This window comes from Micromonospora sp. NPDC051196 (assembly GCF_040682415.1).
GTDB lineage: Bacteria > Actinomycetota > Actinomycetes > Mycobacteriales > Micromonosporaceae > Micromonospora.
The window spans coordinates 407,314-456,204 of sequence record NZ_JBFBAY010000003.1 but is presented as its reverse complement, the minus strand read 5'-3'; the positions used below and the strand labels follow the sequence as shown (position 1 = coordinate 456,204).

Genomic DNA, 48,891 nt, shown 5'->3' with positions numbered 1-48,891 from the left:
GTTCCCCGCCCACCCCGCCTTTCTCGATCTGTTTTTCGGTGTCGGGTGCTAAGACGTGGGCTCTGCGGTTGTCTGGTCTTCCCCCTGCGCGGGTCGGGCTGCCCCGGAACCCCTACCGGTTGGGCTGCGTCCGGCGGTGCCGGGTGGGGCGGTACATCGCGCCGGTGTCCAGTTGGTGTGGGCTTGCTGGAGGGCTGCGGGGGGCTCGGGGTGGGTGGCTTCGCCGGACGTCGGGGTCAGGCGGGGCGGCGCATTTGGAGTTCGCGGAGGGTGGGGACGGTGGGGTGCGGGACGCGTAGGCCGGTGTCGACGAAGCCCAGCCGCTGGTAGGCCCGGTAGGCGCGGTCGTTGCCGACCACCACTTCGAGCATCAGTTCGTCGCGCCGTTCGGCTCGGGACCAGGCGGCCACCGCCGCGACCAGGTCCGCGAGCAGGCCGGTGCCGCGCCAGGTCGGGGTGACGTAGATCGCGTAGAGCAGGGTGACTCCGGGCTCTGCGGGGTGGGCGATGCCGCCCGCATGTCCGATCAGGCGACCACCCGGATCGGCGACGAACTGGGCGTTGGTGGCGCCCGTCGAGGTCTGGCGAATCCGGGCCGCGTACTCGGTGTGCGGGCGGGCGGCGGCTTCGGCGAGGGTCTCCAGGAAGGCCAGCGGCGCGTCGGCGAGCATCTCCAGACGCAGCGCACGCATCCGGCCGGCGTCGGTGGGCCGGACCCGCCGCACCTCGGCCCGCAGAGGGGCCGTATCGCCCGGGAAGCTGATCATGTCCGCATACCTATCACAATGACAGCCGACGATGTGGCTACTCGGAATATGCCCGATTTGTGGTCGTGCGCCGTCGTCACGCTTCGTGTACCGTGCGATTTCGGTCACCCTATTCCGTGGTCGTCGATGACTGCCGAAGACGGTGAGTTCCGGGCTGTTCGGCGTGCCGATGGTCCGGGGTAGTGGAACGCCGCGCAGAGTGAGGACAACACCGTGGCACAGGGCACCGTGAAGTGGTTCAACGCTGAAAAGGGCTACGGCTTCATCGCCGTCGACGGCGGGCAGGACGTATTCGTCCACTTCTCCGCGATCGAGATGGACGGCTACAAGGCGCTGGACGACGGCCAGCGGGTCGAGTTCGAGATCGCCCAGGGCCAGAAGGGCCCCCAGGCCGAGCGGGTGCGCGTCATCGCCTGAGTGCATCCCACCCACGCCGGGTAGACCGCCGGTACGGGTGGCGTGATCGCGGCCGGAGGGGGGCTGCGGTGCGGATACCTCACAAGGGAAGATCATGGGCCGGATCCAGCTGTCGCTGAGGAGGGTTCATGTCCGACCAGTCACCCCCGGCAGGTCCACCGCATTCGTCGCCCGACGAATCGGCCCCGTCCGCCGGTGCTTCCAGTTGGCAGCCCTCGGACCCGACCGCACCTGCCCCGTCGGCGCCAGATCCGGCCGGAGCCGGTCCGCTGTCGACTCCGCCACCCGGTGGATTCGGTCCGCCTTCAGTCCCGCCGGGTGGGTCCAGTGCGCCGGTGGTCCCCCCGGGTGGGTACGGCCCGCCGGTGGTCCCGCCGGGTGGGTTCGGTCCGTCTGCGGTTCCGCCGGGTGGGTCTGGTCCGCCGATGGTTCCGCCACCGGGTAATCCGCCGCCTTGGGCCGGCTATCCCGGCCAGCCGGTCCCACCGGCCGGTCAGCCACACCAGCCGGCCTATCCGGGCCAGCCCTACTACGGCTGGTACGACCCGGCGGCGTACGGGTTCTATCCGGCCGATGCTCTGGTCACCCCGCCCGGTGCGGGCCTGGGCGGTTGGTTCACCCGCTGTCTGGGTGCGGTACGCCGGGGCTGGCACCTGCTGCTGCCGATTCTCGTGCTGACCCAGGTGTTGCCGGCGGGGGCGCTGTCGGTGCTCGGGCTGGTCTTCGACCCTTCGGCCAGCTGGGAGGCCGAGCTCGCCGCCGACTCCGCAGCCCTGCCCGCCAACTTCGGTGTCGACATGGCGAAGTGGATGGGGGTGCTGATCGGCGGAAGCCTGATCTTCGGTCTGGTGCAGTGCATCGGCTGGGCCGCCGGTACCTGGGTGATCACCCGGCAGGCGGCCGGTGAGCAGGTCACCCTCGGGGCCGCCCTCGGCTACGGCCTGCGCCGGGCGCTCGGCCTCTGGGGCTGGATGTTGATCTTCACCCTGATCGTGACCGTTGGCTTCTGTCTCTGTTTCCTGCCCGGCGTCTATGCGGCTTTCGCGCTGGCCATGGCCGGTCCGGTCTACCTCTTCGAGCGCCGCGACCCGATCGGACGATCGCATCGGATGCTGCGTGACCGGCTGGGTCTGCTGCTCGGGCGGGTGGCGCTGACGATCGCAGCGGTGATCGGCATCGGGCTCGTCGCCAGCCTGGTGGAGGCGGTGGTGCTCGTACCGTTCGGTGTCACGCCGTTCGAAGCTGCGGGCACGGCGGTCGGCGCGATCCTGGCGATCTTCGTGGTGGCCCTGCTGGGGGTGCCGGCATACCTCGCTCAGCTGGTCGGACTGGTGGTCACGTACGCCGAGCAGCGGGCTCACGAGGGCCCGGTGAACAGCGGGCAACTGGCTGCCGAACTCGGCTGAGCCGGGCGATCGTGCTTGCACTCGGCAGGGGAGAGTGCTAAACAAGTCATTGGCACTCGCATGGCGTGAGTGCCAGCTGGTCGGGACGGTGGGGCTGCGGTCGCACTCGTGGCATAACCACGGGTGAGGCACGTGGCCGGTCGTCGCGGGCTATCCGGCCCGGCCGAGGAGACGTCGTCGTCGCCAGGTGGCGACGTCCCAAGGTGCGTACACCAGACGGTTCATCCGGGGCACACACTCGGGTGGCCCGTGAGTGTCCAGGAGGACAACGCCGTATGGCCAAGATGATCGCGTTCGACGAAGAGGCGCGCCGCGGCCTCGAGCGGGGCATGAACCAGCTCGCCGACGCCGTGAAGGTGACCCTCGGCCCCAAGGGCCGCAACGTCGTGCTCGAGAAGAAGTGGGGTGCCCCCACCATCACCAACGATGGTGTGAGCATCGCCAAGGAGATCGAGCTCGAGGACCCGTACGAGAAGATCGGCGCTGAGCTGGTCAAGGAGGTCGCCAAGAAGACCGACGACGTGGCCGGTGACGGCACGACGACGGCGACCGTCCTGGCCCAGGCTCTCGTTCGCGAGGGTCTGCGCAACGTGGCCGCCGGCGCCAACCCGATGGCCCTGAAGCGGGGCATCGAGGCCGCGGTCGCGAACGTCTCGGAGGAGCTGCTCAAGCTCGCCAAGGACGTCGAGACCAAGGAGCAGATCGCCTCCACCGCCTCCATCTCCGCTGGTGACACCAGCGTCGGCGAGATCATCGCCGAGGCGATGGACAAGGTCGGCAAGGAAGGCGTCATCACCGTCGAGGAGAGCAACACCTTCGGCCTGGAGCTGGAGCTCACCGAGGGTATGCGCTTCGACAAGGGCTACATCTCGGCCTACTTCATGACCGACCCGGAGCGTATGGAGGCCGTCTTCGACGACCCGTACATCCTGATCGCCAACAGCAAGATCTCGTCGGTCAAGGACCTGCTCCCGATCCTGGAGAAGGTCATGCAGTCGGGCAAGCCGCTGCTGATCATCGCCGAGGACCTGGAGGGCGAGGCCCTGGCCACCCTGGTGGTCAACAAGGTCCGTGGCACCTTCAAGTCGGTCGCCGTCAAGGCGCCGGGCTTCGGTGACCGCCGCAAGGCCATGCTGACCGACATCGCCATCCTCACCGGTGGCCAGGTCATCAGCGAGGAGGTCGGCCTCAAGCTGGACGCCACCGGCCTCGAGATGCTGGGCCGCGCCCGCAAGGTCGTGGTGACCAAGGACGAGACCACCATCGTGGACGGCGCCGGCGACGCCGAGCAGATCCAGGGCCGGGTCAACCAGATCCGGGCCGAGATCGACAAGAGCGACTCCGACTACGACCGGGAGAAGCTGCAGGAGCGTCTGGCCAAGCTGGCCGGCGGTGTTGCGGTGATCAAGGTCGGCGCGGCCACCGAGGTCGAGCTGAAGGAGCGCAAGCACCGCATCGAGGACGCCGTCCGCAACGCGAAGGCCGCCGTCGAGGAGGGCATCGTCCCGGGTGGTGGCGTCGCGCTGGTGCAGGCTGGCAAGACCGCCTTCGACAAGCTGGACCTGGCCGGCGACGAGGCGACCGGCGCGCAGATCGTCAAGATCGCGCTGGACGCCCCGCTGCGGCAGATCGCCGTCAACGCCGGCCTTGAGGGCGGCGTCGTGGTCGAGCGGGTTCGCAACCTGGACGCGGGTCACGGCCTCAACGCCGCGACCGGCGAGTACGTCGACCTGCTGGCCGCCGGCATCATCGACCCGGCCAAGGTGACCCGGTCGGCGCTGCAGAACGCCTCGTCGATCGCCGCGCTGTTCCTCACCACCGAGGCCGTGGTGGCGGACAAGCCGGAGAAGACCCCGGCCGCCCCGGCTGGCCCGGGTGGCGGGGACATGGACTTCTGAGTCCAGCTCCAACGCCGAAAGGGCGGGCCGCGTCAGCGGCCCGCCCTTTCGCTATCTGGGCAACGGGCGCTGGTTGCGCCGCTTCTGCGCCCGGTCGTACGGCGGGCGGTGCGGCACCGGCTCGTCCACCAGGATGAGTGGCTCCTCGGGCGGTTCGACCGTCCCGGTCATCTCCGCCAGCTGTTCGGCGTCGCCGTAGTCCAGCCGGTCGATCGGCAGTTTGCCCGGCAGTTTGTGGGCCGGGGCCCAGCTGACAGGCGACGCCTCCTGGGCCTGATCGTCGTCCGTGGTCATGGCTGCCTCCTCTATCCGAAACGGTAAGGGGCGTCGATGACCCCGGCGGGCGAACGGCGCTATCGGAGGCTATGTGCTATTCGTCCGTCATTGTCTGGTCGAGGCTCTTGCGGTATAGGAAGAAGACCCGCTCGATCCGGGCGCCCGCACTACGCGAATAGAAAGGCACCGGACCGACCCAACCGATCTGCGCGGTCCCGATGCCGGCCGCCCGCTGGTCGGCCAGGCAGCGCCGCAGCAGGACGCCGCCGATGCCGGACCCCTCGGCGGCGGGTGCGGTGCCCATCGGTCCGAACCAACTCGGCCGCGACGACCCGTACGCGGCGAAGCCGAGCAACTCGCCGTCGCGTTCGGCCAGATGGCAGCCGGCGTCCGGGCGTCCGAGCGAGCCGGCCAACTCGGCGTCCCAGGAGCCGCCGAAGGTGGCGCGGGCGAAGGCGGCGAGCGCCGGCAGGTCGGCGGGCTCGGCACGGCGTACGGACACCCCCTGCCCGGCCAGGCGGGCCTCGGCGGCCTGCGTGGACCGCAGCGCCGGTGACCCGTCGTACGACAGGTCGGCGGTCATGTTCCAGGCCGTACGGTCCTGCGTGTAGCCGAGGGCGAGGGCCAGGCAGATCGCCGGGGTGTACCGGACATCCACCCCGGGCCAGGCGTAGTGCGGCGGATTGCCGGCGAGGAGCACCTCGACCGCGCCGAGGTCGGCCAGCGCTCGCTCGGCGTGCCCGACCAGAATCCGGCCGATGCCCTGACGCCGTCGTCGCGGGTGCACGGCCACCAGGTCCACGTGCCCCGTGCGGCCGTCCGCGCCGGCCACCGAACTGATCAGTACGCCGACCAACTCGTCGTCCCGGTACGCGCCGAACACCCGTACCGTCCGGTCGTCGCTCGCCCGTTCCCAGAGCGTCGCCACGAGTGACCTGGCCTCGGCCGCGTCCTCCGGCAGGTCGAGCGCCTGTTGACACAGCCCTGTCACCTCGGAAGCCCGTTCGATGGTCAACTCTGCGACGGTCGTCTCGGCATCCATGGCTGCCGACCATAGATCACGGTCGACCGGGTGTCAGCCTCGCTCATGGCGGGGTGCTGATGCCCCCTCGGATGCTCAACGGATCTTCGACGGCGGACTTGGTGACCACCTGGATCACCCCGCAGCACAGGGCCACGATGAGCGCCGGCACGCCCAGCAGGACCAGCAGCGCCATGCCGCGCCACCGGGCAAACGATGGCACCAGGGGAGCCGTCCCGGATGAATGACCGTGCATGAGCCTGCAAGATAGCAGTTCAAGAGCATTTTTGTGACCCCTTGACGAGGCTTGCTCACATTCCGTGAGGTCAGCTGCGGGCGGCGCGTACGGCTGCGTACGCGTTGACCAGGCCCGCGCCGATCACGTTCTGCGTACCGCCGCAGGCGTCGGCCCGCTCCGCCGAACCGGTGCCGGCCGGCACGGCAGTGGCCGTGGCGCGCAGCAGTTGCCGGGTCCGATCCAGGTCGCCGACGAGATCCGGGTTGGCCGACCACATCAGCGCGACCACGCCCGCCACCTGGGGAGTGGCCATGGACGTGCCGTCGAGCGTGGCGTACCCGCCACCGGGCATCGCAGAGAGCACGTCCGCCCCGGGGGCCATCAGGTCCGGTTTGGCCACCCCGCCGGGCGCCGGGCCACGGGAGGAGAAGGCGGCGACCCGACGCTGCTGGTCCACCGCACCGACGGTGAGCACATCCGGGTACGGCGCGGGTGGGTCCTGTACCGAGCGGCAGAGCGGTCCACTGTTGCCGGCCGCCGCGACGACCAGGATTCCCGCCGCCTCCAACGCGTCCGTGGCCGGCCGTAGCGCCATCGGGTCGCAGCCCTCGATCGGCGGGCAGCCCCACGAGTTGGTCAGGATCTCCGGCGCCCGGGTCGGCCGTCCGTCGGTGAACGGGTCGCCGCCGGGCGGGAAGGGCGCCAGCATGAACTGGAGGCAGTCGAGGTAGGCCGCCGGATTGCCGAGGTTGCGGTCGAGGTTGACGCAACCCACCCAGTCCGCCCCGGGCGCGACGCCGATGCCGCCACGGCCGACCGCACTGCCCGTCGTGTGGGTGCCGTGCCCGCTGCGGTCGGTCGGCGTACGAGTGCCGTTCCACGGGTCGAACCAGGAGTCGTCGCCACCCCGGTAGTTCTCGGCCAGGGTCGGATGCCGCCCGTCGACCCCGGAGTCGGAGCTACCCACGGTCACCCCGGCTCCGGTGACCCGCAACTCGGACCAGACCCGGTCGGCACCGATCATGGTGATGTTCCAGGGCGGTCCCTGCGGTGCGGGCGCGTCACCGGCCGACGGCTCGGCGGGGGACGGCAGTGGGCGTAGCCGCTGGCTGACCAGCACCCGAGCCACTTCGGGCCGGCTGGTCAGCCAGGCCCGTACCGCCGGACCACCGTCCACCTCGATCGCGTTGACCAGGTAGTAGGGCCGGTGGTCCAGCCGCAGCCGGCGCAGCTCGCTGCGTAGGTCGACCTGCGTGCGCTCGGCGGTGGCGACCAGCCGCCGGTAGACCTCCCCGGCGCGGGCGTCCCGGCCTGCCTTACCGGTGCCGGCTGGCAGGTCGGCGAGATCGGCCTGTTCCCGCAGCAGCACGAAGAGCCGCTCGCCGTGCAGGCCGGGTTGGCCGGCCCCAACACCCACCGCGGCGACCGCGACCAGCAGGACCAGCGTGGTCAGCCCGGCCACCGCCGGGCGTGGCGGGCGCGCCGCCGGACGGGCCAGCAGCAGGCCGTACGCGAGCGCCAGAACGAGCGCGACGACGAGCCCGGCGCCGGCGGCCACCGCCACCCAGAACGGTACGTCCCGGGAACTGGCCAGCAGCAGACTGATCTCCTCCGGGTCGGTGAACGCCAGCGGGCCGAACACGGTGAGCCCGACCAGCCAGACGGTGGAGGTACGGCCGGCGATCCGGGGGTGTCGACCGGTCAGCGCGTGCAGCGCGGCCAGCGCGAAGCCCGCCGGTGGCAGCGCCACCAGCAGTGGCAACTGGGCACCGGACTGACCGGCGCCGGCGCCGACCAACAGCAGCACCACTCCCGCGGCCAGCCCGCCCAGCAGGACCAGTCGAGCCGGCCGGGGCGGCCCGCCGCCGGTGAAGTGGCCCCAGAACCGGGCATCGAGCAGTGCCGCCGCCAGCGCTCCGACGGCCGCTGCGGCCAGCCCGGCGAGGACGGTTTCCAGCAGGCCACCGAGCGCACCGAGCCAGACCCAGGGCACCAGCAGGGCCAGTCCGGCGGCCACGGCGAGCCGGGTCGCCACCGACAGTCGCAGGGCGGGTGGCCGCGCCACTTTCGGCGCCAGGTCGGCGGCGCCGGCCAGCCGTCTCGACACCTGCCTCGCCACCAGCGCCAGCAGTGCGGCCGTGGCGGCCAGCGCGGCGAGGTACGCCTCGTGGTGCACCGGGGGGATCGCCCGCAACAGCCCGAGTACGCCCAAGGCGAGCGTCCCGGCCAGCCACACCCGACCGGTGTCCCGGATCGCCGACGAGCGGGGCAGCATGGCCAGCGGCAGGGCGGTCGTACCGATCACGAGGACAGTGAGCAGGCTGATCAGCGGCCAGAGCAGCACCAGTCGATCCAGCGCAGTGATCAGCAGCACCTGGTCGATCGCCCACCCGCCGGTCTGGGACAGGATGGTGACTGCGACCGCCCAGCAGCCGACCAGGACCGCGGCGACGACCGCCCAGGGGCTGCTGGCACCGTCGGATGAGTAGTCCGCCCGCATCCGCACACAGTACGACGCAGGCGGCCCGCAGATCCGGCGCTGGCCAGGCGACGGCACCGAACGTCGTGGTGCGGCGGGACGGTTACCGTGGAGCGATGCGCGATCCACATGTTCCGCGATTCGTTGCCGGGCAGCTCTCGTCCTCCCGCCGGGCCAGCGACCTGCGCCGGCTGCGGGCCGAGCGCTTCGACGTGCTGGTCATCGGCGGAGGCGTGACCGGTGCGGGCGCGGCCGTCGACGCCGCGTCGCGGGGGCTGAAGGTGGCCCTGGTGGAGGCGCGGGACTTCGCGGCCGGCACCTCCAGCCGGTCCAGCAAGCTGATCCACGGCGGCCTGCGCTACCTGGAGCAGTTGGAGTTCAACCTGGTGCACGAGGCGCTGACCGAGCGCGGGCTGCTGGCCACCCGGTTGGCGCCGCACCTGGTACGCCCGGTGCCGTTCCTGGTGCCGCTGCCCGCCGGGGAGGGCGTACGCGGCCTGCCCGCCCGGATCATCCGGCGGGCCTACTACGGCGCCGGGGTGGCCGCGTACGACGCCTTCGCGGGTCTGTTCGGCGGTGGCCGGGGCATGCCACTGCACCGGCACCTGAGCCGGGAGGGCGCCCGCCGGGTCTTCCCGAGCCTGCGCGCCGAAGGGCTGGCCGGCGCAATCCGCTACTACGACGGGCAGGTGGACGACGCCCGGCTGGTGGTCACCCTGGCCCGCACCGCCGCGAGCCTGGGGGCGACCGTGGTGAGCAGTGCCCGGGCGGTCGGACTGATCCGGCAGGCCCGGGAGGTCACCGGGGTTCGGGTACGTGACCTGGAGGCACCGGCCGGTTCCCCGGACGCCGAGTTCGAGGTGCAGGCGCGATCGGTGATCGCCGCGACCGGGGTGTGGACCGACGACATGTCCCGGATGCTCAACGACGTCGGGTTGCGTCCGGGCATCCGGGTCCGGGCCTCCAAGGGCGTGCACCTGGTGGTGCCCCGCTCGGCGATCACCGGCGACACCGGGCTGATCCTGCGTACGGCGACCAGTGTGCTGTTCGTCATCCCGTGGGGCGGGCACTGGATCATCGGGACCACGGACACCGACTGGCGGCTGGACCGTTCCCATCCGGCGGCTTCCGCCAGCGATATCGACTACCTGTTGCGGCAGGTCAACGCGGTGCTGGACCGGCCGCTGACCACCGCCGACATCGAGGGCGTGTACGCCGGGCTGCGCCCGCTGCTGGCCGGCGAGGCGGACTCCACCTCCAAGCTCTCCCGGGAACACGCGGTCATCGAGCCGATGCTCGGCCTGCTGCTGGTCGCCGGGGGCAAGTACACGACGTACCGGGTGATGGCCGCCGACGTGGTCGACCGGGCCGTCCGCCGGCTGGGTTGGCAGCGGCCCTCGCGGACCGCCGACCTGCCGTTGCTCGGTGCCGACGGGTACGCGGCCATGTGGCGGGACCGGGCGGACCTGGCCCGCCGGCACGGGCTGCCCGTCGGAGTGGTGGAACACCTGCTCGAACGCTACGGCAGCCTGACCCTCGACCTGCTCGCCCTGATCGACGCCGATCCGCTGCTGGCCTCTCCGCTGGCCGGGGCGCCGGAGTACCTCGCCGCCGAGGTGACCTACGCGGCTCGGGCCGAGGGCGCGCTGCACCTGGAGGACGTGCTCACCCGGCGTACCCGGATCTCCTTCGAGACCACGCACCGGGGACTGGAATCGGCCGAGCACGCGGCCGAACTGATGGGCGCGGTGCTGGGGTGGGACGCCGACCGGCGGGCTCGCGAGGTGGCGCACTACCGGGCCCGGGTGACGGCCGAACGGCAGTCGCAGCTGATGCCGGACGACGCGACGGCCGACGCGGCCCGGCTCGGTGCACCGGACGTACGGGGTTACGCTGCCGACCGGGGGGCCGACGACGCCGGACTGCCGCGCTGAGGAGTCCACTTCGGGCATTGTTTGCGGTAGATGTCCACTTGACGGGTTACGCTCGCTACCTACGGTGGGGTAAGTTCCGCGCGTGATGGCGCTTTCCTGGTCACGGCTGGCTCACCTCTCCGCTACCGCCCTGCTGGCGGCTGCTCTCACCGGGTGTGCCCCGTTCGGCGATCAAGCTGAACAGGCGGCGCAATCGGGAGCGGCCGGCAACCGGGTGTCCGCCACCGGCGGTAAATACCGGGTCAGCCTGTTGCAGAACGAGGGCACGGACGGTCCACTGCGTACCTTGACCGTGGAGCCGGACGGGCGCTGGGAGTGCGTCGACTGTGCGGGCGACGGGGTGACCTCCACGGGTGCGCTGAGCCAGGAGCACCTGGACCGGTTGCAGCTCCTGCTCGCCGACCCGACATTGGTGATGGAGACCGACGAGGCGCGCGGTTACAAGGTCACCTGCATCGGCGCGCTGACCTCCAGCCTGTTGACGACCGCCGGGCTGATCACCTCGCAGGACTGCCCGGGGGAGGAGCGCCCGCCGGTGGCGGAGGAGATCCTGCTGCTGCTCACGCAGAACACGCCCGCGCAGCTCACCTCGTCGTAGGCGGCTCTCGGCTCAGAGCACCTTGCCGGGGTTGAGCAAACCGGCCGGGTCGAGCGCGGACTTGATCGCCTGGTGCACCCGTACGCCGACCGGCCCGATCTCCCGGGCCAGCCAGTCCCGCTTGAGCAGACCGACGCCGTGCTCACCGGTGCAGGTGCCGCCGAGATCCAGGCCGAGGCGGATGATCTCGTCGAAGGCCCGCCGGCCGCGTTCCAGGCTGGCCGGGTCGCTGCGGTCCACCACGATGTTGGGATGCATGTTGCCGTCGCCGGCGTGGCCGACGACACCGATCGGCACCGCGCACTCGGCCGCGATCCGGGCCACCCCGTCGAGGAGGGCGGCCAACGCGCCCCGGGGCACCGCCAGGTCGTCGATGATCAGGCCGCCGTTGCCGCCCGGGTACGTGTCGGCGGCGTACTTCTCCATCGCCGGATGCGCCAGCCGGCGAGCCTGCAACAGGGCGGTGGCCTCCGCCGCGTCGGTGGCCGCGTACACCTCGACGGCACCGGCCGCCGTGCAGACCGCCGCCAGTTCGGCCAGGTCCTCGGCGGCTCTGGGGCCGGTGTCGGCGGCGGCCAGCAGCAGCGCCTCGGCGTCGGTACGCAACCCCATCGGCCGGTACGCCTCGATCGCCACCAGATGGGTGCGGTCGAGCAGTTCGAGCAGGCTGGGGGAGAGGCCCTGAGCGGCGATGCGGGCCACCGCCTCGCCGGCCGCGCTGGTCGAGCCGAAGACGGCGACCAGGGTCAGCGACGCCGCCGGGGCGGGCCGCAGCGCCACGGTCACCTCGGTGATCACGCCGAGGGTGCCCTCGGACCCCACGAAAAGCCGGGTCAGGTCGTAGCCGGCCACCCCCTTGGCGGTACGTCGACCGGTGCGCAGCACCTCGCCGGAGGCGAGCACCACCTCCAGGCCGAGCACGTACTCGGTGGTGACGCCGTACTTGACGCAGCACATGCCGCCCGCGTTGGTGGCGACGTTGCCGCCGATGGTGGACGACTCCCACGAGCCCGGATCCGGCGGGTACCACAACCCCTGCCGGGCCACCGCCCCGCTGAGTGCCGCGTTGACCACGCCGGGCTGGACCACCGCGATCCGGCTCACCGGATCGATCTCCAGGATGGCGTCCATCGCCGTGGTGCTGAGCACCACCGCGCCGTCGACCGCGTTGGCCGCGCCCGCCAACCCGGTCCGCGCTCCCTGCGGCACCACGGGTACGCCGTACCGGCCTGCCGCGCGCATCACTGCGGCCACCTCGTCGGTGCTGCGTGGCCGGGTGACCACCAGTGGCGTGCCGGCCGCGCACAGGTCGGCCTCGTCCCGCTCGTACCCGCGCAGCAGGTCCGGATCGGTGAGCACCGCGTCCGGCCCGAGGGCGGCATGCAGGTCGTCGAGGAGTGGGGAGGCGGCCATGTCGCCGAGGCTACGGCCGGTCGCCGGTGATCATCAACTGAGCCGTTCCGCCGGGTACGGTGGCGGGCGTGATCTACCTGGACCGGCCGGCCTGGCCGGCGCGCGGCCGTCTCTGGTCACACCTGATCAGTGACGTCTCCCTCGCCGAGCTGCACGTGTTCGCCGAGGCGCTGGGTGCACCCCTGCGCGGCTTCGACCGCGATCACTACGACATTCCGGCCGACCGGTTCGCCATGGCGGTCTGGCTCGGTGCCGAGGTGCGCCCCAGCCGCGATCTGGTCCGCCTGCTGTACGACGCCAACCTCCGCCGCCCCAAACACCTCCACCGGGTACCGTCTCAGCCGATCAGTCGATCATGACGTCCCGGTCTCCGGACCGCAGATTGCCCAGTTCGCGGGCGAGGTTGGCCCGGGCCCGAGGCTCCCACTGGGAGGCCGGCGTCGGAAGACGGAAGATGGTGGGCAGGGCGAGCAGGTTGGTGAGGACCTGGGCGCGGCCGATCCGGTAGTCGGCCGGCGGCACGTGGGCGTACTCCTGGCGAATCGCGGTCGCGTACCGGTCGTACTCCGGCTCGGGTGCGGCCAGCACGGCCAGGTCGGCGTCGCAGAGCAGCACCCCGTCCGCGTCCGCCGGGTCCACCCGGTGCCCCGCGGTGAGCAGGACCAGCCGGCGTACCTCGGTCACCTCGGGGTCGGGCAGCCCGGCACGGGTGAGCAGCGTGCCGGCGAGTGCGGCGCTGTCGCGTTCGTTGCGGTCGCCCGGTGCCCGAGGGTCGTACACCGCGTCATGGCACCAGGCGGCGAGCCGGACCAGGTCCGGTCGCGGCCCTGCCGAGGCGTACCGGTCGACGACGTCGAGCACGGCGGCCAGGTGGTCGACCGTGTGGTATCGCCGATGCGGCTCCCGCCACCGTTCGAGCAACTCGGTCCCGACTGCCTCGATCGCCGCCGGTTCGGCCGCGCCGGCTGCCCGGACGGCTGCTCGCCACCGTTCGATCAACCCCGCCATCCGGCCAGTCTGCCGTACCGCAGCCGGTCCGGGCGGCCGACGTCGCCCGGCCCTGCCGTCCCCGACGGAGTGATTTGGGACGGCGGCACCGCTGCGAGAGGATTGTCCCGGCGTGCGGCGGGTAGTCGCGGCCATGGCGGTGGCCCGGGACCGACTATTTCGGCTGCTGCGCCGTGACCGGACGCGAGACAGCCGGTCTGACGTGGACTCGACGCGAATCGCCGAGACCGTGGCGCAGGTGCGCCAACGGGGCAAGGACACCTTGCAGGACCGCCTGCACCGGGTCCGGATGTCGCTCGCCCTGGCCATGCAGGCGGGTCTCGCGGCCGGGCTGAGCTGGGTGGCCGCGCACGAGGTGCTGGGCAACCCGCAGCCGGTCTTCGCCCCGATTGCCGCCGTGGGCACCCTCGCCGTCTCGGTGGGTCAGCGGTTCCGCCGGACCGTGGAGCTGATCGTCGGAGTCGCGGCCGGCGTGGCGATCGGTGATGTCCTCGTCCACTTCCTCGGCACCGGCCCGTGGCAGCTCGCGCTGATCGTCACCGTGGCCATCCTGTTGACGATCTTCGCCGGCGGCAGCGTCGGCATCGTCATCCAGGCCGCGGCCACCGCGGTGCTGATCGTGACCCTCAGCCCGTCGGTCGAAGCCCTGGAGATCCCCCGGTTCGTCGACGCGTTCGTCGGCGGTGGTATCGCGTTGGTGGTCACCGCGATCCTGCTGCCGCTCAATCCGTTGCGAGTGCTCAACCGGGCCGCCCGACCCGCCCTGGACCTGCTCGCCGACCAACTCAACGCCACCGCCGACGGGCTGCGCGAGCGGGACCGGGAGAAGGTTCAGGCCGCGCTGGACCGGCTGCGCGACAACAAGGACGAGTTGAACACCCTCACCGAGGCGATCGAGGGAGCCAAGGAGACCGCCCTGCTCTCCCCGGCGCGCTGGCACCGGCGCGACGAACTCGCCCCCTATGCCGAAGCGGCCGACCCGATCGATCGGACGATGCGCAACAGCGGCACCCTGATCCGGCGCGCGGTCACCCTGATCGAGGACGCCGAGCCGATACCGGAACCGATGCCGCAGGCGGTCGATCATCTCGCCGAGGCGGTCCGCCTCCTCAAGCGCGAGTTCGCCCAGTGCGAGGAGCCCCAGCAGGCCCGGGAGCGCTCGCTGTGCGCGGTCAGCGAGGCCGGTCGGGCGTACGCCGAGGGGGTCGGCTTCTCCGGCAGCGTCGTGGTGGCCCAGGTGCGTACCGCTGCCAGCGACCTGATGGTGGCCTCGGGGATTAGTCAGGAGGAGGCCAACCGACTGGTTCGGCAGTCCTTCGGTGAGACCGAACGGCCGGGTGCGCCGGCCGGCCCGGAGCCGGAAGTGAAGCGGCCCACCGCGCCGCCGGTCGGCTGAGCGCCGGAGGCCGCCGTTGCCGCCGATGCGCCCGGCCCGGCGAGCCGGACATGACTACGCTGACCGCATGGCCGACACCCCGTCCGGCGAGCCCCTGCCGCCGTCGCCGCCCGTGCCCGCCGCACCGCCCGGGGGCAGCGGGGACCCCGGAATGCCGCGCCGCCGGCTCGGTTGGCGGCGTGCCCTGGTGCTGAGCGGGGCGATCCTGCTGATCGCGGCCAGTGCGATCTTCATGCTCTTCACCCTCGGCACCAACCTTGGCGCGGAGGCGTTGCTGATCGGCACCGCCGCAGCGATCCTGCCGGTGCCGGTGCTGGTGGCCTGTTTCCTGTGGCTGGACCGGTACGAACCGGAGCCGCTCAAATACCTGATCTTCTGCTTCGGCTGGGGTGCCTTCGTCTCCACCGCCGCGTCCCTGCTGGTCAACGAGACCGCCGCCGGGTGGTTCGAGGATCAGGGTCTGCCGGTCGCACTCACTGCGGTGCTGGTCGCTCCCTTCATCGAGGAACTGACCAAGGCGATCGGCCCGATCCTGCTGCTGCTGTTCCGGCGTCGGGAGTGGTCCGGGATCACCGACGGCCTGGTTTACTGCGGGCTGTCCGCGATCGGGTTCGCGATGGTGGAGAACATCCTCTACCTCGGCGGGCACGGGTACGCCTCGGGTGCGGAGCAGTACGGTCCGGCCACCGGTGCACAGCAGGTGATCGCCATCTTCATCGTCCGGATCCTGCTGTTCGGCTTCGCCCATCCCCTGTTCACCGCGATGACCGGCATCGGGCTCGGCATCGCCGCTCGTACGGCCGACCGCCGGGTCCGGGTGCTCGCCCCGATCGCCGGTCTGCTGCTGGCGATGATGCTGCACGGGGCGTGGAACCTGATCCCGACGCTCACCCAGGCCACCGGCCAGGTGTTGATCTCGCTCTTCGGCTTCGTCGGTGTGATGATGCCGATCTTCTTCGGCATGGTCGGTCTGGCGGTGTGGCTGCGGGCCTGGGAAGGTCGCCTCACCGAGCGGATCCTGCCGGACTACGTCCGGGCCGGTTGGCTCACCCCTCCGGAGGTGGCGGCGCTGAGCAGTCTCGGCCGGCGGCACGCGGCCCGGGCCTGGGCCCGGCGGGTGGCCGGCGACGCCGGCCTGCGCGCCATGCGCGGCTACCAGTTCGCGGCGACCCGGCTGGCGCTGCTGCGCGACGGCGCGCTGCGAGGGCTGGACCGTCGACCCGTCGACCGGGAACAGACGGCACGGGAGGAACGGGAGCTGTTGGACTCGATCAGCGCGTACCGGTCGTTCTTCGTGGGACGGGACCCGCAGGCGCCGGTCGGCGTCTGGGACGGTCACCGCTATCACCTGCGGTTTCCGGACGGCTCGCAGCGGGTGGTGGAGGCGCCGGAGGAGCCGGTGGTCCCGATCCCGGTCGTGCTCGCCGCACCCCCGCCGCCTCCGCCCTACCCGGGCTACCCCCCGCCGGGCTGGTACGGGCCCCGCCCGACGGCACCCTGGCCACCGCACCGCTGACCGGTCCACCGAAGGTTCGCCGGTCAGCCCGGTCACCGACGGTTGCCGGTCAGACCGGCGCGGTCAGGTCATCAGGCTGGTGAGGAAGTCGCCGAATCCCTGGGCCATCATCACCAGGGCGCCCCCGATCGCCTTGAACATCTGCGCGGCGCCCTCGGGCCGGAACGCCATGAAGTAGATCAGGAACGCGAGGCTTCCCCAGGCCAGCACCTTCTTTACGAATACCGGCATCGTCCCTCCCCAGGGCCGGTGGTGCGGTTGGCTTCCCGCCGGGGAGCGTGGCAAACGACGCGGACGGTGTCAGTGCGGGTGCGTGGGCCGGCCGGTCGGCATGCCAGCTGGGTGCACGGGCCGTGCCGGATCGACTCAGAGGTACAGCCCGGTGGCGTCCTCCTCGACCCGCTCGGCCGCCACCGCGTGCACGTCGCGCTCGCGCAGCAGCACGTAGCCACGCCCGTGCAGCTCGACCTCCGAGCGGTCGTCGGGATCGAAGAGCACCCGGTCGCCGGAGACGATGGAGCGCACGTTCGGCCCGACTCCTACCGCGGTGGCCCAGGCCAGGCGCTTACCCACGGCTGCGGTGGCCGGGATCACGATGCCGGCGGTGGAGCGGCGCTCGCCCTCGCTCCCCTCCACCCGCACCAGGACGCGGTCGTGCAGCAGCCGGATGGGCAGGCCGGAGTCGAGGTTATGGTCGGCTGTCACGCCGCAGACGCTACCGTGTCGTTCCCGGCAAGCCGCCGGTGGTCTGCGGTTCACCGGGCCGTCGGCGGGGCAATGTGTGGTGAAACCTGACCTACTGTCGAGTCGCCGGGCGTATCCTGTCCGACCTGGCGCCGTGCACGGGCCGAATTCTGCCGGGAGGTGCGCTTGAGCCGATTCGAGCGGTTACGCGGGCGGCTGCGTCGTGCGTACGAGTCGGGCCGGGAAACGGTCCGCGCCGCGCGCAGTACGCCGCCTTATGTGCCGAAGCCCGCCCGGGCGGCTACCCCGGAGGAACCGGGGCCGCCGGCGCCGCCGGCCGCCACCGTGGTCGGCGCGGAGCCCTCCCCGGCCCTGCACAACTCCACCGCCAGCCGCGACGACGCCGACGTGCCGCACGCGTTGCGTATCGCCGCCGCCTGGTCGTGGCGGCTGATCGTCGTCGGCGTGGTGTTCTGGGCGTTGGTGAAGCTGGTCAGCACCATCAGCATCGTGATCATTCCGCTCGCGGTGGCGATGCTGCTCTCGGCGTTGCTGGCGCCGGCGGTGGGCTGGCTGTTGCGGGCCCGGCTGCCGAAGTCGCTGGCGACCGCCGTGGTGCTGGTCGCCGGGCTCGCCGCGGTGATCGGCACGCTGACCCTGGTGGTGAACGAGTTCATCAAGGGCGTGCCGGAACTGGCCGCGAAGTCGAGCCAGGGCCTGCAACAGATCCAGGACTGGCTGAAGACCGGGCCGCTGCACCTGTCGGACAACGACCTCGACCGCTATCTCGAAGAGGCCCAGCAGTGGGTCAACAACAACACCGAGCAGTTCACCAGCGGGGCACTTTCCACCGCGACGACCCTGGCCGAGGTGCTGACCGGCACGATCCTGGTGCTGTTCGCGGCATTCTTCTTCCTGCGTGACGGCAATCTGATCTGGCGCTTCCTGGTCCGGCTGCTGCCGGTCGCCGCTCGCTGGAAGGTCGACGACGCCGGTCGCGCCTCCTGGGCCACTCTGGTCGCCTACGTACGGGCGACGGTGCTGGTCGCCTTCATCGACGCCGTGGGCATCGGCGTCTTCCTGGTCATCTTCGACATCCCGTTCGCCTTCCCGCTGGCCGCCCTGGTCTTCCTCGGTGCGTTCATCCCGATCATCGGAGCGACGCTCTCCGGCGGCGTGGCGGTGCTGGTCGCCCTCGTCGACAGCGGACCGGTGACCGCGCTGATCATCCTCGGCGTGGTGATCGGGGTGCAGCAGGTCGAGGGGCACGTCCTCCAGCCGTTGATCATGGGTCGGGCGGTGGCCATCCACCCGCTTGCGGTGATCATCGGGCTGGCCGCCGGTGTGGTGCTCGCCGGCATCACCGGCGCGCTGGTCGCGGTACCGCTGATCGCGGTGCTCAACACCGCGGTACGTCGGCTCGCCGCCCGTACCGTTCCCGACACCCCGCCCGACGCGGTCGTCGTCGCCGCCCGCGCGCCCTGACCCCGGCCCTGCTCCGGCTGGTCGGTCAGCTGCCGGCCAGTCGGGTCAGCGCTCCCCGGACCACCTCGGGTCGGGTGGTGTACCAGAACGGCGGCAGCGAGCGGCGCAGGAACGGGCCATAGCCACGGGCGGACTCCAAGCGCGAGTCGAGCACGGCGACCACGCCACGATCGCCGGTGGCCCGGATCAGCCGGCCGACGCCCTGCGCCAGCCGGACCGCCGCGATGGGAACACTGACTGCGGCGAACCCGGATCCGCCCTGCGCGTCCACCGCCGCCGCCCGTGCGGCGGCCAGCGGCTCGTCGGGCCGGGGAAAGGGCAGCCGGTCGATCACGACGAGTTGGCACGAGTCACCCGGCACGTCCACCCCCTGCCACAGGGACATCACCCCGAACAGGCAGCTCGACTGGTCCTCACGGAACCGGCGGACCAGCAGCGGCAGGGCCTCCTCGCCCTGCAACAGCACCGGAAGGTCGGTGCGGGCGCGTAGCAGCTCCGCCGCCTGGGTGGCGGCCCGCCGGGAGGAGAACAGCCCGAGAGTACGACCGCCCAGGGCGGTGACCAGCGAAAGCAACTCCTCCCCGGCCGCGTCGGGCAGCCCGGAGACGCTGGGGCGAGGCAGGTGCGCGGCCACGTAGAGGATCCCCTGCCGGGGGTAGTCGAACGGGGAGCCGACGTCCAGCGAACGCCAGCCCGGCCCCGAGTCGGCGGCCCGGCTGTGGGAATCCTGACCGCTGCCGCCGGTCGGTGGGGTGCCGCCTGGTCGGACGCTCGCCGCGGCGAGTGCCTCGGCGGCCGGTGACGGCGGGCTGGGCGCCGGCGCGTCGAGGCCCAGCGCTCGGGCCACCGTGTCGAAGCGACCGCCCAGCGCGAGCGTGGCCGAGGTGGCGACCACCGTCCGCTCGTCGTAGAGGTGGGTGGCGAGCGTACCGGCGACCGAGAGGGGCGCCACCACCAGCGCCCGCCGGCCGGTGTTGTCGTTGCGTTCCACCCAGGCGACGTCGTGCTCCGCCTCCTCCAGCAGCCGCTGGGCAGTGGTGGACATTTCGTCGAGGACGGCCTTGGCCTGCTGCTTGCGGACCGGGTCAGGGTCGTCGGCCTTGATCTCGCCGATGGCGTCCAGGGCTGCGCGGGTCGCGGCGTCCAGCAGCGTGCAGGCCTCGCGCAGCGGGTCCGGCAGGCCGCTGGTGATCCGCCCGACCGGGGCCTCGGCCAGCCCGACCGCGAGGGCGTCGCCGGCCTCGGTCAGCGCCTCCGCCGTCTCCGGACGCAGCAACGGGCGGGCCCGCCGGGCGGACCGGTCGATCAGCTCCGGGGTCAGCTCCGCCTGCGCCGCCGAGGAGACCCGGTCGGCCAGCTCGTGGGCCTCGTCGACGATCAACAGCCGGTGCGGCGGAACGATGTGCCGCCCGGCGATCATGTCGACCGCGAGCAGGCTGTGGTTGGTGACCACGATGTCGGCTTCCCGGGCCCGAGCGCGGGACGCCTCCGCGAAGCACTCCGCGCCGTACGGGCAGCGGGTCGCGCCGACGCATTCGCGGGCCGGCATGGAGACCAGTCGCCAGGCCTGATCGTCGACGCCCGGATCGAGTTCGTCGCGGTCACCGGTGTCGGTCTCCAACGCCCAGTCCCGCAGGCGCTGGATCTGCTTGCCGAGCCGGCCCGCCTCACCGAGCCAGCGGGTGCCGCCACTCGGCTGCTCGGTCGGGGCGTCGAAGAGGGTGTCCGCCGGCTCGTCCTCGGTCGAGTTCTCCAGCCGGGCCAGACACAGATAGTGGTGCCGGCCCTTGAGCACCGCGTACGTCGGGCGTCGGCGTAGCAGTGGCTCGACGGCGTCGGCGAGCCGGGGCAGGTCGTGCTCGACCAGTTGGGACTGCAACGCCAGGGTGGCGGTGGAGATCACCACTGGGCCGTCGACGGTGAGTGCGGGGGCGAGGTAGGCCAGCGACTTGCCGGTGCCGGTGCCCGCCTGCACCAGCAGGTGCTCACCGGAGGCCACGCACTCCTCGATCGCCGTGGCCATCTGCTGCTGGCCCGGACGGGCGGAGCCGCCGGGTACCGCGCCGACCGCGGCGGCCAGCAACTCGGCTCCACCCGGTCGATCGCCGGATCGACGGGCCCGGGTGCGGGTCGAGGCGGGGCCGGCGGCGGTGCGGGGCGGGGTCACCGTGGCACGGTACCCGTCGGGGCCGACGTGGGCCGTACCGATCGGGCCGTGTTGCGGTCCACGCAGCGGATGTCGCCCGCTCGTCCGGTAACTTCCCGACGGCGCCACTTGGGCGTAATCGGCTAGGGTGCGACTCATGCCGAGCGACGTGGTCCGTGTGATCTACCGCAAGTACGACGGCAGCGCCCACCGGGACTATCCGGCCCGTCGGCTGGCAGAGGACGACCTCGGAATCTGGCTCGGCGTACCCACCGGCACCAGCTCGGTCTATCACGGCCGTCCCTCGGTGGAGCAGATTCCCTTCGTCCTACTGGTGCCGCACCAGGCCTGGTGGACGGGCATGTTCAACCCGCCGCCGCGCACCAGCGAGGTCTACTGCGACATCGCCACCCCGGCGCGCTGGGAGGGCGAGGAGACCGTACACCTGATCGACCTGGACCTGGACGTGGTCCGCCGCCGGGAGACCGGCCTGGTCGAGTTGCGCGACGAGGACGAGTTCGCCGAGCACCGGGCCCGCTTCGGCTACCCGGACGAACTGGTGGTCGAGGCCGAGGCGGCGGCACGTTGGCTGCTCACGGCGTTGGGTGACGGCACGGAGCCGTTCGCCACGTCGTACCGTAAGTGGCTCGCTCTGGTGCTCTGACCTGGCGATCGGCCGGGCCCTGCCGGGCCGCTGGCCAGATCCCGGTCGGCTTGCCGCTCATCTGCGCGGACACCGAGCGGATGCGCGGGCGGCGGGTGATGATGCAGCGATGGAGCACGACGGCGTGAGACGTTCGACACCCCGGCTCCCGGGTGTCCACCGCCCGCTTCCCGACATCGTGCGGGAGCGGCTGCGGAGGGCGGTGGGACTGATGAAGGTGAACGGAAGTTGAACGAGCGGTGAATGGCACCTGGCCAGGGGTGGGCCGCCGAATCGCCGGTCGAACCGTTCCCTAGCATTCCCTCAGCAGAGCGCCGGACAGCGCGCTGACACCCCTTCCGCCGACACGACGAGGTCCGTGCTGTGAAGTTTTCCTTCCGCCCCAACGAGGGCGCCTTCTACGAGCTCTTCACCAGGGCCGCGCAGAACCTGGTCCGGGGTACCGAGCTGCTCAACGAACTTGCCCTGCCCGATGTCGAGGTGCAGTCGGTCAGCGAACGGCTCACCGAGGTCGAGCACGACAGCGACAAGATCACACACGAGCTGTACAAGAAGATCAACTCGACCTTCGTCACCCCGTTCGACCGGGAGGACATATACCGGCTCGGCTCGCTGCTCGACGACGTGATGGACCACCTGGAGGCGGTGGGCAACCTGCTCTACCTCTACGGGCTGACCAAGCTGCCGTCGCTGCCGCGGGAGATGCACGAGTTGGTGAACGTGCTGGACCAGCAGGCGAAGCTGACCGCCGAGGCGATGCCCCGACTCAAGTCGATGAAGGATCTCGAGGACTACTGGATCGAGATCAACCGGCTGGAGAACGACGGCGACCAGGCGTACCGGATGCTGCTGGTGCGGCTCTTCTCCGGCGAGTACGACGCGTTGACCGTGCTGAAGATGAAGGAGGTCGCCGACGAACTGGAGGCCGCCTGCGACTCCTTCGAGCACGTGGCCAACACCGTCGAGACCATCGCGGTCAAGGAGTCCTGATCCGGTGACTGTGACTCCCGAGCTCATCGCGGTGCTGGCGGTGATCGGGGTAGCCCTGGTGTTCGACTACACCAACGGCTTCCACGACGCTGCCAACGCGATCGCGACAAGCATCTCCACCCGGGCGTTGACACCACGGGTGGCCCTGGGCATGGCGGCGATCGGCAACTTCATCGGCGCGCACTTCGGCGCCGAGGTCGCCAAGACCGTCGGCAGCGGCCTGGTCGAGCTGCCGACCGGGGTGTCCAGCCTCGGCATCGTCTTCGCCGGCGTGATCGGCGCGATCGTCTGGAACCTCATCACCTGGTACTTCGGGCTGCCCTCGTCGTCCTCGCACGCCCTGATCGGTGGTCTGGTCGGCTCGACCGTCGCGGCGTCCGGCACGGTGCTCTGGAAGGGCATCGGCGAGAGCGTGATCATCCCGATGATCCTGTCGCCGATGGTCGGTTTCATCCTCGGCTACATCGTGATGATCGGTGTGCAGTGGCTGTTCCGCAACGGGCACCCGGGCAAGCTCAACCGGGGCTTCCGGTGGGCCCAGACCGCCTCCGCGGCGGCCATGTCGGTCGGTCACGGCATGCAGGACGCGGCCAAGACCATCGGCATCGTGGTGCTGGCCCTCTTCGTCGGCGGCTACCAGAGCGACCCGACCCACATCCCGGAGTGGGCGTTCTGGACCTCGGCCGCCGTGCTGGCCGCCGGTACCTACGCCGGTGGGTGGCGGATCATCCGCACCCTCGGTCGGAAGATCATCGACCTGCGCCCGCCGGAGGGCTTCGCGGCTGAGACGGTGGCCAGCGGCGTGCTCTACTTCAACGCCCTCGTCCTCGGTGCTCCCATCTCGACCACCCACACGATCACCTCGGCGATCATGGGTGTGGGTGCCACCAAGCGGCTTTCCGCCGTGCGCTGGGGCGTGGCCGGCAACATCGTCGGTGCCTGGATCCTGACCTTCCCGGCCGCCGGCTCGATCGGCGCCCTGATGTATTTCCTGGTCCGCCCCCTGTTCAGCTGAGCGGTAAGGAAGGGCCCCCTGTTAACGCCTCGCGTAGTACAGGGGGCCCCTCTTAACACAGAGCAGCACCTCAGAGGTACGAGACGCCGATCTGGGCGCGAACCTCGTCGAGCAGCCCCATGATCTCCAGCGTGGCGGAGTGCGGCACCAGCGGACTCTCGGTCAGCCCCTCGGCCAGGCAGCGTTGCACCTCGATGGCCTCGTGCTGGTAACCCGAGCCGACCAGCTCGGCGGTGAACGTTTCGGTTTCGGCGCCGTCCCGGTGCAGGTGGAAGGCGTCCGGCCGGAAGAACGGCTCGGGCAGGTCGATCCGTCCGGCGGTGCCGGTGATCGACGCGGTGAGCCCGGTCGCGCCGACCATGCCGCAGCTCAACGTGGCGACCGCTCCCGAGTCGTACCCGAGGATCAGGCCGGTGTTCTCGTCGGTGCCTTCCGGGCCCAGCTTCGCCCACGAGCGCACATGTTGCGGTGCACCGAGCAGCAGGTGGGCCAGGCTCACCGGATAGATGCCGAGATCCAGCAGGGCGCCGCCGCCAAGCGCGCGGGCCCGCATCCGATGCTCGGGCGGGAACGGGCCGGCCACGCCGAAGTCGGCCCGGAGGCTGGTCACCGTCCCGATCGCGCCGTCCGCGATCAGCTCGCAGACCCGCAGGATGAGCGGGTTGCAGCGCATCCACATCGCTTCCATCAGGAAGACCCCGGCCGCGCGGGCGGTGTCGACCAGTTCGGTGCTGGTGGCCAGGTCGAGGGTGAACGGCTTCTCCAGCAGCACCGGACGGCCGGCGGCCAGGCAGGTGCGGGCCGCGTCGTAGTGCGCGACGTGCGGGGTGGCCACGTAGACGACGTCCAGGTCGGTGTCGGCCGCCAGTTCCGCCCAGGAGGCGTACGCCCGGGCAGCGCCGTGCCGGTCGGCGAAGCGCTGCGCGCTCTCGGCGGTTCGTGAGCCGACCGCGACCAGTTCGGCCCCCGGCACCAGCCGGAGGTCCTCGGCGAAGCGGGCGGCGATGTGGCCGGTGGCCAGGATGCCCCAACGAGTCATGGCGTGACGCTACCGAAGATCACCAAAGTGTTGTACGGCTGATCCACCGGTCGGGACCGGGGCGTACCTGGTCGGCGGGTCGCCCCGGCTAGGCTGCTGGACGATGACGACCGACCGTGGCTACCCGGCCCCGCCCGCGCTGGTGGAGCATGCTCGCCGATTCTGGACCAGTGGCGACCGACCGCCGGTGCCCCGGGTGGCGGCGACCGTGCTGCTGCTCCGCCCGGCCGGGGAGGGCTTCGAGGCGTACCTGATCCGCCGGGTCGCCGCGATGGCCTTCGGCGGCATGTACGCCTTCCCCGGCGGCGGGGTCGACCCCTCCGACTCCACCACCGGAGTCGACTGGGCGGGCCCGGAGCCGGCGAGCTGGGGCGCGGCGCTCGCCCTGGCACCGGACGCCGCGCAGGCGGTCGTCTGTGCGGCGGCCCGCGAGGTCTTCGAGGAGGCCGGGGTGCTGCTCGCCGGGCCGGACGCGAGCCGGGTCGTCGGTGACGTCAGCGACGACGGTTGGGAACTCGCCCGCGCCGATCTGGAGCAGCGTCGTACCGGCTTCGCCGAACTGCTCTCCGGACGCGGGCTCACCCTCCGGTCGGACCTGCTGCTGCCGTGGAGTCGGTGGGTGACGCCGGAGTTCGAGCCGCGCCGGTTCGACACGTACTTCTTCGTGGCCCTGCTACCCGAGGGGCAGCGGACCCGGGACGTCTCCGGGGAGGCCGACCACACCCTCTGGATCCGGCCCGCCGACGCCTGCGACCGGGCCAGGGCCGGTGAGCTGAGCATGCTCCCGCCCACCCTGGTCACGCTCGGTGAGGTGGCCGCCTGCCCGGATCTCGAAGCGGTGGCACGAGCCGCCTCGGCCCGGGACGCGGCCACACCGATCACCCCCCGGCTGGACCTGTCCGACCCGGACGATCCCCGGTTCCACCTGACCTGAGCGCCGCTGCGGCTCAGTCGAGCTGGTAGTTCACATGGGCGGACCAGCGGGCGAAGCCGAGCCGCTCGTAGAGCGCCATGGCCGCGGTGTTCGACTCGTCGACGTAGAGCATCACCCGGTCCAGGCCGCGCTGTTGATGTAGGTACGTCAGTCCCGCCGTGGTCAGTGCCCGGCCCAGCCCGCCGCCGTGCGCCGACGGATCCACACCCAGCACGTACACCTCACCGATACGGGCCGAGCCGGGCCGCTCGTGCACCTTCGTCCAGTGGAAGCCGAGCAGTCGGCCGGTCGCCGAAGAGACCGCGAGCAGGAAGCCGGCCGGGTCGAACCACGGCTCGGCGAGCCGGACCCGCAGATCGTCGGCGCTCCACCGGCCCTGCTCGGGGTGGTCGGCGAAGGCCCGGGCGTTGAGCGCCAGCCAGGCTTCGTCGTCGGTGCCGGGGCGGAACGCGCGCAGGGTCACCCCGTCGGGCAGGTGGGGTTCGTGCTGCGGTGCGGTGAGTGGCCGGCGTAGTTGCCAGAGCACGCGGGCGCGACGGAAGTCGAGGTCGACGGCGAGTGCCGCGGCCGAGGGGTGGTCGCCGTGCGCCCACGCCCGTAGTGGCCGGTCAGCGCTGGCGAGGACCTGCCGCGCCAACGCCCGGCCGGTGCCGCGCCGACGGTACGCCGGATGCACCACGAGCCCGACCCCGACACCCGATCCCGGGTCGGAGGTGTCGAGGTGGGCGTACCCGGTCAACGTCCCGTCGGCGGAGCGGGCGAGAAGGTGGATCGCCGGGGCGTGCTCGTCGCGGAGTCGAAGCAGGATCTGTTCGTCCAGCGGATCGGCGCCGTCGGTGTCGCCGGCTGCCCCGGCGAGCGTGACGACGTCGGCGATCCGCGCGGGATCGAGCCGGTCCAGCCGGCTCACCTGGTCGCTGGTCGGCTGCGTATTGGTCATGCTCGCGCTCCAGGGGCGCCGGTCTGCGTTCGCTCGCTCATCGGAGGAACGGTATCCGGAGGGACGGATGGGCCGGGAGGTCCCTCACGTCCCACGCTTCGGCAACGCGTGGAGGTGGAACCGGGCGGTCAGCTCGGGCAGGATGCGGTAGAGCGCGTTGACGGTGCCCTGCCGGTCACCGCCGGCGTCGTGCAGCAGGACGATCGATCCGGGCTGTGCCTCGGCCAGCACCACCGAGGCGATCTGGGCCGCGCCGGGCGCCTGCCAGTCCGCGGGGTCGAGGGTCCAGTGCAGCGGCGTCATCCCCAGGTCGCGGGAGACGGAGATGACCGGGTACGTCCAGGCGCCACCGGGCTGCCGGTACCAGGTGACAGGTGCGTCCGGTACGGCGGCGTGGATCGCGGCATTGGTACGCAGCAGGTCGTCCCGGATGCGTTCCGGTGACCGGGCGCCCAGGCTCACGTCATGGTCCCAGCTGTGATTGCACAGCGTGTGACCCTCGGCGACGATCTGCTGGACGAGCCACGGGTAGGCCTGGGCGTTCTGGCCGACCACGCAGAAGGTCGCCGTCACCTGGTACTCGCGCAGCAGTGCGAGCACCTGCGGGGTGTAGTCCGGGTTCGGGCCGTCGTCGAAGGTGAGCGCCACCTCGTTGGTGCCGGTGCTCAGCCGGGTGCCCATCGGACCGAAGTTCGGGTCCGCTGACAGCCCGTCGAGGCGCTCCGACCCGGCCGAAGGGCTGGCGGTCGGTTGGTCGGCATCGGCCGATGGCGACTGGTCGGCGTACTCGGGATGATCCGCGCCGGTGGCGGTGACCGCTGAGTCGCGGCGCGGTGGATCGGGCACCAGGCTCCGGCCGAGCAGGTACGCCGAGCCGAGTACCGCCGTCACGACGAGCGTGATGATGCCGATCACTCGGCTCGTGCCTCCGTGGTAACCACGCACCGCTGCCCCTCCCGTCGGCCAACTTGGCAGTCACCATAAGACTGTCGGATTGGCCCAAAAGGGGCATATGTGAAATTAACCCTCGACGGTGACGGGTCGTGCGGTGAGGGGGGCCGGGTCGGCGGTGTCGGCCAGCGCGTTCCGCGAGGACGGGACGACGAACTTGTAGCCCACCTGCCGTACCGTGCCAATCATCGACTCGTACTCCGAGCCGAGCTTGGCCCGCAGCCGTCGGACGTGCACGTCGACCGTCCGGGTGCCGCCGAAGTAGTCGTACCCCCAGACCTCGCGCAGCAGCTGGTCCCGGGTGAAGACCCGGCCCGGGTGCTGGGCGAGGAACTTGAGCAGCTCGAACTCCTTGTAGGTCAGGTCCAGCGGGCGGCCCTTGAGCTTCGCGGCGTAGGTGTCCGGGTCGATCATCAACTCGCCCGCCCGGATGGAGCCGCCGACACCGGCGGTCGCGTTGCTGAGCCGACCGACCGCGAGCCGCAGTCGGGCCTCGACCTCGGCCGGACCGGCGGAGGCGAGGATGACGTCGTCCACCCCCCAGTCGGCGTTCAACGCGATCAACCCGGCCTCGGTCACCACCGCCACCAGCGGTACGCCGAGCCCGGTCGCGTGCAACATCCGGCAGGTGGCCCGTGCCTCGCTCAACTCGGAGCGGGCGTCGACCAGGGCGGCGTCCGGGCTCGGGCCGGCGACCAGGGTGCGGACATCGCGAGGTGCGGTGCGCACCGAATGTGGCAGCAGGTCCAGTGCCGGTAGCACTGCGGAAGGTTCGCCTGCTCGTGCGGTCACCAGCAGTAGGATCTCCACGATCACCTCCGTCCCGGCGGCCCCGTGCGGCCGCGCGCGACCAGCGGCACTCCTTGGCGGATATGGCGCTGGGAACATCCGTGGGTCCCGGCGTCGCTGACGGGCGGGTTTCGGCTTGAGCGTAACGGATTGCCTGCGTAGGGCCCCGACGTGATTTCCCGTTTGCCCCATCTGCCCCCTATTGCGGTCCAGGTTTTAACCTGGCGGAAACCGTGGCACCCGCGATTTGCGATCGGTCTGGCACGATCGGTGGGTGTTTCCCTCCAGCTCACCCGAGACCGGCCGCGAGCCGTGGGCGGACGACCCGTCCCCGGCCGGTGGTGCGGCACCGTCGACCGGCCCGGCCGTGGAGCACGACGAACGGCGTCGCTCCGGCGGCCCGCGACGCCTGCGTCGCGGCGGCTCGGCACGACGCTCCGACGAAGCGCTCGACGGTGACGACGAGGAGGAGGCGGAGCCGCCGGTCGAGGTGAGCCGGCAACTTTCGCTCGCCGTCGCCGGGTTCGCCGCGCTGCTCGGGCTCGGCCTGGTCCTCGGTGCGTACACGTCCGGGCCCGATCACCGGCTGCCCTTCACGATCGTGGTGCTCACCGTGCAGCTGCTGTTCGTACTGGGTTGGACGATGGTCACCCGGCCACCAGCCCTGGCGGTGGTGCTCGGCGTGGGCACCCTGACCGCGTTGGCGGCCGACGTGGTGGCCGTACGCAGTGCCGAGGCCCGGCTCGCGCCGCTGCTCTACATCGCGATCGGCGCGGTACTCGCCGCGGTGTTCGGTCAACTGGTCCGCCGGGTGGATCGGGTCCGGGTCACCGACTCGCTGCGGACCACCGCCACCATCATGTTCGGGGCGATCGCCTTCGCGATGCTGATCGTGCTCAGCCGGATCCCCGCCGGCACCCAGGCGATCGTCGTCTGCCTGACCGCGAGCGCGGTCGCGGTGGCGGTCGCCCGAGCGGCCGACGCCGTCGCCGCCTGGCCGCGACTCGCACCCCAGGTGCCCCGGGGCGCAGCGGGTGTGGTCGGCGGGGCGATGGTCGGTACGTTGGTCGGCGCGGTGCTCGGCAGCTACCTGGTGACCCCGTTCACCCCGACCCGGGCCGCGATCCTCGGTCTGGTCGCGGCGGTCGTCGCCGTGCTGGCCGACCTCGCCGTCAGCTACGCCGAAGCCGGCCGGCTGATGGCGGGCGAACTGCCCACCGTGTGGGCGGCGCGTTACGTGCAGGGGCCGTTGGGCGCCTTCGCGATGACGGCACCGGCCGCGTATCTGATGTGCCGGCTCCTGCTGTGAGCGGCCTCCCCGGCGCGGACGGTGGTTGAGTAATTCGGGCTCCGGGTAACACCCGTGCGCCGGAATCGGCGTACGAAGAGACAGGAGGCGGCGTGGACCACGAGCAGACGTCCGGACGGCGACCGCGTCGACGGGGCCGCAAGATACTGATCGGCTTCGTCGTCCTGCTGCTTGTCCTCGCCGGGCTGCTCTTCGTCGCCGACCGGGTGGCGGCCAACGTGGCCGAGCGCACCATCGCCGACGAGATCCGCGAACAGGTGGCCCGGCAGAACGCGCAGTCCGGGCCGCCCGAGGTCGAGGTGGGCGGCTTCCCGTTCCTCACCCAGGTCGTCGACGGACGGTACGAGCGCATCACCATCCGCATGCGGGACGTGCGGGGCGCGGTCCAGGGAGACGCGGTCTCCCTGCCCAGCCTCGACGTGGACGCCCGCAACGTGCGGGCCTCGCTGGACACCCTGCGTACCGGTCAGGGCGACGTGGTGGCCGAGACGGTCAACGGCACCGCCACCATCAGTTACCAGAGCCTGGCCGCACTGCTCGACCGGGAAGGGCTCTCCCTCGGCGAGCGGGGCGGGCAACTCGCCGTCACCGCGCCGCTGGAGATCCTCGGCCAGCAGCTCACCGTCACCGGCGTCGCCGACATCGTGGTCAGCGACCAGGGGCAGATCTCGCTTCGTTTCGCGGACCTGAACGCCGAGGGGCTGCCCAGCGCCCCGTTGGCCCGTACGTTGCTGAACAACTTCGCACGCAGCATCTCGGTCGACGTACCGCTGCCAGAGCTGCCGTTCCAGCTCACCGTCCGGGAGGTACGCCCGCGGCCCGAGGGCCTGACGGTCACTGCCGACGCGCGGGACGTACCGATCAACTCGGTGGGCTGACCTCGGACTCAGCGTCTCGGATGCTGGTCGGGCCGATGGAGAAAACTGGGATCGCTGGTAGGCTGCCTGCTCATGGGGACGCTCCTCACCAAACGGCGCGCGGTCGACCTGTGCCGCGTGGCCACCTGCCTGTGTCGCCCCGTCATCTGACGGCGGGGCTGCCTCCGGCCGCTTAGCGGCCAATCGGCACTCGGGGTTTGCGTACCTACATCCCGGTGCACCCCACCGGACGCCCGGCAGCGGCGCCGTCGCACAAACCCGTGATCCGTTCCTAGCTATGGGTCCCGCGCGTGGTGCGACAACTTACCTTCCACGACCTCCGCGCGCTGGCTCACCATCCATCCTCACCAGGGAGTGATCTGATGAGTCGCGACACCGCACTCGTCTCGGCCGACTGGGCCGAGAAGAACCTCGACGCCCCGGGCGTCGTCTTCGTCGAGGTCGACGAGGACACCTCGGCCTACGACACCGGCCACCTCGCCGGCGCCATCAAGCTCGACTGGAAGACCGACCTCCAGGACCCGGTCCGTCGGGACTTCGTCAACAAGGCCCAGTTCGAGGCGCTGCTCTCCGAGAAGGGGATCAGCAACGACGACACCGTCATCCTCTACGGCGGCAACAACAACTGGTTCGCCGCGTACGCGTACTGGTACTTCAAGCTCTACGGCCACCGCGACGTCAAGCTGCTCGACGGCGGTCGCAAGAAGTGGGAGCTGGACGCCCGGCCGCTGGTCAAGGACGCGGTGACCCGCCCGACCACCCAGTACGTCGCGAGCGAGCCGGACAACAGCATCCGGGCCTTCCGCGACGAGGTGGTCGCCGCGATCGGCACCAAGAACCTGGTCGACGTGCGCAGCCCCGACGAGTTCGCCGGCCGCCTGCTCGCCCCCGCCCACCTGCCGCAGGAGCAGGCGCAGCGCGGTGGCCACATCCCGACCGCGATCAGCGTGCCGTGGTCGAAGGCGGCCAACGAGGACGGCACCTTCAAGTCCGACGACGAGCTGCGCAAGCTCTACGGCGAGGCGGGGCTGGACGACGGCAAGGAGACCATCGCGTACTGCCGGATCGGCGAGCGCTCCTCGCACAGCTGGTTCGTGCTCCAGGAGCTGCTCGGCCACCCCAACGTGAAGAACTACGACGGATCGTGGACCGAGTACGGCTCGCTGATCGGCGTGCCGATCGCGCTCGGCGATGAGCCGGGGGAGGCCTGAGATGACCGCACCCACCGCCGCCGGTTGCGCCGCCCCGGACCAGGCCGCGCCGCTGCCCGCCAGCATCGACCTGGAGAAGGAAACCGTCATCACCGGTGTCGTCCGCTCCGGGCAGGGCGAGGCGGTGCCGGGCGCGTACGTCCGCCTGCTCGACTCGACCGGTGAGTTCACCGCCGAGGTGGTGACCTCGCCGGCCGGTCAGTTCCGGTTCTTCGCCGCCCCGGGCAACTGGACCCTGCGAGCGCTGTCCCGGCACGGCAACGGCGACGCCGCCGTGACCGCCGGTCGGGGCGTGAACGAGGTGGACCTCACGGTCGCCGACTGACCCACGCTCTGCTGGCCGCGTGGCCCGTGTCCCCTCGTTCCGTGGGGGATCCGGGCCACGCGCCGTTTCCGGTCCCGACGAGGACCCTTCGGTCGGTACCGGGTGCGTTTGTTGCTGCCCTGACGACAAGAAACGCACCCAGAGCGTGGCGTCTGGTCACCGCGGCAGCGGGCGGAGCAGGTGGCGGGAACAGCCGCCGCCGTGGCCGGGCCGCAGTAGACAGCGCCGGCCCCGACCCATCGACCGGTCACAGAACACCTGATGCTGTACGTCCGGCGCGCCCTCCAGGGAGATCGTCGTCTCGCCGGTCACCACCTCGGGCAGGAACCCCAGGGAGCGGGTGAGGGCGCGGGTCAGCAGGTGGGCGGCGGCCAGGTCGGCCGCCCGGACGGTCAGGTGTACGACGAAACGAGCCCGCTCGTCACCGCCGAGATCCCGCATGACGATCACCTCATCTCTGGCCCGATGGGTGGGGGGGGTCGGGGTGGACCGCCGTGCCGGTCCACCCCGACTGGGGGACTGAGCTCTGCTCGTTGCCACGCGAGGAGCGCTCGACCGTCAACTTATATAAGGAAGCCAACTTATGCAAGGAAGTGGAGAAGCTTGTCGTCCTTGTGTCTCTCGTGATCGAATCGGAGGTGCCACGCAAGGAGTGCCATGCCATCGACGCCGGATTACATCCGCATCTCAGACGAGATCATCGCCGACGTTCGCTCGGGGAAGTACAAGCCGGGTGACAAGCTGCCCTCGATAGCTCAGCTTTGCGAGCAGTTCCGGGTCAGCCCCTCGACGATCCAGCTTGTCAACGTGCGACTCGAAGCCCTCGGTGTGATCGACCGACGACAGGGCAAGGGTGTGTTCGTGACTGATCCGGGGACCTGGCTGCGTAGGCCGTGATCTGAAAGCGCGTACGGCCGCCGGGTCGCCCTGGCGGCCGTACCGTGTGTGTTTCTGGATTTCAAGCTGGCGCCAGCAGGATCAGCTGATCTTGCGGCGGGCCTTGGCACCCCAGTTGGCGACGGTCACCAGCAGGGCGCCGAGCCCCAGCAGGATGCTGCCGACCAGGCCGACGGCGGCCGTCGAGGCCCCGGTCAGCGGGAGGTCCTGGTTTGCGGACATGTTCTCACCTCCCTCATCCCTTCGCGCCGACGGCGATGCGGGCCGGGGAGTCCCAGACGCACCGATCGACGGTGGGTTGACGGATCGCCTTCACAAGGGCGTGTACGAGGATCACCCGGTACAGCAGGTCAGCGATGATGATCACGGGCAGGAAGAGCGGAAGTTGCGGGTGGCGTAGTCGCCAGGCGGCGATGCCCACCCAGATGCCCTGCCCGGCCAACAGGAACAGCAGGCCGGGGAGCAGGCCGGGGCCGGCGGTGGCGATCAGCCAGAGGGTCAGCGGGCCGCCCGCCACGTACAGCAGCCAGTGCAGCATCAGCAGGACGTACGCGTAGTCGAAGCGGGTGGCGTACCGGCCGACCCCGTGGCCGATGACGCCTTGGAAGGTGCCCCACATCCAGCGCAGGTTCTGCCGGTACCAGTCGCGCAGGTTGGTCGGGTCCTGAAGGTGGGCCAGCGCGCGGGGCGCGTAGACGACCCGGCCGAGGTTGCGCCGATGGGTCTCCAGCACCCAGTAGGTGTCGTCGACGATGTACGGCGGCTGGGTGGGCAGCACCACGTCGAGCAGTTCGGTCCGGTAGATGGAGTTCGAGCCGGAGATGCAGTTCATGACGTTGAAGTGGCTCTGGATCCGGCGGATCACCGCCTGGTACATCCAGTAGCTGTAGGCCCGCTTGGCCAGCCACGGGTTCCATCGCCGCTCGCGTGGCCACCAGGTGGCGTTGTGACCCACCACGATGCTGACCTCGTCGGTCAGCTTGGCCAGGGCGGCGGTGACGAAATCCGGCGCGACCACCACGTCGTCGTCCAGGATGGCCACCGCACGGTAGCGGCTGCCGAGGTCGAAGGCCTCGTACGCGGCATGCAGGGCGGCCGGCTTACCGACGTTGTGGGTCAACGGCAGCACCCAGGCGCCGGCCCAGGAAGCGAGTTCGGCGGTCTCGTCGGTGGAGGCGTCGGAGACGAGGTAGACGTCGCTGCCGGTGGCCCGGGCCGCGCGTACCGTCGCGACGATCGTGGCGGCGCCGTTGCGGCAGGCGATCAGGATGGCGACCTGGTCCGGGCGTACCGGTCCGTAGCGCGGAGGGCGGGCCGCGTGCCGAGGCTGGTAGCCCACGGCCGGGCGGAGAAAGCCGTACCCGAAAGAGCCGATGATGAGGAGCAGCACCAGACTACTCACAGCAATCGTCGCGATCAGGAAAACTTCGGGCATCGGAGGTCAATTCGCAGGCAGGAGGGGATGCGAGGAGTGTTCGCGTGGGAGGTAACGCCGATAACGCTAAGTGATACTCGCTGGATCGCCAAGACTGGTGATCAATCTCGCCCGATCGGACCAACCGCGACTGGCCTCGCGGTGCCGTAAGTCCGCGAATGATCAGGTGGACCTGGCTGGGCGGGGTGCCGCGACGTTCCACCCGGCCACCCGTCTGCCCAGGCGATCGGCCTGCCGGCGACCAGCCTCATCCCCGGAAGTGCGCTGCGCCACGAGCCCCGCTCCGGGTGCGCTCGACCGCTACCAGACGGGCGGAGTCGACTGCCACGAAAGCGGTGGCCGCCGGTCGATCAACGACCGGCGGCCACCAGGGTTTGTCGGATCAGATACCGGTTGCTCTGGTGCAGTTGGACGTCGGGTCGAGGGCGAAGTTCAGGGTGCCCACGATGCCCGCCTCGATCTGGTGACGCTGCACCTCGGGCACCCAGCCGTCCTTGGCGACGATCACCTCGTACCGACCGCGCGGCAGCCACCAGGCGTACTTGCCGTTGGCGTCGGCGGTCAGCGTGGTGCCGGTGCCGGCCGAGATCAGGTTCACTCGGACGGTCGCCGGAATGCCGACGGTTACGCCGCCACAGGTGGTACCCGTGACCGTGCCCTGGATCTTGCCCCAGCTGTTCAGTGGCGACACGTTCATCTCCACCGACACCGGGGTCACCGGGTACGGGGTGTTCGAGGCGATCGCCAGCTCACCGGCGTACCGACCCGGCTGAGCGACGCCCGCCTCGGTGGTGGCGTCGAGCGTCACGGTCACCGTCCGGGACGCGCCCGGGGCGAGCGTGAAGGTGCTCGGCGAACTGCTCAGCCAGGGCAGGTCCGCCTCGGCCGCGCAGAGTTCCAGCCCACCGAGCCGCTCACTGTCCGGGCTGCCCACGAACGAACTGGGCGAACCACCGATCTTGTACGCGCCGCAGGCGGCGGCACCCCGGTACCGGCCGAACCGGGCGTTCGGCAGGTCACGCCAGGCCCCGGTGGCCGGGTCGAAGCCGACGGTGCGGTTGGTGACCGCCGTCGACCCGTCGGTCACCCCGCCGGCCAGCACCAGCAGCCCACCGGCCGCCGCGTACTGCGAACCCCACAGCTCCACCGGCATGCTCGGCAGCGGGCTCCAGTTGTCGGCCGCCGGGTCGTACCGGTAGGCGTCGGTGTACTCGGTGCTGCCCGTGCCACCGGCGCAGTAGACCGAGGAACCGATCCCGCCGCAGGACAGCCAGGACACCGGATGCGGGTAGGCGGCACCGGTACCGAAGGAACCCGTACCCGGGTCGAACACCACCACCCGGTCGCTGTCGGTGCAGGTGGAATCGGCGCAGCCACCGACCAGGTAGACCTTTCCGCCGAGCACCGCCGCGCCGGCCGCCGCGACCGGGGCCGGGTTGGTGGCACCGCCGACGGTGCTCCACGTGCCGGCGGCCGGGTCGAAGACGTCGACCGTGGCAACCGTGGCACCGCTGCCACCCCAGCCACCGATCACGTAGAGCTTGCCGTTGACCGCCGCCGCGGTCGGCTTCGACCGGGCCACCGGCAGGTCGGGCAGGGCGGTCCAGGCGTTGGCGCTCGGGTCGTACACCCAGGCCTTGCGCTCGGTGCCGGTGCTGCTGCCACCGCCGACCGAGTAGACCTTGCCGTCCAACCACGCCGCCGCGTTGTCGTAGATCGACGCGGGCAGCTTGGCGATCTCACTCCACGCGTCGTCGGCGGCGGTCGAAGCGGACTCCGGTGCGGCACCGCCGTACGCGATACCGGTCCGCGTCTTGCTGATGCCCTTCATCTTCTGCTCGTGCAGCGGTGCGCCACCCTGCGTGAGCAGCTCGAACTGGCCGGACCGCTCCAGCAGGTCCACGGCGGCCGGCGCGCTGCCGGTGTTGCGGACCGTCACATTGGTGGTGCGGACGGTGCCGTGCCGCTGGTGCGACTCGATGCTGGTCGGGCTGACCGTCACCCGTCCGGCGCCGAGGGCGAAGTTCGTCCGCTTCACCCCGTCCTCGACCACCGCGACATCCTTGGTCAGCGGCTGGTACGGCGTCCGGCTGGCAGTGAACGGCCGGGTACCGGTCAGGGTGGAGAAGATCCAGTAGAAGCCGTCCGGCTGGGCGGTGTCCTCCGGGGTGGCCGCCGACACCGCGCGGTCCTGCGGCTGGTCGTCGCTGACCACCGTCACCCCGTTGATCGCCTCACCGGTGTTGCGGTCGGTGGTGTTGCCCACCACCAGTCCGCCCGGTACCGGCGTGCATTCCCGGTTGACCACCTCCACGTCGTCCACCTGCCACCACCAGGCGAAGGTGCCCTTGAACCGGAAGCGGACCAGTGCGGACTCGGCCCCGGCGGCCGGGGTCAGTGGCACTTCCTCGACCCGGGGGCCGCGTCGGCTGGACGTCTGGTGCCAGACGTTGGTCCAGGTGGCGCCGGCGTCGGTGGAGACATCGATGTCGGCCGTGTCGGTGATGCCGACCGCCCGCCAGTCGCTGCGGAAGCGCAGCACCGGTGCCGCCGCGCCGGACAGCTCCAGCGGCGGGGTGACCAGGTCGGTGTCCTGGGTGTTGCCGCTGCCCAGGGCGTCGCTGTCGATGATGGCGAACCCGCCCGAGCCGCCGGTCAGGTTGCCGCGCGAACGCGCGTCGGTGAAGACCCAGCCACCGGAGGCGGTGCGGTTGGTCACCGTCCAGCCCGACGGCGCACTCGTGCCGTCGAAGCTCTGGGTCAGCAGCGGGGCACCGAACTGGCCCGAGTAACCGGCGGCGACGCAGCCCGCCTCGACCGGTACGGCCACGTTGGCCGTGACGTCCTGCCCGGCCACCGCCACGTCGCGGGTGACCGTCTGATAGCCGGGGTACCGCGCGGTGACGGTCAGCCGGTACGAGGTGCCACCCGGCACGGTGAACGAGTAGCGCCCGGTCACCGGGTCGGTGAAGACCGCTGCGCCGGGTCGACCGGCCACCTCGATCCGCGCGTACAACGGCCAGCCGTGACCGGAGCCGTCGGTGACCTTGCCCTTCACCGTGACCGTCGGGTTGGCGGTCAGCGCGAAGTTGCGGGTGACGGCACCACCCTCGGCGACGGTGACGGTCGCGGTCTGGCCGGCGTAGCCGTACGCGCTGACCGTCAGGGTGCTCTCCCCGGCCGGCACGTTGAGCGCGTACCGACCGTCGGGGCCGGTGGTGGTGCTGCGGATGCCGTCGGTCACGGTCGCGCCGGTGACCGGGTCGCCGTCGCCGGCGTCGGTCACCAGGCCGGTGACCCGGCCGATCGGGCCGCGGGGGGCGTCGCGGACCGCCGCGTACGCGTCCAGCCGGCCCTCGCCGAAGACGTTGTTGTCGGCCGGGGTGCCGCCGCAGGTGGTGGCGTCGACGTCGCGGGCGGTGCGGTCCAGCAGTTCCTCGGTGGCGGCGATGTCCCCGCGCAGGCTCGGTGCGGCGGACCAGACCAACGCCACCGTGCCGGACACGTGCGGGGCGGCCATCGAGGTGCCGCTGAACGAGGCGTACCCGCCGTTGCGGACGCTGGAGCGTACGCCACTGCCGGGTGCCGCGATGTTCGGCTTGATCAGGGCGGTGCCGGAACCGCGCCCGGAGAAGCTGGCGATGGCGTTGTTCACGTCATAGGCGCCGACCGCGTACGCGTTCGCGTTGTCGCCGGGTGAGCCGGCGCTGCCGCAGCTCGGGCCGTCGTTGCCGGAGGAGAAGACGGGGAACATCCCGGCGGCCCGCCAGGCGGCGATGGTCTGCTGGTACCAGGGATCGCCGCCGTCACCGCCCCAGGAGTTGTTGACGATGTCGGGGCGCAGGTCCGGCCGGGGGTTCTGGCCGTTGGCGTCGGTGGGCGCGAGCACCCACTGGCCGGAGGCGAGCAGCGAGGCGTCGGAGCAGCTGCGCGCCTCGCAGCCCTTGGCGGCGATCCACTTCGCGCCCGGTGCCACCCCGATCTGGTTGCCGGCGCCGTCGTCGCCGACCATCGTGCCCATGGTGTGGGTGCCGTGGTCGTTGTTGTCGCAGGGCGTGGTGCCGGTGCAGACCCCGGCCGGGTCGAACCAGTTGTACGCGTGGTCGAAGCTACCGCCGAGGTTGCCCCGGTAGGAGGCGACCAGCGCCGGGTGGTCGTACTGCACGCCGCTGTCGATGTTGGCCACCACGATGCCCTCACCGCGGTCGCCGAAGTCGTCCCACACCTGGGGCGCACGGATGTTGGTCAGCCCCCACTCGACGGCGGCGGTACGCGCCCGGGTCGCCTCGGTGGAGGTCGGCAGCAGCAGGGGATAGCTGCGACTCGGCGCGATCCGGGACACCTCGGGCCGGTTGGCGATCTCGTCGAGCAGCGCCTTGTCGCCCTCGACCCGCACCGCGTTGGCGATCCAGTACGCGGTGTGCGGCGCCTTCCGATCGTCGAGCAGCTCACGCAGGTCGGCCTGGCTGCGGGTAGCGGTGCTGGTGAGCAACTGGTGCACCGCGCGGGCCCGGTCGTCGGCATCGCGCGTCTTGGCGGCCTCGGCCAGCGGTGCGGTCTCCCGCAGGTAGACCAGGAACGCCGCGCTGTCGGTGCTCGCGAACTGGTCCAGCAAGGCCTGGTCGACGGTTGCCCGCTGCGGCGCCGATTGCGGAGCCGGTGCGGCGACCGCAGGCTGGGCGGTGAAGGCCAGCAGGGCGGCGGTCGATACCGCCACCGCCCGCCACCAGGGTGATCGTGCGGATGGTCGTGTGAACAAGGTTCCTCCCCCACGTCGTCGTCCCGATCAGCTCGGGCCGGACATCCGCGGGTCGGGTCATGACGCCGCGGAGCGGTCGGACGATGTGGGTGGTTGGTGGTGGCGCCCGGCCGCTGAGAGTCATGCTTCTGTGCCGACGATCAGTGATCAATGGAAGATGTCGGTCAGTACTCGGTCAGTGACGAGGCGCAATCCTGACCGTTAGGCTGACCGGGGAGTCATCGGTGGCCGTCGTTGTCGATTGGTGGGAAGTCGCAGGTCAGCGCGGGCTCTGGGGGAGGCAGCGTGTCCGGTGTGGAGATTCCGATCCTGGTCTGCGTCAGCTCCGACGCCGCTGTTCGGCAGCGGGTGGTACAACGGCTCGACGGGGTGGGGCCGGTGGTGATCTGCGCCGACCTGGCCCAACTACGGGCGATGTTCCCCGAGCCACCGGGCGAGCCCGACGCAGCGGACGCCCGGCCCCCCGACCGCCGGGCCGAACGTCCGGGCGGCTGGGGTGATCTCGTGATCGACCGGGCCGGGCACCTGGTCACCTGGCGGGACGTACCGCTGGGACTGACGCGTACCGAGCGGGAGTTGCTCGCCCGGTTGGCCAGCTCGCCGGTCACCCTGTGGAGCTACGAGCGGCTGTTCGCCTCGGTGTGGGGCGGCGCCTACCTCGGCGACACGGCGATCCTGCACTCGGCGGTCAAGCGACTCCGGCGCAAGCTGCGCGCCCTGCCCGGCGGCCCCCAGGTGCAGACCGTTCGTGGTGTCGGCTATCGCCTGACCGCTGCCCCGGACACCGACGATCCAAGCCCGGTGACCGACGCCACCGGCGGCCAGGACTGACACCGCGAGGGTCGACCCGGCCCCGGGGAGGTCGCTCGGTGTACCGCGCGTGACACCATGGCCCGGTGAGCAGTGCAGCCCAGACGGGGTACGCCCCTCCCACCGGCCCTCCGCCACCCGAGTCCGGCCGTGGCTGGCCGCGATGGCTGGTCGCGTTGACCGTGGCCTGGGCGGTGCTGCTCGCCGGCCTGACCTGGTACTCGACGCGCAACGATCCGCCGACGGTACGCGAGCAGCGCACCCTGGCTCAGGCCGTGCCGCGAGTCGACGCCGCGATCGGCGAGCTGGTCGCGGCGGCCTCCGGTGCGGTGTACGCGTTGGCCCCACCCGAGTTCGAGTGGGGCTGCCGGGTCACCCCGTTCGCGGACGGCGCGAACCTGCGCCGCCACGTCGAGCTGGCCGTGCCGGCCGGTGCGGAGCGAGACCTCCTGGAGCGGATCGCCGACGGGCTGCCCTCGGTGTGGCGGGCCGGCGTCCGGCTCACACCGGACGGCCCCCGGCTACGCGCCGACGCGGGGGAGTTCATCACCGTGCAGGGACGAACCGTCGCGGACGGCCGGGCGCGCCTGACCGTCGAGACGGGCTGCCGGCCGGCTGACAGCGATCCCGCCACGCTGCTCCCGCAGGACGGCCCGGGTGCCGAGTCCATGGCCCTGACCGCTGCGCTGAACGCCCTCGGCTCCCCGGCGGTCGAGTCGGACGTCGAGGTGCAGGCGGCCTGCCCGGGTGGCGGGGTGGCCCGTACCGTCCGGGCCGACGCCGCTGCGGCGGCGCAGTCGCCGCAGGCCGCGCTCGCACCGCTGGCCGGTGGCACCCCCGTGGTGGCTACCCCCGAGCTGTACGCCTACCGGCACGACGGCGTGGCGGTGCTGGTCGAGCTGTTCGACGACAAGACGCTGGTCTCGGCTACCACCGGGTGTGCCGGCTGAGGCGTCCTGCCGCTATCCGTCGTCGTCGCGGCGGCTGCGGCCCAGCGCGTCCACCCGGCCCCACCGGCCGGGGATGTCCAGCAGCTCCAGCCGGCCCATCCCCGGCGGCACGTACGGGTCGATGATCAGGTGTTCGCCCTTCGGTTCGAGCCCGAGCATGACCCGGAGCAGCAGTAGCGGAGTGCCCGCCGACCAGGCCTGTGGGCTACACGCCGTCGGGTACTGCACCGGGAACTCGGTGAGGTCGCGCTCGTAGCCGGCGAACGCCTCCGGCAGCCGGCCGCCGAAGTAGCGCGAGGCGCCGAGCATCGACTCGCAGATCTGCCCGGCCTCCTGTCGGAAGCCGTACTTCCACAGCCCCCAGGCGATGATCGAGTTGTCGAACGGCCAGACCGTACCGACGTGGTAGCCGATCGGGTTGTAGCGCCCCTGGTTGTCGGCGAGGGTACGCACCCCCCAACCGGAGAACAGGCGTGGTCCCAGCAGGTGCTCGGCGACCCGGGCGGCCCGCGACTCGTCGACGATGCCGCTCCACAGCAGGTGCCCCATGTTGGAGCTGAGCGCGTCAACCGGAGTGCCGTCGCCGTCCAGCGCCAGCGCGTAGTACTCCTTGTCCGGCAGCCAGAAGTCCCGGTTGAACCGTTCCTTCAGCTCGGCGGCCTCCCGTTCCAACTGGTCGGCGTACTGCGGGTCGTTCCAGAACAGTCGGGCCAGCCGGGCACCCCGCAGCTTCGCGTCGTAGGCGTAGCCCTGCATCTCGCAGGTGGCCCGGGGAAAACCCGGCAGCTGCCCGTCGGAGTAGCAGATGGCGTCCCAGGAGTCCTTCCAGCACTGGTTCTCCAGGCCGTTGCGGCTGTTGCGGGTCCGGTACCAGAGATAGCCGGTGCCGAGCAGGTCGCCGTACGTGTCGATCCAGGTCAGTGCCGCCCGTACGGGGTACTCCAGCTGTTTGACGAGTTGACTGTCGCCGGTCCACCGCTCGTACTCGTCGAGCAGGATCACGAACAGCGGCGTGGCGTCCGCCGCGCCGTAGTACGGCGAGTGCGGCTGTTCCTCGAATCCGGCGGTCTCGCCGTAGCGCAGCTCGTGCAGGATCTTGCCCGGCTCCTCGTCGCGGAAGTCGTCGATCCGGTGGCCCTGTAGCCCGGCCAACATCTTCAACGTGGGCGGAATGATCTCCGGCAAGAACGGCAGCACCTGGAGTGAGGTGATGATGCTGTCCCGGCCGAACAGCGTCATGAACCAGGGCAGCCCGGCGGCCATCAACCGGACGCCGAGGGCGATGGACTCGTAGCGCAGCGCGGCAAGGTCCTCCAGGCTGCGCCGGTACGCGTCGGCGAGGGGCTCGCAGTCGCAGCCGAGTTTGGGCGCGTTCGCGACGAGCTTCGCGTGCTCGGCCTGGATGGCCGCCGTGCTGCGGCTACCCGCCATCGGCAGTCGGTTGCGTACGTCCTCGCCCCGCGCGCCGTAGATCACCGTGGAGATCTCCAGCCGGGTGGTCCATTCGCCGTGCGGCCCGATCCGGATCGAGAAGGTCATCCCCATCTTGTCGACCGCAGCGGGTGCGCTGCTGCGCACCACCGTCTCGCGATGGAACGCCTCCCGGCGGTACGTCAGGCGCAGCGCGCCGTTCTCGATCGTGATGGCGTGGTCGCCGTGCTTGCTTTGCGTGTCCTTGATCTCGAACAGATCGGCGAAGTCGGCGGCGATCTCCAGCCGGACGGTGAACGTCATCTCCTTTCCGGAATGGTTGAGTACGGTCAGTTCCTCGTCGAAGCTGTCGCCGATGGCCCGGCTTCGGATGATCGAGACCTTGGTGTCCAGGAAGTGGCTGGGCTCGCCCGGCACGAGGAAGTAGCGGGTCCGGTAGGACTCCGCATCGTCGATGGACAGGGGCTGCAACCGTTCGCCGTCAAGCAGCAGCAGCCAGGTGGAGAGGAACCGGGTGTCGAAGGCGAACAGGCCGGTCGGGAAATCGAGGGAGGGCTCGATGTCCCCACGGCGATCACTCACCAGGAAGGTGTTGCCGTCCAGGATGCTGACCAGTTCCGTCACCGAGCCTGCCTGACCTGCTCGCGGGCCACCTTGCGCGGGTCCTGGGTGCCGGGCGCGGGCGGAAAGAACCGTCGGAACGCCAGGAACAGCACCACGTTTCCGGTGAACGTGCTCTCGTTGCGGAACAACGCGGCCAGCGCCTGGGCGCGTCCGGTCACCAGGCGGTCGAAGAGATCGACACCGCAGTACCAGATGCTGTCGGCCTCGGCCGGCCCCTGGCCGACCTCGATGGCGCCCGGACGCATTCGGAGCACCCAGTGCTCGGTGCGGTGACCGTCGGAGAGGTCGATCCGTAGCGTGCCGGTGACCGGGCCGCGCAGCACGTGCGGGGCGCGGGCCGGCAAGGTCGCGAAGAACTGCTTGGTCGCCTCGGTCACACCCGAATCGTAGGCATTTGCCCGACTCGCGGGGCAGCTTCCGTCGCCTTGCCGAACCGCCGGTCCGTCTACCCAGGCGGTCCGTCTACCTAGGCGGGTCCGCTACCGAGCGGTCCGTCCACCGAAGCGGTGGCTCAGTAGACGAGCGCCTGTGCTCCCTCGGCCATCGTCTCCTCAACGAACACCGCCGCGCCGGCGATCCGGATTCCTGGGATCACGTCGTCGGTGCCGATGTCCCGGCGGGCCGCACACTGCGTGCACGCGGTCACCGTTCCGGTGGTGAGGATCACGTGCAGCAACTCGGCCAGCGGTGCCGAGTGCGGCAACTCGAAATCCTGCGCCCGCCCGGGCAGGGCGAACCAGGTCGATTCGCCGGTCAACCAGAGTGAGACGTGCACGCCGGCGGCGGCTGCGGTGGCCGCCACGGTGAACGCCTGGGCACAACGCTCGGGCGCATCCGCCCCGGCGGTGGCCTTGACGACGAGAGAGCGGGCCATAGCGCCCAGCATAGGATGAGACCGATGGTCACCGAGATCGGGTTCGTCAGCCTGTTGGTCGCCGGCCTGGGCGCGCTCGCCGGTGGCCTGATCTACCTGGCCGTCCGCATCTCAAGAGGTAAGTGATGAGCCGGTTCTGCGAGCCCCGCAGTCGTGAACGAGGGTGATGCTGTGAGCGCGAGGAGTGAGCCGGTTTTGCGAGCCCCGCAGTCGTGAACGAGGGTGATGCTGTGAGCGCGAGGAGTGAGCCGGTTTTGCGAGCCCCGCAGTCGTGAACAAAGGTGATGCTGTGAGTGATGACAATCCGCTGGCACCGCCGCCGTGGCTGAACGCGCCGCCGGTCGACCCGTATCCCTTCGAGGAAAGTCACGACCTGAGGGTGGGGCCGAAGCTGCACCCCACCCTGGACGGTCTGCTGCCGTACATCGGGGTGTGGCGGGGCCGGGGCCGGGGCGGCTACCCGACCATCGAGGATTTCGACTTCGCCCAGGAGATCCGGATCAGCCACGACGGCCGGCCGTTCCTGTCGTACGAGTCGCGGGCGTGGATCCTGGACGATCAGTCCCGCCCGGTGCGCCCGGCGGGTCGGGAGGTCGGCTGGTGGCGGCCGGTGCTCGACGGTGACCGGGTCACCGACGAACTGGAGGCGCTGCTGACCGTCCCGACCGGGGTGATGGAGCTGCACATCGGTCGGCGTAAGGGCACCCAGATCGAGTTCGTGACCGATGCGGTGGTGCGTACCGCCACCGCCAAGGAGGTCACCGCCGGGCACCGCCTGTTCGGCATCGTCGAGGGCGCCCTGCTGTACGCGCAGGACCTGGCCGCCGTGGGTCAGCCGCTGTCGCCGCACCTGTCCGCCCGGCTCACCCGGGTGGCCGGCTGACGGCGACCGTCAGGGCAGCGGAAAGCCGAGCAGCTCCCGCAGCGCGTGGGTACGCGGGCTGCGGGGCAGCGGCTCGCCGTCGAGGGCGCGTACCTCCACCAGGCCGCGTACGGACGAGGTGAGCCAGACGGCATCGGCGTCCCGCAGCCCGGCCGGGGTGACCATGAGTTCGGCGGCGTGGCAGCCGACGTCGGCGGCGTTGGCGAGCAGCCAGGCGACGGTGGTGCCGGGCAGGATGCCGGTGCGTCGGGCCGGCACCGTGCAGAGCGTGTCGCCGGTCGACCAGACCACGTTGGCGGTGGGCCCTTCCAGCACGTAGCCGTCGGAGGAGACCCAGAGCACGTCGTCCACCCCGGCTCGGGCGGCCCAACGGCGGGCCGCCGTGCTCGCGCCGTACGACGTCGATTTGATCCCGGCCGGCAGCCAGTCCAACTCGGGACGGGCGTCGGCCGGTACCCCCAGGCTGAGCGTGGCCACCCGTACCCCGTCGCGCCGGGCCTGCCGGGCGGCCGCCGGCACTGCGGCGAGGGTCGCGTACACGGTGGGTGGGCCGCCGCCCTCGGGCCCGCGGGTGCAGACCAGCCGCAACGCCCCCTCCACCTCGGTCGGCCAGCCGGCGGCGACGGTTTCCAGCAGCTCGACCAGCGCCGCGTCGTCGGGCAGGGTCAGCTCCACGGCCGCGGCACCGGCCCGCAGCCGGGCCAGGTGCGCCTCGCGCAGCCAGGGCCGCCCGCCACGCAGGTGCATGGTCTCGAACAGTCCGTCGCCGCGCAGCACACCGAGGTCGTCGCCGCGCAGCACCGGCTCGGTGGCCGGCAACAGCCCTCGACCGAGTACGCCGATCCGGGTGGCCTCCATAGCTGGGCAGGATAGAGGGCTGCCGGTCTCCGCCGAACGCCTCCGAGACGGCCGAACTATGATCGGAGGGTGTCCGAATCCTCCCTGGCGGAACTTCTCCGCGCCCGTGGCCTGCGGCTGACGGCGCAGCGGCAGCTGATCCTGCAAGCGGTGCTGGACCTGGGGCACGCCACGCCGGAGCAGGTGCACACGGCGGTGCGTGAAGTTGCCGCCGGGGTCAACATCACCACCATCTACCGCACGCTCGAACTGCTAGAACGACTCGGCCTGGTCACCCACACCCATCTGTCGCATGGGTCGCCGACCTACCATGCCGCCGGTGAGGACCAGCACATCCACCTGGTCTGCCGGGAGTGTGGCGCGATCGACGAGATGGACCCCGAGCTGATGCGCCCGCTGGCCGAGCAGTTGGCGCGGGAACGTGGCTTCCGGGTGGACATCGGCCACGTCTCCTTCTTCGGCAACTGCGCACGGTGCGGTGACGGGAGCCAGGAATGATCGACATCGCGGGTGCGGTGGCCGTGGAGAGCCTCGACGAGGCCAGCCGCGACCAGCCGGAGCCGGCCCACGCGGCGGCCGGTGTACGCGGTGTGGCCGCCCACTACGGCGACCCGATGCGCGAGCAGCGCCTGCTCGACACCGAGGTCGGCCTGGTGGACCGATCCCACCGGGGCGTCGTCGCGGTGCCGGGTGCGGATCGGATCGCCTGGCTGCACACCCTCACCACCCAGCACCTGGCCGAGTTGGGTCCCGGGCAGGGCACCGAACTGCTGGTGCTCTCGCCGCACGGGCACATCGAACAGCACGCCATGGTCGCCGAGGACGGTGTCACCACCTGGCTGGACACCGAACCGGGTGCGACCGAGGGCCTGCTGACCTACCTGGAGAAGATGCGGTTCTTCAGCCAGGTCGAGCCGCGCGACGCCACCGCCGAGCAGGCGCTGCTGTCGCTGGTCGGGCCCCGGGCGGTCGAGACACTGGCGCTGCTCGACGTGCCCGCGCTGTCCGAGCCGGACGTCACCGGCGTACCCGGGCCGAAGTTCCGTGCCGGCGAGGTGCCGGCCCGGCCCACCGCCCGCTACGACGTCGAGCCACTGCCGTTGGGCGGGTGGGCCCGACGCGGGCCGCTGGGCGTGGACCTGCTGGTGCCCCGGACCGCGATGGACCAGGTGGTCACCCGGTTGCGCGACGGCGGGGTGCCGGTCGCCGGGCTGTGGGCGTACGAGGCGGTGCGGGTGGCTGCCCGACGTGCCCGGGTTGGTGTGGACACCGACCATCGCACCATCCCCGCCGAGGTGAACCTGATCGCCCCGGCCGTGCACCTGGACAAGGGCTGCTACCGGGGGCAGGAGACGGTCGCCCGGGTGCACAACATGGGCCGGCCACCGCGCCGGCTGGTCATGTTGCACCTGGACGGGGTGAGCACCGATCAACTGCCGGTCGCCGGTACCCCGGTCACCCTGGACGGTCGTACGGTCGGCTTCGTCGGCACCGCCGTGCACCACTACGAGCTGGGGCAGATCGCGCTCGCGGTGATCAAGCGTTCGGTGCCCGACGACGCGGTGCTGCGCGTCGGAGAAAGCGCCGCCGCCATCGACCGCGAGTAAGGAAGGGCACCTTATTAACGCCTCCGGTAGAGGCCGGGCCCCCTGTTAACACCAGCATCCGGAGCGCGCGCTCTAGGATCGCCGGCATGACGACAGGGACGTTGATCACGGTTGCCCCCACCGGTGCGGAGTCGGCCAAGGCGGAGGTGCCGGCGCTGCCGGTGACCCTGGACGAGCTGCTGCTCACCGCCAAGGAGTGCGAGGCGCTGGGCGCTTCGGTCATTCACGTCCACATCCGCGACGACGACGCCCGGCCCACCCTCGACCCGGGGCGACTGCGGGCGACGGTGGCAGCACTGCGCGAGAGCACCAACCTGATCGTGCAGCTCTCCACCGGTGGGGCGGTCACCGACCCGGAGGCGCACCGGCTCGCCGTGTTGGACGCGGGACCGGACATGACCTCCTGCACGATGGGCACCGTCAACTTCGGCGACGACGTCTTCCTCAACCGTTGGGAGTTCATCGTCGACCTGCACACCCGGATGCAGGAACGCGGCATCGTGCCGGAGTACGAGATCTTCGACCTCGGTCACCTGACCGCGCTACGCCGGCTGCTCGACCGGTACGGCCTGCCGCACGGCGGCCATGTGCACGTGGACTTCGTGATGGGCGTACCCGGCGGCATGCCCGGCACCACGGCGACGCTGGTGGCGGCCCAGCAGATGCTCCATGACCTGCCGGAGGGCACCACCTTCTCGGCGACCGGCATCGGGCGCAGCAGCATCCCGGTGATGCTGGCCTCGCTGTCCACCGGTGGTCACCTGCGGGTCGGCATGGAGGACACCGTGACGTACGCCAAGGGACGCCCGGTGGAGTCGAACATGCAACTGGTCGCCCGGGCGGTCGGCTTCGCCCAGCTCGCCCAACGTCCACCGTTGAACACCACGCAGGCCCGCGAACTGCTCGGCCTGTAAGGGTCGACCCCGCCCGGCATTGCTTTACACCCGGAGGTGGAGTCCCAGTTCACCCCGGTGTCGGCGCACCATCGATCATCGGTACCGTCCACCTTGTGGGAAAGACGTACGCGGGTGGCGTACCGCTTGCCGAGGTGGTCCGGTCCGGCTTCGTGGAGGGCGTGCACCACGGCTCGGTGGTGGTGCTCGACGCCACGGGTACGGCGGTCGACGCGGCCGGTGACGTGGGTGCGCCGATCTTTCCGCGTTCCTCGAACAAGCCGATGCAGGCGGTCGGCATGATCCGGGCCGGGCTGCCGCTGACCGACCCCGCCGACCTGGCGATGGTGGCGGCCAGCCACGCGGGGGAGGCGTTCCACCTGGCCCGGGTCACCCGGCTGCTCGCCGGCGCCGGGTTCGGTGCGGAGGCATTGCACTGCCCACCGGAGCTTCCGGCCGGTGATCAGGCACGGGTGGCGGTGCTGCGGGCCGGGGGCGGCCCCACCCGAATCCAGATGAACTGTTCCGGCAAGCATGCCGGCATGCTGCTGACCTGCCGCTCCGCCGGCTGGCCGGTGGACGGTTACTGGCGGCCGGAGCACCCGTTGCAACAGCGACTACGCGAGGCGGTCGAGGACCTCACCGGCGAGCGGGCGGCGGCGGTCGGCGTGGACGGGTGCGGCGCACCCGTGCTGGCCGTGTCGTTGACCGGGCTCGCCCGGGCGTACCTGCGGTTGGTGACGGCCGAGACCGGGACCGTGGAGCGGACGGTTGCCGACGCGATGCGGACGTACCCGGAGATCGTCGGCGGCACCGAAGCAGACGACACCCGGCTGATGCGCGGCGTACCGGGACTGTTGGCCAAGGTGGGCGCCGAGGGTGTGATCGCCGCGGCGATGCCGGGCGTCGGCGCCGTGGCGTTGAAGATCGACGACGGCGCCGGGCGCGCTCGCATGCCCGTGCTGACATCCGCGCTGCGCCGCCTCGGCGTCGATGCTCCGGTGCTGGCGGAGTTCGCCGAGATCCCTCTCTTCGGCGGCGGCCTCCCAGTAGGCGCCACCCACCCCCTCTGGTAACTCCCCCCCGCACCCTCCGCGCCCCGGTGCTCTCCGCGCCCCGGTGCTCTCCGCGCCCCGGTGCTCT

General features: G+C 71.2%; 49 protein-coding genes. 27 read left to right on the top strand and 22 right to left on the bottom strand.

What is annotated here, in order from left to right:
• Window positions 1-236 precede the first annotated feature (236 nt).
• Complete coding sequence (locus AB0M35_RS10475) at window positions 237-767, bottom strand: GNAT family N-acetyltransferase (RefSeq protein ID WP_363743795.1); 531 nt, start codon at window positions 765-767, stop codon at window positions 237-239.
• Between the two features lie 213 nt (window positions 768-980).
• Between AB0M35_RS10475 and AB0M35_RS10470 the strand changes: the two genes are divergently transcribed.
• The 3 genes from AB0M35_RS10470 (at window position 981) to groL (ending at window position 4,488) form a co-directional block, all read left to right on the top strand.
• Window positions 981-1,184 carry a cold-shock protein gene (locus tag AB0M35_RS10470; RefSeq protein WP_013288855.1) on the top strand — a complete coding sequence of 68 codons (204 nt, stop codon included), beginning with the start codon at window positions 981-983 and terminating at the stop codon, window positions 1,182-1,184.
• A 425-nt stretch (window positions 1,185-1,609) separates the two neighbouring features.
• The gene (locus AB0M35_RS10465) at window positions 1,610-2,590 is read left to right on the top strand and encodes a hypothetical protein (protein WP_363743793.1); all 981 of its coding nucleotides are present in this window, start codon (window positions 1,610-1,612) and stop codon (window positions 2,588-2,590) included.
• A gap of 275 nt (window positions 2,591-2,865) precedes the next feature.
• Window positions 2,866-4,488: a chaperonin GroEL gene (gene groL, locus AB0M35_RS10460; RefSeq protein ID WP_363743791.1), complete on the top strand. Its 1,623-nt coding sequence runs from the start codon at window positions 2,866-2,868 to the stop codon at window positions 4,486-4,488.
• A gap of 51 nt (window positions 4,489-4,539) precedes the next feature.
• Here groL and AB0M35_RS10455 read toward each other — a convergent pair whose 3' ends face one another.
• The 4 genes from AB0M35_RS10455 to AB0M35_RS10440 form a co-directional block, all read right to left on the bottom strand.
• Window positions 4,540-4,782 carry a hypothetical protein gene (locus AB0M35_RS10455; RefSeq protein WP_363743789.1) on the bottom strand — a complete coding sequence of 81 codons (243 nt, stop codon included), beginning with the start codon at window positions 4,780-4,782 and terminating at the stop codon, window positions 4,540-4,542.
• 76 nt (window positions 4,783-4,858) lie between these two features.
• Window positions 4,859-5,806: a GNAT family N-acetyltransferase gene (locus tag AB0M35_RS10450; RefSeq protein WP_363743787.1), complete on the bottom strand. Its 948-nt coding sequence runs from the start codon at window positions 5,804-5,806 to the stop codon at window positions 4,859-4,861.
• 43 nt (window positions 5,807-5,849) lie between these two features.
• Complete coding sequence (locus tag AB0M35_RS10445; protein ID WP_363743785.1) at window positions 5,850-5,981, bottom strand: hypothetical protein; 132 nt, start codon at window positions 5,979-5,981, stop codon at window positions 5,850-5,852.
• A 130-nt stretch (window positions 5,982-6,111) separates the two neighbouring features.
• Entirely contained in the window at window positions 6,112-8,523 is a 2,412-nt protein-coding gene (locus AB0M35_RS10440; protein WP_363743783.1) for a S8 family serine peptidase, read from the bottom strand.
• Window positions 8,524-8,618: 95 nt separating this feature from the next.
• On the opposite strand from AB0M35_RS10440, the gene AB0M35_RS10435 reads away from it, so the two are divergent.
• Together AB0M35_RS10435 and AB0M35_RS10430 are read left to right on the top strand one after the other, a co-directional pair.
• Complete coding sequence (locus AB0M35_RS10435) at window positions 8,619-10,436, top strand: glycerol-3-phosphate dehydrogenase/oxidase (protein ID WP_363743782.1); 1,818 nt, start codon at window positions 8,619-8,621, stop codon at window positions 10,434-10,436.
• An 85-nt stretch (window positions 10,437-10,521) separates the two neighbouring features.
• Window positions 10,522-11,034, top strand: a complete 513-nt coding sequence (locus AB0M35_RS10430; protein WP_363743846.1) for a hypothetical protein — start codon at window positions 10,522-10,524, stop codon at window positions 11,032-11,034.
• Between the two features lie 12 nt (window positions 11,035-11,046).
• On the opposite strand, the gene AB0M35_RS10425 is transcribed toward AB0M35_RS10430, so the two are convergent.
• Entirely contained in the window at window positions 11,047-12,447 is a 1,401-nt protein-coding gene (locus AB0M35_RS10425; RefSeq protein WP_363743781.1) for an FAD-linked oxidase C-terminal domain-containing protein, read from the bottom strand.
• Window positions 12,448-12,515: 68 nt separating this feature from the next.
• On the opposite strand from AB0M35_RS10425, the gene AB0M35_RS10420 reads away from it, so the two are divergent.
• On the top strand, window positions 12,516-12,806 hold the full coding sequence (locus AB0M35_RS10420; protein ID WP_363743779.1) for a DUF4031 domain-containing protein: 291 nt from the start codon (window positions 12,516-12,518) through the stop codon (window positions 12,804-12,806).
• Here AB0M35_RS10420 and AB0M35_RS10415 read toward each other — a convergent pair.
• Entirely contained in the window at window positions 12,793-13,455 is a 663-nt protein-coding gene (locus AB0M35_RS10415; RefSeq protein ID WP_363743777.1) for a metal-dependent phosphohydrolase, read from the bottom strand. The two genes, AB0M35_RS10420 and AB0M35_RS10415, sit on opposite strands and share 14 nt — an antisense overlap.
• Window positions 13,456-13,594: 139 nt before the next feature.
• On the opposite strand from AB0M35_RS10415, the gene AB0M35_RS10410 reads away from it, so the two are divergent.
• Together AB0M35_RS10410 and AB0M35_RS10405 are read left to right on the top strand one after the other, a co-directional pair.
• Window positions 13,595-14,851, top strand: coding sequence for an FUSC family protein (locus AB0M35_RS10410; protein ID WP_363743844.1), 1,257 nt, complete (start codon window positions 13,595-13,597; stop codon window positions 14,849-14,851).
• A gap of 25 nt (window positions 14,852-14,876) precedes the next feature.
• On the top strand, window positions 14,877-16,367 hold the full coding sequence (locus AB0M35_RS10405; RefSeq protein ID WP_363743842.1) for a PrsW family intramembrane metalloprotease: 1,491 nt from the start codon (window positions 14,877-14,879) through the stop codon (window positions 16,365-16,367).
• A gap of 63 nt (window positions 16,368-16,430) precedes the next feature.
• Here the strand turns inward: AB0M35_RS10405 and AB0M35_RS10400 are convergent, their stop codons facing one another.
• A complete protein-coding gene (locus tag AB0M35_RS10400; RefSeq protein WP_013736159.1) occupies window positions 16,431-16,598 on the bottom strand; it encodes a hypothetical protein in 168 nt (55 codons plus the stop codon).
• A gap of 135 nt (window positions 16,599-16,733) precedes the next feature.
• Window positions 16,734-17,072 (bottom strand): co-chaperone GroES, encoded by a 339-nt coding sequence (locus AB0M35_RS10395; RefSeq protein ID WP_363743775.1) that lies wholly within the window; start codon window positions 17,070-17,072, stop codon window positions 16,734-16,736.
• A 165-nt stretch (window positions 17,073-17,237) separates the two neighbouring features.
• Here AB0M35_RS10395 and AB0M35_RS10390 point away from each other — a divergent pair, with 165 nt between their 5' ends.
• Window positions 17,238-18,536 carry an AI-2E family transporter gene (locus AB0M35_RS10390; RefSeq protein WP_363743773.1) on the top strand — a complete coding sequence of 433 codons (1,299 nt, stop codon included), beginning with the start codon at window positions 17,238-17,240 and terminating at the stop codon, window positions 18,534-18,536.
• A gap of 25 nt (window positions 18,537-18,561) precedes the next feature.
• Here AB0M35_RS10390 and AB0M35_RS10385 read toward each other — a convergent pair whose 3' ends face one another.
• A complete protein-coding gene (locus tag AB0M35_RS10385; protein ID WP_363743771.1) occupies window positions 18,562-20,703 on the bottom strand; it encodes an ATP-dependent DNA helicase in 2,142 nt (713 codons plus the stop codon).
• Window positions 20,704-20,839: 136 nt separating this feature from the next.
• Here AB0M35_RS10385 and AB0M35_RS10380 point away from each other — a divergent pair, with 136 nt between their 5' ends.
• The 3 genes from AB0M35_RS10380 (at window position 20,840) to AB0M35_RS10370 (ending at window position 23,351) form a co-directional block, all read left to right on the top strand.
• Window positions 20,840-21,346 (top strand): DUF402 domain-containing protein, encoded by a 507-nt coding sequence (locus AB0M35_RS10380; protein WP_363743769.1) that lies wholly within the window; start codon window positions 20,840-20,842, stop codon window positions 21,344-21,346.
• Window positions 21,347-21,709: 363 nt separating this feature from the next.
• Window positions 21,710-22,336 carry a DUF47 family protein gene (locus AB0M35_RS10375; RefSeq protein WP_102659458.1) on the top strand — a complete coding sequence of 209 codons (627 nt, stop codon included), beginning with the start codon at window positions 21,710-21,712 and terminating at the stop codon, window positions 22,334-22,336.
• A gap of 10 nt (window positions 22,337-22,346) precedes the next feature.
• Entirely contained in the window at window positions 22,347-23,351 is a 1,005-nt protein-coding gene (locus AB0M35_RS10370) for an inorganic phosphate transporter (protein WP_013736153.1), read from the top strand.
• A gap of 70 nt (window positions 23,352-23,421) precedes the next feature.
• Here the strand turns inward: AB0M35_RS10370 and AB0M35_RS10365 are convergent, their stop codons facing one another.
• The gene (locus tag AB0M35_RS10365; protein WP_363743767.1) at window positions 23,422-24,390 is read right to left on the bottom strand and encodes a Gfo/Idh/MocA family oxidoreductase; all 969 of its coding nucleotides are present in this window, start codon (window positions 24,388-24,390) and stop codon (window positions 23,422-23,424) included.
• Between the two features lie 103 nt (window positions 24,391-24,493).
• Between AB0M35_RS10365 and AB0M35_RS10360 the strand changes: the two genes are divergently transcribed.
• A complete protein-coding gene (locus AB0M35_RS10360; RefSeq protein ID WP_363743765.1) occupies window positions 24,494-25,324 on the top strand; it encodes an NUDIX hydrolase in 831 nt (276 codons plus the stop codon).
• 13 nt (window positions 25,325-25,337) lie between these two features.
• On the opposite strand, the gene mshD is transcribed toward AB0M35_RS10360, so the two are convergent.
• From mshD to AB0M35_RS10345, 3 genes are all read right to left on the bottom strand, one after another.
• The gene (gene mshD, locus AB0M35_RS10355; RefSeq protein ID WP_363743763.1) at window positions 25,338-26,264 is read right to left on the bottom strand and encodes a mycothiol synthase; all 927 of its coding nucleotides are present in this window, start codon (window positions 26,262-26,264) and stop codon (window positions 25,338-25,340) included.
• A gap of 84 nt (window positions 26,265-26,348) precedes the next feature.
• A complete protein-coding gene (locus AB0M35_RS10350) occupies window positions 26,349-27,179 on the bottom strand; it encodes a polysaccharide deacetylase family protein (protein ID WP_363743762.1) in 831 nt (276 codons plus the stop codon).
• Window positions 27,180-27,284: 105 nt separating this feature from the next.
• On the bottom strand, window positions 27,285-28,025 hold the full coding sequence (locus AB0M35_RS10345; protein ID WP_363743760.1) for a response regulator transcription factor: 741 nt from the start codon (window positions 28,023-28,025) through the stop codon (window positions 27,285-27,287).
• Between the two features lie 253 nt (window positions 28,026-28,278).
• Between AB0M35_RS10345 and AB0M35_RS10340 the strand changes: the two genes are divergently transcribed.
• The 5 genes from AB0M35_RS10340 to AB0M35_RS10320 all read left to right on the top strand — a co-directional run bounded on the left by AB0M35_RS10340 (window position 28,279) and on the right by AB0M35_RS10320 (window position 31,727).
• Window positions 28,279-29,313 (top strand): hypothetical protein, encoded by a 1,035-nt coding sequence (locus AB0M35_RS10340; RefSeq protein ID WP_363743758.1) that lies wholly within the window; start codon window positions 28,279-28,281, stop codon window positions 29,311-29,313.
• 92 nt (window positions 29,314-29,405) lie between these two features.
• A complete protein-coding gene (locus AB0M35_RS10335) occupies window positions 29,406-30,191 on the top strand; it encodes a DUF2993 domain-containing protein (protein ID WP_363743757.1) in 786 nt (261 codons plus the stop codon).
• Between the two features lie 72 nt (window positions 30,192-30,263).
• Window positions 30,264-30,341 (top strand): Ms5788A family Cys-rich leader peptide, encoded by a 78-nt coding sequence (locus AB0M35_RS10330; RefSeq protein WP_311202345.1) that lies wholly within the window; start codon window positions 30,264-30,266, stop codon window positions 30,339-30,341.
• 212 nt (window positions 30,342-30,553) lie between these two features.
• On the top strand, window positions 30,554-31,402 hold the full coding sequence (locus AB0M35_RS10325; protein WP_363743755.1) for a sulfurtransferase: 849 nt from the start codon (window positions 30,554-30,556) through the stop codon (window positions 31,400-31,402).
• A gap of 1 nt (window position 31,403) precedes the next feature.
• Window positions 31,404-31,727 carry a DUF1416 domain-containing protein gene (locus AB0M35_RS10320; RefSeq protein WP_363743753.1) on the top strand — a complete coding sequence of 108 codons (324 nt, stop codon included), beginning with the start codon at window positions 31,404-31,406 and terminating at the stop codon, window positions 31,725-31,727.
• Between the two features lie 156 nt (window positions 31,728-31,883).
• Here the strand turns inward: AB0M35_RS10320 and AB0M35_RS10315 are convergent, their stop codons facing one another.
• Window positions 31,884-32,168, bottom strand: a complete 285-nt coding sequence (locus tag AB0M35_RS10315; RefSeq protein ID WP_363743751.1) for a hypothetical protein — start codon at window positions 32,166-32,168, stop codon at window positions 31,884-31,886.
• Between the two features lie 216 nt (window positions 32,169-32,384).
• Between AB0M35_RS10315 and AB0M35_RS10310 the strand changes: the two genes are divergently transcribed.
• A complete protein-coding gene (locus tag AB0M35_RS10310; protein ID WP_363743749.1) occupies window positions 32,385-32,624 on the top strand; it encodes a winged helix-turn-helix domain-containing protein in 240 nt (79 codons plus the stop codon).
• 81 nt (window positions 32,625-32,705) lie between these two features.
• Here AB0M35_RS10310 and AB0M35_RS10305 read toward each other — a convergent pair whose 3' ends face one another.
• The 3 genes from AB0M35_RS10305 to AB0M35_RS10295 all read right to left on the bottom strand — a co-directional run bounded on the left by AB0M35_RS10305 (window position 32,706) and on the right by AB0M35_RS10295 (window position 38,776).
• Window positions 32,706-32,846, bottom strand: a complete 141-nt coding sequence (locus AB0M35_RS10305) for a hypothetical protein (RefSeq protein ID WP_363743747.1) — start codon at window positions 32,844-32,846, stop codon at window positions 32,706-32,708.
• A 13-nt stretch (window positions 32,847-32,859) separates the two neighbouring features.
• Window positions 32,860-34,026 carry a glycosyltransferase gene (locus tag AB0M35_RS10300; RefSeq protein WP_363743745.1) on the bottom strand — a complete coding sequence of 389 codons (1,167 nt, stop codon included), beginning with the start codon at window positions 34,024-34,026 and terminating at the stop codon, window positions 32,860-32,862.
• A 415-nt stretch (window positions 34,027-34,441) separates the two neighbouring features.
• Window positions 34,442-38,776, bottom strand: coding sequence for a S8 family serine peptidase (locus AB0M35_RS10295; protein WP_363743744.1), 4,335 nt, complete (start codon window positions 38,774-38,776; stop codon window positions 34,442-34,444).
• Between the two features lie 327 nt (window positions 38,777-39,103).
• Between AB0M35_RS10295 and AB0M35_RS10290 the strand changes: the two genes are divergently transcribed.
• On the top strand, window positions 39,104-39,649 hold the full coding sequence (locus AB0M35_RS10290; RefSeq protein ID WP_363743742.1) for a winged helix-turn-helix domain-containing protein: 546 nt from the start codon (window positions 39,104-39,106) through the stop codon (window positions 39,647-39,649).
• 65 nt (window positions 39,650-39,714) lie between these two features.
• Entirely contained in the window at window positions 39,715-40,578 is an 864-nt protein-coding gene (locus tag AB0M35_RS10285; RefSeq protein ID WP_363743740.1) for a hypothetical protein, read from the top strand.
• Between the two features lie 12 nt (window positions 40,579-40,590).
• Here AB0M35_RS10285 and AB0M35_RS10280 read toward each other — a convergent pair whose 3' ends face one another.
• The 3 genes from AB0M35_RS10280 to AB0M35_RS10270 all read right to left on the bottom strand — a co-directional run bounded on the left by AB0M35_RS10280 (window position 40,591) and on the right by AB0M35_RS10270 (window position 43,519).
• Complete coding sequence (locus AB0M35_RS10280; protein ID WP_363743738.1) at window positions 40,591-42,633, bottom strand: glycogen debranching N-terminal domain-containing protein; 2,043 nt, start codon at window positions 42,631-42,633, stop codon at window positions 40,591-40,593.
• Complete coding sequence (locus tag AB0M35_RS10275; protein WP_363743736.1) at window positions 42,630-43,010, bottom strand: SCP2 sterol-binding domain-containing protein; 381 nt, start codon at window positions 43,008-43,010, stop codon at window positions 42,630-42,632. Before AB0M35_RS10275 ends, AB0M35_RS10280 begins: the two co-directional genes overlap by 4 nt.
• Window positions 43,011-43,144: 134 nt before the next feature.
• Window positions 43,145-43,519, bottom strand: coding sequence for a DsrE family protein (locus AB0M35_RS10270; protein ID WP_363743734.1), 375 nt, complete (start codon window positions 43,517-43,519; stop codon window positions 43,145-43,147).
• 12 nt (window positions 43,520-43,531) lie between these two features.
• Between AB0M35_RS10270 and mtfM the strand changes: the two genes are divergently transcribed.
• Both mtfM and AB0M35_RS10260 read left to right on the top strand, forming a co-directional pair.
• A complete protein-coding gene (gene mtfM / locus AB0M35_RS10265; RefSeq protein ID WP_013736135.1) occupies window positions 43,532-43,633 on the top strand; it encodes a small membrane protein MtfM in 102 nt (33 codons plus the stop codon).
• Window positions 43,634-43,796: 163 nt separating this feature from the next.
• Complete coding sequence (locus AB0M35_RS10260) at window positions 43,797-44,390, top strand: FABP family protein (protein ID WP_363743732.1); 594 nt, start codon at window positions 43,797-43,799, stop codon at window positions 44,388-44,390.
• A gap of 9 nt (window positions 44,391-44,399) precedes the next feature.
• Here the strand turns inward: AB0M35_RS10260 and AB0M35_RS10255 are convergent, their stop codons facing one another.
• Entirely contained in the window at window positions 44,400-45,248 is an 849-nt protein-coding gene (locus AB0M35_RS10255) for an aminotransferase class IV (protein WP_363743730.1), read from the bottom strand.
• Window positions 45,249-45,317: 69 nt separating this feature from the next.
• On the opposite strand from AB0M35_RS10255, the gene AB0M35_RS10250 reads away from it, so the two are divergent.
• The 4 genes from AB0M35_RS10250 (at window position 45,318) to AB0M35_RS10235 (ending at window position 48,824) form a co-directional block, all read left to right on the top strand.
• Window positions 45,318-45,746 (top strand): Fur family transcriptional regulator, encoded by a 429-nt coding sequence (locus AB0M35_RS10250; RefSeq protein WP_363743728.1) that lies wholly within the window; start codon window positions 45,318-45,320, stop codon window positions 45,744-45,746.
• Entirely contained in the window at window positions 45,743-46,855 is a 1,113-nt protein-coding gene (locus AB0M35_RS10245) for a folate-binding protein (protein WP_363743727.1), read from the top strand. The genes AB0M35_RS10250 and AB0M35_RS10245 overlap by 4 nt, the downstream gene beginning before the upstream one ends.
• Before the next feature lie 86 nt (window positions 46,856-46,941).
• Entirely contained in the window at window positions 46,942-47,769 is an 828-nt protein-coding gene (locus tag AB0M35_RS10240) for a 3-keto-5-aminohexanoate cleavage protein (protein ID WP_363743725.1), read from the top strand.
• Between the two features lie 74 nt (window positions 47,770-47,843).
• Window positions 47,844-48,824, top strand: a complete 981-nt coding sequence (locus AB0M35_RS10235; RefSeq protein WP_363743840.1) for an asparaginase — start codon at window positions 47,844-47,846, stop codon at window positions 48,822-48,824.
• The last annotated feature ends 67 nt before the right edge of the window (window positions 48,825-48,891 follow it).

What these genes read in the sequence shown, in the direction of transcription:
- AB0M35_RS10475 (WP_363743795.1), bottom strand. Translation starts at nt 767, where the DNA reads ATGATCAGCTTCCCGGGCGATACGGCCCCTCTGCGGGCCGAGGTGCGG.
- AB0M35_RS10465 (WP_363743793.1), top strand. Translation starts at nt 1,610, where the DNA reads ATGGTTCCGCCACCGGGTAATCCGCCGCCTTGGGCCGGCTATCCCGGC.
- groL (WP_363743791.1), top strand. Translation starts at nt 2,866, where the DNA reads ATGGCCAAGATGATCGCGTTCGACGAAGAGGCGCGCCGCGGCCTCGAG.
- AB0M35_RS10455 (WP_363743789.1), bottom strand. Translation starts at nt 4,782, where the DNA reads ATGACCACGGACGACGATCAGGCCCAGGAGGCGTCGCCTGTCAGCTGG.
- AB0M35_RS10450 (WP_363743787.1), bottom strand. Translation starts at nt 5,806, where the DNA reads ATGGATGCCGAGACGACCGTCGCAGAGTTGACCATCGAACGGGCTTCC.
- AB0M35_RS10445 (WP_363743785.1), bottom strand. Translation starts at nt 5,981, where the DNA reads ATGGCGCTGCTGGTCCTGCTGGGCGTGCCGGCGCTCATCGTGGCCCTG.
- AB0M35_RS10440 (WP_363743783.1), bottom strand. Translation starts at nt 8,523, where the DNA reads ATGCGGGCGGACTACTCATCCGACGGTGCCAGCAGCCCCTGGGCGGTC.
- AB0M35_RS10435 (WP_363743782.1), top strand. Translation starts at nt 8,619, where the DNA reads ATGCGCGATCCACATGTTCCGCGATTCGTTGCCGGGCAGCTCTCGTCC.
- AB0M35_RS10430 (WP_363743846.1), top strand. Translation starts at nt 10,522, where the DNA reads ATGGCGCTTTCCTGGTCACGGCTGGCTCACCTCTCCGCTACCGCCCTG.
- AB0M35_RS10425 (WP_363743781.1), bottom strand. Translation starts at nt 12,447, where the DNA reads ATGGCCGCCTCCCCACTCCTCGACGACCTGCATGCCGCCCTCGGGCCG.
- AB0M35_RS10415 (WP_363743777.1), bottom strand. Translation starts at nt 13,455, where the DNA reads ATGGCGGGGTTGATCGAACGGTGGCGAGCAGCCGTCCGGGCAGCCGGC.
- AB0M35_RS10405 (WP_363743842.1), top strand. Translation starts at nt 14,877, where the DNA reads ATGCGCCCGGCCCGGCGAGCCGGACATGACTACGCTGACCGCATGGCC.
- AB0M35_RS10400 (WP_013736159.1), bottom strand. Translation starts at nt 16,598, where the DNA reads ATGCCGGTATTCGTAAAGAAGGTGCTGGCCTGGGGAAGCCTCGCGTTC.
- AB0M35_RS10380 (WP_363743769.1), top strand. Translation starts at nt 20,840, where the DNA reads ATGCCGAGCGACGTGGTCCGTGTGATCTACCGCAAGTACGACGGCAGC.
- AB0M35_RS10365 (WP_363743767.1), bottom strand. Translation starts at nt 24,390, where the DNA reads ATGACTCGTTGGGGCATCCTGGCCACCGGCCACATCGCCGCCCGCTTC.
- AB0M35_RS10360 (WP_363743765.1), top strand. Translation starts at nt 24,494, where the DNA reads ATGACGACCGACCGTGGCTACCCGGCCCCGCCCGCGCTGGTGGAGCAT.
- mshD (WP_363743763.1), bottom strand. Translation starts at nt 26,264, where the DNA reads ATGACCAATACGCAGCCGACCAGCGACCAGGTGAGCCGGCTGGACCGG.
- AB0M35_RS10330 (WP_311202345.1), top strand. Translation starts at nt 30,264, where the DNA reads ATGGGGACGCTCCTCACCAAACGGCGCGCGGTCGACCTGTGCCGCGTG.
- AB0M35_RS10325 (WP_363743755.1), top strand. Translation starts at nt 30,554, where the DNA reads ATGAGTCGCGACACCGCACTCGTCTCGGCCGACTGGGCCGAGAAGAAC.
- AB0M35_RS10320 (WP_363743753.1), top strand. Translation starts at nt 31,404, where the DNA reads ATGACCGCACCCACCGCCGCCGGTTGCGCCGCCCCGGACCAGGCCGCG.
- AB0M35_RS10315 (WP_363743751.1), bottom strand. Translation starts at nt 32,168, where the DNA reads ATGCGGGATCTCGGCGGTGACGAGCGGGCTCGTTTCGTCGTACACCTG.
- AB0M35_RS10310 (WP_363743749.1), top strand. Translation starts at nt 32,385, where the DNA reads ATGCCATCGACGCCGGATTACATCCGCATCTCAGACGAGATCATCGCC.
- AB0M35_RS10305 (WP_363743747.1), bottom strand. Translation starts at nt 32,846, where the DNA reads ATGTCCGCAAACCAGGACCTCCCGCTGACCGGGGCCTCGACGGCCGCC.
- AB0M35_RS10270 (WP_363743734.1), bottom strand. Translation starts at nt 43,519, where the DNA reads ATGCTGGGCGCTATGGCCCGCTCTCTCGTCGTCAAGGCCACCGCCGGG.
- mtfM (WP_013736135.1), top strand. Translation starts at nt 43,532, where the DNA reads ATGGTCACCGAGATCGGGTTCGTCAGCCTGTTGGTCGCCGGCCTGGGC.
- AB0M35_RS10255 (WP_363743730.1), bottom strand. Translation starts at nt 45,248, where the DNA reads ATGGAGGCCACCCGGATCGGCGTACTCGGTCGAGGGCTGTTGCCGGCC.
- AB0M35_RS10245 (WP_363743727.1), top strand. Translation starts at nt 45,743, where the DNA reads ATGATCGACATCGCGGGTGCGGTGGCCGTGGAGAGCCTCGACGAGGCC.
- AB0M35_RS10240 (WP_363743725.1), top strand. Translation starts at nt 46,942, where the DNA reads ATGACGACAGGGACGTTGATCACGGTTGCCCCCACCGGTGCGGAGTCG.